The following is a 57,671-nucleotide window of genomic DNA, read 5'->3' on the forward strand; positions in this document are numbered from 1 at the left end:
AGCAGGCTTTCCAGATGCGCGACGTCATTGTGCCGGAAGATCTTCTTCTCGGCGCCGGAGCGCCTAACACCTTCGATCATCGAGGCGTGGTTCAGCTCGTCCGAGATGATCAGGCAGTTGGGCAACAGCCGGGCGATGGTCGAGATCGAGGCTTCGTTGGAGACGAAGCCGGAGGTGAAGACCAGGGCCGCGTCCTTGCCGTGCAGGTCGGCAAGCTCATGCTCGAGCTCGACCAGCGGGTTGGAGGTGCCGGAAATGTTGCGGGTGCCGCCGGCGCCCGAGCCCATCTTGCCGGCCGCGTCCTGGAACGCGGCGATGACGTCGGGGTGCTGGCCCATGCCGAGATAATCGTTGGAGCACCAGACGGTGATTTCCTCGGCGCGGCCGTTGGAGCGCCAGATGGCGCGCGGAAACTTGCCCGCGATGCGCTCGAGGTCGGCGAAGACACGATAGCGCCGCTCCGCGTGGAGCTGGTCGATCGCTTCTTCGAAGAACCGCTGGTAGTTCATGTCCGCTTCCCAATTTTGCGCGGGATCATAATCATTGGCCTATTGGTCGTCCACCGGGCCGTTTTGGTCAAAATGCCACGCCCCGCACCTGTTCCTAACGATGACGGATCGTGGCCTATTCCCACTCCACGATACGCTTTGTGGATCACTTATGTTTCAGCACGATGCCACATTTGGTGAACGCCGGTTACCAAGGGTTCTAATGGCCATGCGGCAGGCTTTCCAGTAAGGCGGTGTTTGAGACAGTTTCCGATAAATCTTGAGATGCGAGGATGCGGATGACGGTTTTGGTGACAGGCGGCGCCGGCTATATCGGCAGCCACATGGTCTGGGAATTGCTGGATGCGGGTGAAAGCGTGGTCGTGCTCGACCGGCTTTCCACCGGCTTCGAATGGGCGGTGGCGCCGGAGGCAAAGCTCGTCGTCGGCGATGTCGCCGACAAGGAATTGGTCGGCGGGATCATCAGGGACAATCATGTCGATGCGATCATCCATTTTGCCGGTTCCATCGTGGTCCCCGAATCGGTCGCCGACCCGCTCGCCTACTACGAGAACAACACCTCGAAGACACGCACGCTGATCGAAACCGCGGTGCGCGAGGGCGTGTCGCATTTCATCTTTTCCTCGACCGCCGCCGTCTATGGCGGCGCCGGGCTGGAGCCGGTGCGCGAGGATGCCCGCCTGGCGCCGGAATCGCCCTATGGCCTGTCCAAGTTGATGAGCGAGTGGATGTTGCGCGATGCCGGCCTCGCGCACGACATCCGTTACACGGCGCTGCGCTATTTCAACGTTGCCGGCGCCGACCCCAGGGGTCGCACTGGCCAGTCGACTCCGGGCGCCACCCACCTCATCAAGGTCGCCTGCGAGACCGCGCTCGGCAAGCGTCCCTTCATGCAGGTGTTCGGCACCGACTACCCGACGCCGGACGGCACCTGCATGCGCGACTATATCCATGTCAGCGACCTGGCAGCTGCGCATCGCCTGGCGCTGCAGCGGCTGCGCGCCGGGGGACAGAGCCTCGTCGCCAATTGCGGCTACAGCCATGGCTATTCGGTGCTCGAGGTCATTGAGAGCGTGCGCCGCGCCTTTGGCCGGGATTTCGAGGTGAAGATGGGCGACCGGCGCCCTGGCGACGCCGCTGCGGTGGTCGCCAATTCAGACCTTGCCCGCGCGGAACTCGGCTGGACGCCACAACGCGACGATCTGGACCAGATCGTTGCCGACGCACTCGCCTGGGAACGCATCCTGACCAGCAAGAACTCCGCCCGCGGCTAAGCCAGCCCCCCAAGGGCTCGCAAGGCGCGCGGCGACGCGCTATGGAAGCAGTCGCGACGCGGCGTGGAGGCGCCGTGCCGCCGAGAGCTTTGGGGGATGGCATGAAGATAACGGTGCTCGGCGCCGGCGTTGTCGGCACGGCAGCGGCCTATTACCTGGCCGCCGACGGCCACGAGGTCACCGTGATCGAGCGCCATGCGGCGCCGGCGCGTGGCACCAGCCAGTCCAATGCCGGCCTGGTTTCTCCGGGCGACGCCACCGCCTGGGCCTCGCCGGCGGCGCTGAAGACATTTCTGCGCGGGCTCTACAATCATGATCTCGGCATCAAGGTGCGGCTGCGCTTCGATCCTTATTTCCTCGCCTGGAGCCTGCGTTTCCTGCGCCAATGCACGGTGGCCCGCCTGCGCGCCAACAGCCAGGTCAAGCTGCGCCTGGCGCTCTACTCGCGCGACTGCATCAACGCCATCTCGGCCGACACCGGCATCCACTATGACGAGCGCAAGAAAGGCATCCTGTATTTCTTCCGCTCGCAGCACAGCCTCGACACCGGCACCGACAATTACCGCTATCTGGCCGAGCATGGCCTGCCGATCGAGATCGTCGGCCGCGACCGGCTGGTCCAGCTCGAACCGGGCCTTGCCGGGGTGAAGGAGAAGATCGCCGGCGGCGTCTATTCGCCGATCGACCAGACCGGTGATTCCCGGCAGTTCGTGGAAAAGCTCGCCGCCCATGCCGCCGAAAAGCTCGGTGTGAAATTCCTCTACGGCACGACGGTCGAGGGTCTCGACATTGAGGGCGACCGGGTGCGGTCGGTGATGACCTCGGCCGGACCGGTGACGGGTGATGCCGTGGTCATCTCGATGGGGCCGGAAAGCGGTCTGCACGGCCGCCGCTACGGCATCGACCTGCCGGTCTATCCGGTGAAGGGCTATACCGCGACCATTCCGCTGGAAGACGAGAGCAAGGGGCCGACCATGGGCGGCGCCGACGAGGACCAGTTGATGGCCTATTCGAGGCTCGGCAACCGGTTGCGGCTGGCTTCGACCGCCGAATTCACCGGCTTCGACCGCACCCACAAACCCAGCGACTTTGTCACCATGTTCAGGACTGCCAGGGACCTCTTCCCCGGCGCATTCGACGAGAAGAAGGCGGAGCTCTGGGCAGGGCTGCGGCCAATGATGCCGGGCTCCGTGCCGGTCATCGGTCAGGCGCGCTACAAAAACCTCTATCTCGACACCGGCCACGGCCATGTCGGCTGGACGATGGCCTGTGGCTCGGGAAAATTCCTGGCCGACCTCGTTGCCGGCCGCAAGCCCGAGATCGACCCGCAGGGACTCGTCTACGTCAACTGATGGAGCACTAGTCGTCGTGCTGGCACCGCGTCCATTGGCCCTGCACCCATTCAGCAAGCCAACCACGCTCAAGCCGCCCAATCTGTGCCAGATTGTCCTGCGTGGTGGTCAGATGGCCGAGGCCGACGACTTCGAAATCTTCGCAGTCCGCAGGATGATCATGTGCGCCGCATGTCAGTTGCCACTCGCCATCGGAATGACGGACGACCAGTGCCACCGGTCTCTCCAATCGAAAGACGTGCCCACATACAATTGCTCTGGTTTCCAACATTGAGACCGTCACTTCTGGCTTTGACAGGTATCAGAAGATGATCTTGAAGATGCACCTGGCCGATAGATTATACAAACCCTGAGAGGAAAAATGTCGGGACCGCAAGTCGCCATCGACCTCGGCCGTATCGAGCGCAACGCACGGACCATTGTTGACCGCTGCGCTTTGTCCGGCATCAAGGTGTTCGGCGTCACCAAGGGCACCTGCGGCATGCCGCAAGTGGCGCGCGCCATGCTGCGCGGCGGCGTCGCCGGCATTGCCGAATCGCGTTTCGAAAACATTCGCCGGCTGCGCGACAGCGGCATCAGCGTGCCGATCATGCTGCTGCGCAGCCCGCCCATGGCGCGCATCGAGGAGGTGGTGCGCACCGTCGACATCAGCCTGCAGTCGGAACTCGCCACCATCCGCGAGATCTCGCGCATCGCCGAGCGCATGGGCCGCGTCCACGACATCATGCTGATGATCGATCTCGGCGACCTCCGCGAAGGCATCTGGCCGAGCGACCTGATCCCCACCGTTGAGCGGATCCTCGAGTTCAAGGGCGTGCGCATCGCCGGCATCGGCACCAATCTCGGCTGTTTCGGCGCCATCATGCCGACGCCGGAAAATCTTGGGCAACTCGTCGCCCACGCCTACAAGACGGAGCGCCTGTCGGGCAAAAGTCTCGACTGGATCTCCGGCGGGGCTTCGTCGTCGCTGACGCTGCTGCTCGAAGGCACACTTCCGGCCGGCATCAACAATCTCAGGGTCGGCGAGGCGATCCTGCAAGGCGGCGTCGAAACCTTTCGCGATGTGCCATGGGATGAACTCGAGCCCGACGCGTGCCGCCTGACCGGCGACATCATCGAGGTCAAGCTCAAGCCGTCGCGGCCGATTGGCGAGTCCGGCTACGACGCTTTCGGCAACCAACCGGTCTTTCCCGACGAGGGCGACAGGCTGCGCGCCATCGCCAATATCGGCCGCGAGGACGTGCTGGTCGAAGGGCTGACGCCGATCGCCAGGGGGATCAGGGTGCTCGGCGCCTCCAGCGACCATCTGCTGCTCGACGTGCAGGACGCCGACCCGCGCCCCGCTGTGGGAGATCGCGTCGCCTTTCGCATGAGCTACGGCGCCATGCTGCTGGCGATGACGTCGGAGTATGTCGAGAAGGCGCCGATGCATGACGTCGCGGACTTTTCCGGCCGCAAGATGGTGTCGATCTCGGCCGAACAGGAAGCCGCCGGCATTCTTGCCCGCGAGGGGACCGGCGCGCGGCTGGAGGCGATGAATTTCGACGTCGTGGAACTCACCGATGTCGAGCGGCCGCCCTCGGGGCTGATCCGGCTGAGTGCCGGCGCCGATCGCCGTATCGCCCACAAGGCGCTGACTGCGACGGGGCGCGCAACGCATTCCTTCGGCCTGATCTGGATCGATTCCATCGCCGCGCTGATGCCGGAAGACGAAGAGGGCATCGACCTGCCGGAAGGTTCGGTGCTGGCCCGTACCCTCGGCCTCGATCACAAGGCCGGCGCGCTGCAGCCGCAGCTGTCGCCGGAAAATGTCGTCATCGTGGGTCTGCGCCATGCCGATCCGGCGGAGGCGCGGGTGCTGAAGGATTCGCGGGTGTCGGCCTTCACCATGACCGATATCGACGCCATGGGCATGCGCGACCTTATGCATGAGGCGATCCGCATCGCCACGTCGGGCACACAGGGCTTTCATCTCAGCTATTCCCCAACGGCGACCGAATTCGCCGGCTGGGCGGCCGGCTCCGGCGGGCTGACCGTGCGCGAGACGCATCAGGCGATGGAGGCGATCGCGCTGTCGGGCGGGCTTTTGTCGATGGATGTTTCGGGGCTGAGCAAGGATATCGAGCCCAGGATCGGCGCTGACACCGTGAACTTCGTCATGTCGGCCTTCGGCAAGCGGATCCTGTGATCAGCCCCGCGACTCGACCGCCGCGCGCCATGCGCTGGCATAGTCGGCCCAGGCCGGGTCGGTCGGCGGTTCCGGTCGCTCGCCTTTGCCGTGCGCCGTGACCAGATCGGACGCCAGCAGTGCCGCGCCGATGCTGGTTCCCGTGGCGGCTTCGGAGGCGACGACGGCGCGGCCTGTGCTTGCGGCCAGCATGCCGACGAACAGGCGATTGCGGGCAAACGGGCCTTCGACGATGGTCGGGCCATCGCCGCCGATCAGGTCGAGGCAGGTCGCCGTCATCAGTGCCAGGTAGAACGAGATGGAGGCAAAGCGCTGGCCATTGTTCATGCCGTCGGCATTGAGCCATGTCGCGGCCTGATGCGGGAACGGCCCTGATCCCTGTTGCGTCGACGGCAGCAGCAATGTCTTCCGCGCGAGCACGGCCCGGACATCATCGCCGCTCCAGGTCTCCGGCCGGCCTTCCGTCAGCACGGAAAACTCGCGGCCGCCCATGAAACGGGCCGAGAGGACGGGGTCGCCCAGCGCATTGACATTGACCAGCGTATCGCGCGCCGCATCCAACGCAATCTCTCTGCCGCCGACCGCCATCGACACCACCCAGGTGCCGGTCGAGACGACCGAGAAGGGTGGCGCGTCGGACAGGAGATGCGGCAGCAGCGAGGCGTTGGAATCGTGCAGGCCGCAGAACACTGGGGTTTGCGCATCAAGGCCGGTGCGCGCGGCAAGCGCTGGCAGGATCGGACCGAGGCGATCCCTGGCCGGCCGCACCGGTGCCATCAGGCGGCGCCAATCCAACCGATCGACCAGCGACGAAAAGTCAGCATGCCATGGATTCCACAGATCGGTGTGGCAACCGAGCGAGGTCACTTCGTTGGCGGCAACGCCGGTCAGGCGCAGCGCCCAGTATTGCGGGTACATCAGAATCGCGGCCGCATGCGCGAACGCGGCCGGAAAGCATTTCTGCTGCCAAAAAAATTGCGCACCGAGATTGAGGCCGAGCGGCAGGCGCGGTGTGCCGGTCTCGGTGAAGGGCGGTCGAACAGCGTCATAGTCCGCCGCCAGCCTGTCGGGGCCGTCGAACTCATAGTCGAGCATCGGCAGCACCAGTTCGCCAGAGGCGTCGACCAGCGCACCTGTCGCGCCATGCGTGGTGATCGAGATGGCGGCGATCGGCTGTTCGCGGTTGAGATCGGCAAGGCTGTCGAGGATGAATGTCCATAGCGCCTCGACATCGTGATGCGGGTAGGGCGCTTGCCGCACCGGCGCATTCGCCATCCGGCGCAGCGCTACCTCGCTCAAGGTTGCGAGGTCGACCAGCGCCACCTTGGCGTTGGTCTTGCCGATGTCGATGACGGCGATGTGGCGCAGAGCACTCATGCCATCTGGAACACAGTTTCCAGCGGCACGGCCACCGGCTCGTTGTCCGGCTTCGTTTCCATGATGTCGGCCATGTGAGCCCACCAGCGCTGCATCACAGGATGCTTCGGCAATTCGGCCATGCCGTGATCGTCGCGCCGCCACAGCACGCCGAACAGGATGTTGGTCTCTTCGTCGAGATGGATCGAATAGTCGGACACGCCGGCCTGTTTCAAGAGCGCGACCAGCGACGGCCAAATCTCGTCATGGCGCTTCCTGTACTCGGCCTTCATGCCCGGTTTGAGCTTCATCTTGAACGCGTATTTCTCAGGCATCAGCTGCTACCTCGCAGCCGCCGCCAGACGATTGGCAGCGCGATGACGATGATCAGCAGCACGCCGATGAAGATCGACATGACGATGCCGGGCACGTTGAGCAGGCCGAGCCCAAACGTCACCAGCCCCATGATGAACGCGGCGAGCACGACGCCGACAATGCTGCCGGCGCCGCCGAGGATGCTGACGCCGCCGAGCACCACCATGGTGATGACTTCCAGCTCATAGCCTTGCGCGATCGACGGTCGCGTCGAGCCGAGGCGCGAGGTGATCAGCACCGAGGCTATACCCGACATCAGCCCGGTCAGGCAGAACAGGGTGAATTTGATACGCCCGACGCGCACGCCGGAAAACTGCGCCGCGACCGGATTGTTGCCGATGGCGAAGACGCGGCGGCCGAAACTCGTGCGATGCAGGAGGAACCAGTAGACGACGGCGGCGACGAGGAAGAGCACCAGCTCGAACGACACCACCCACCAGACATAGCCCTGGCCAAAGAAGGCGAACCTTTCGGGATAGCCCTTATAGGCCTGGTCGCCGAGGATGATGAAGGCGATGCCGCGGAACAGGCTCATCGTGCCGATGGTGACGACGATGGACGGCAAGCCGAGCCGTGTCACCAACAGCCCGTTGAAGGCGCCGCAGCCAAGCCCGACCACAATGCCGATCAGCACCAGCACCGGTGTACCCGCACCCGCCTGCACCGCCATGCCCATCATGGTCGATGCCAGCGCGATGATGGCGGCGACCGACAGGTCGATTTCGCCGGAGATGATCAGCAGCGCCATGGCAAAGGCGATCATGCCCTTCTCGGTGAAGTTGAAGGTCAGATCGGACAGCGAATAGGGATCGAGGAAATAGGGCGAGGCGAAGCTGTTGATGGCGAAGATGGCGACGGCCACCACGACCAGCAGTGCCTCCCAGGAAAAGATCGCCGAAGACAGCGGCCTGTCGAGCCGGTCGGGAATATGGCGTGGGGCAGGGATGTCGGTCATGCCGCCTCCGTCTTTCTCAGGATGATCCGGCCTTGCTGGCGTTCGCCGCGCGCGTTGAGCACGACCGCCAGGATGATGGCACTGCCCGAAATCGCCATCTGCCAGAAGGGCGAGATGTTGATGACCGGGAGCGCGTTGGAGATGATGCCGAGGAACAGCGCGCCAAGCACCGCGCCGCCGACCGAGCCGATGCCGCCGGCGATCGAGATGCCGCCGATGACGCAGGCGGCGATGATGTTGAGCTCATAGCCGTTGGCGACCTCGACCGAGGCGATGACGTAGCGCGAGATCCACAGGTAGCCGGCAAGCCCGCCGATCATGCCGGAGATGCAGAAGACAATGAATTTCGTGCGGCCGACATCGATGCCGGTATAGACCGACGCCGTCGGGTTGACGCCGATCGCATAGATCGAGCGGCCGAGCGCGGTGCGCGTCATCAGCACGAAGAACAGCGCGATGACCAGTATGGCGATCCAGGACAGCACCGGAATGCCGAGGAAGGCGGCGCGCTGGAAACCGATGAAATCCGGGCTCATCTTGTCGGCATTGACCCAGGCCCCGCCTGACAGGACGAAGGTGGCGCCGCGATAGATGGTGAGCGTCCCCAAAGTGACCACGATCGAAGGGATGTTCAGCCGCCACACCAGAAGGCCGTTGATGGCGCCGAGCACCAGCCCGACCGCCAGCGCGATGACGATCAGTGCCGGGATCGGGATTGCCGGGTGTGCGGCGTTCAGCATCGCCACCACCATGCCGGTGAAGCAGAGATTGGAGGCCATGGAAAGGTCGATCGACCGCGTCAGGATGACCACCATCTGGCCGAGCGCCAGGATCATCAGGATCGAGGTGTCGTTGAATACCTGGCGCAGGTTGCCGGGGTCGGCGAAGGCCGGGAAGCGGGTCGAGATCAGCCCGATCAGCACGATGATGGCCGCGGCCAGCCAGATCTCGCGGTATTTCAGAAAGGCTTTCATGCCGCGATCCCCGCTGCCGTCCGCACCAGCGTCTCGGCGTCCAGCCCCTTATTGTCATAGACTGCCGCGACAAGGCCCTCGCGCATGACCACCACCCGGTCGGACATGCCGAGTATCTCCGGCAGTTCCGACGACACCATGATCACCGACAGGCCCTGCGCCACCAGCTCGGCCATGAAGCCATGCACGGCCGCCTTGGAACCGATGTCGATGCCCTTGGTCGGCTCATCGAGGATGATCACCTTGGGCGCGGTCGCCAGCCATTTGGCGATGACGATCTTCTGCTGGTTGCCTCCCGACAGCGTGCCGACATCCTGGCTGAGCGACGAGGCCCTGAGGTCCAGCCGCTCGGTGTAGGAGCGGGCGAGCGAAAATTCTTCGGCCAGCCGCAGCAGGCCAGATTTGGAGGTGCGCTTGAGCGAGGGCAGCGAGACGTTCTGGAAGATCGGCAGGCCGATCACCACGCCTTGCTTGCCGCGCTCTTCCGGCACATAGACGATGCCGGCCTCGATCGAATCCGCCGCCGATTTCGGCGCGATCGTCTTGTCTTCCAGCGTGATCGTGCCGCCCGTGGTGCGGGTGATGCCTGAAATTGCCTGCATCACCTCGCTGCGGCCGGCGCCGACGAGGCCGTAGAAGCCGAGTATTTCGCCTTTGTGTAGTTCGAAGCCGATGTCGTTGAACTCGGTCGGGTGCGACAGGCCGGCGACGGACAGCACCGGTGCACCGATCTCGGCCTTGCGCTGCGGAAAAATATGATCGACCGAGCGGCCGACCATCATGCGCACGATCTGGCTCTGGCCGGCATCCTTGATCAGGCCTTCGCCAACCATCTCGCCGTCGCGGAACACCGTGTAGCGGTCGGCGATGCGGTAGATCTCGTCGAACTTGTGGCTGATGAACAGGATCGCCTTGCCTTCCTCCTTGAGGAATTCGATGAGCAGGAAAAGCTCCTCGATCTCCTTCATCGAAAGGGCTGCGGTCGGCTCGTCCATGATGACGATCTGCGCGTCGATCGACATGGCGCGCGCCACCGCCACGAGATGCTTGTTGGCGATGCCGAGGTCTTTCAAACGCGCATCGGCATCGATATGGCCGGCGTGCATCGTGTCGAGCACTTCGCGGGCATTCTTGCGCATCGTGCGCCAGTCGATGGTGCCTAGCCGTGTGCGCGGCGCGTGGCCGAGAAAGATGTTTTCGGCAACGCTCAGATCGTCGAACAGCACGGTTTCCTGATGGATGGCGGTGACGCCATGGCCGAAGGCGGCATGCGCGCTGGGCAAGCTGACGGCCCGGCCGTCGATGCTGATCGTGCCCGAATCCGGCTGGTAGATGCCGGTCATGATCTTGACCAGCGTCGACTTGCCGGCGCCGTTCTCGCCGATCAGTGCCGTCACCTGGCCGGGATAGAGCGACAGGCTGACATTGTGCAGCGCGCGCACGCCGGGAAAGCTCTTGGAGATGCCGGACAGCGTCAGCCGTGGCGTGGAGGCCGCTGGCCTCTGCTTAACCGTGCCGTGCTGGGCTGTCGTGTCCATGGTCGTATCAAGCCCTGAAACAAGGTCCGTCTAAAATCGCGGCGGGACGTGAGCCCCGCCGCGACGGCTTGAGAGGGTCCCAGATCAATAGATCTTGGAGAACTTCTCGATGTTGGTCTTGTCGAACTGGAAGGGCGGAGCCATCGCAGCCGAGTTGGTATCGTCGAGCGTGACCTTGCCGACGCGGCCGATCGACAGCGTGGCACCGGGCTTGGCCTCTTCCTTCTTCACCGCCAGGTCGTGGGCGAGGTAGACGGCCGAGTAGCCGAGGTCGATCGGGTTCCACAGCGCAACCGCCTGGCTGGCGCCGTTGTCGATGAACTTCTTGAACTCGGACGGCAGCGCAAGGCCGGTGACATTGACCTTGCCGATCAGCTTCTCGTCGGTGACGACCTGGGCGGCGGCAACGACGCCGACGGTGGTCGGCGCGATGATCGCCTTGAGGTTCGGATAGGACTTCAGCAGGCCCTTGGCTTCGTCGGTGCTCTTGGCCGAATCGTCATCGCCATAGACGGTGGCGACAAGCTTGATCTTGGGGAACTTCTCCGGCAGCACCTTCTTGGCCGCGTCGATCCAGGCGTTCTGGTTGGTCGCGGTCGAGGAGGCCGACAGGATGGCGACATCGCCGCCTTCCGGCAGATAATCGGCGGCAAGCTTGATGATGGTCTCGCCGATCAGGCCGGTGTCGGACGGGTTGAGGTGAAGCTGGCGGCCTTCCTTGGCAACGCCCGAATCCCAGGAGATGACGGTGATGCCGCGCTCCATGGCCTTCTTCAGCACCGGCACCAGCGCGTCGGCGTCATTGGCCGAAATGGCGATGGCGTTGACCTTCTGCGCGATCAGCGAATTGACCACTTCGATCTGCGCTTCGGCGGTTGCCTTGGTCGGGCCGGTGTAGATGATGTCGACATCGCCGAGTTCCTTGGCCGCCTCCTCGGCGCCCTTGTTGGCGGCGTCGAAGAAGCCGTTGCCGAGCGACTTCACCACCAGTGCGATCTTGACGTTCTCGGCATAGGCGGCATTCACGAACATGGCGGCCGAGAATGCGGCCGTCACCATCAATTTCTTCAAAAAGCTCATCGCATATCCTCCCTTGAGCGTTGCATTCCATCGCCGCTGCGGGCGTGAGTTGGTCTCAGGCCTGCAGTGAAGATTCTTCCTTTGCCGTCTTGCGGGCGACGATCAGCGTCACGCCCGCGGTCTCCAACATCTTGGCTTCGCGATCCTCGATGCCGTCGTCGGTGATGACGGTGGCGATGCGCGACAGCCCGCACAGGATCAGGCTGGAGCGCTTTCGGAATTTCGAGGAATCGACCAGCACCACCAGCTCGTCGGCCTGGTCGATCAGCTTCTGCTCCGCCTGGATCAGCAGCGGGTCGCCTTCCATCAGGCCGAGCGGTCCAAGCCCTTGGGCGCCCATGAACATGCGGCGCGCGTAGAAATTGCGGGTCACGTCATTGTCAAAGGGCGACAGGATGATGTTCTGCTCGCGATAGATGGTGCCGCCCGACAGCATCACCGTGTTCTTCGAGTGCTTGAGCAGATGCTCGGCGATCGGGAACGAATTGGTGAAGATCGGCATGCGCCGCCCAGTCAGGAAATGCACCATCTGGAAGGTGGTGGTGCCGCCATTGATGATGATCGGCTCGCCATCCCCGCACAATTCGACCGCCTCGCGAGCGATCGCCCGCTTCTGTGAAGCGTTGATCGTTTCGTTGACGGAAAAGGGCCGGCCGGCCAAGCCGATGAATTGCGGCGGCGAGATTGCCTCGGCGCCACCGCGCACCCGGCGCAGGCGCTTCTGGACGTGCAGAGCCGCGATATCGCGCCGGATCGTCGCCTCGGACGACTCCGTCAGGTCGACCATTTCCTGCACCGTCACCACAGGCTTTTCCTGGACGGCGGACAGAATGATCCTGTGGCGCTCTTTTTCGTGCATGGTTCCTCCCTGCCTGGCCATCTAGGCACTCAAAACGAGCAGTGTCAATCATTTCCGATCAAATAATTTCATTGTGCAGTGCAATATGATCGATATTGATCGTTTATGATTGACAAGCGAGGCGCTTGCGTAGACATTCCCGGCAAAATGGACTGCGGCTTTTGCGTCCCAGGGAGGATAACCTATGCTCGACAAGCACTCCGGCTCGCGCCTTGCCAATTTGTGGGACGATGCGAAGGCCAAGGGGATGAGCGATCCCGAGCTTCTGGTCTATCGCTCGAACACGCTGGGTTCCGACAAGCGCGTCACCAACTATGGCGGCGGCAACACCTCCTCCAAGATATGGCAGAAGGATCCGCTCAGCGGCGAGAACGTCGAAGTGCTGTGGGTCAAGGGTTCGGGCGGCGACAGCGCCTCGATCAAGCTCGACGGTTTTGCCACCCTCTACATGGACAAATTGCGCGCGCTGAAAGGCCTTTATCGCGGCGTCGAGCATGAGGACGAGATGGTGGGATATCTGCCCCACTGCACCTTCAACCTCAATCCGCGCGCGGCCTCGATCGACACGCCGCTGCACGCCTATGTGCCGAAGCCTTTCGTCGACCACATGCATCCCGATGCCATCATCGCCATTGCCGCGGCGAAGGATTCCGAAGCGCTGACCAAGGAGATCTTCGGCGACGCCATCGGCTGGCTGCCATGGAAGCGGCCGGGCTTCGAACTCGGCCTTTGGCTGGAGAAATTCTGCCTCGAACATCCCGCCGCCAAGGGCGTCATCCTCGAAAGCCACGGCCTGTTCACTTGGGGCGACACGCCCAAGGAATGCTACGAGACGACGATTTCGGTGATCAACCAGGCGATCGAGTGGTTCGAACGCCGCTCCGAGGGCCTCGCCATCTTCGGCGGCGAAGTGGTCAAGTCGCTCGATGCCGCTACCCGCCGCGCCATCGCGGCGAAACTGATGCCGAAAATCCGCGGCCTGATCTCGGAAAAGAGCCACAAGCTCGGCCATTTCGACGATTCCGCCGCCGTGCTCGAATTCGTCAACTCCAGGGATTTGCGCCCGCTGGCGGCACTCGGCACTTCTTGCCCGGACCATTTCCTGCGAACCAAGATTCGCCCGCTGGTCATTGAGTTCGATCCGGCAAAGCCCGATGTCGATGCGGTCATTGCGCGCCTAGCCGACGACATCGCCGAATACCGCGTCGGCTACCAGGCCTATTACGACAGCTGCAAGCATCCCGACTCGCCTGCCATCCGCGATCCCAACGCCGTGGTCTATCTGATGCCCGGCGTCGGCATGTTCACCTTCGCCGGCGACAAGGCGACGGCGCGAATTTCCGGCGAATTCTACGTCAACGCCATCAACGTCATGCGCGGCGCCTCGACCGTTTCGTCCTATGTCGGCCTGCCCGCCCAGGAAGCCTTCGACATCGAATACTGGCTGCTCGAGGATCTGAAGCTGCAGCGCATGCCGAAGCCGAAGTCACTCGCCGGCCAGATCGCGCTGGTCACCGGCGGTGCCGGCGGCATTGGCCGGGCGACCGCCAACCGCCTGCTGCGCGAAGGCGCCTGCGTGGTGCTGGCCGACATCGATGAGGCTGCACTGGCCAGCGCCAATGAGGAACTGGCGAGGGCCTATGGCAAGGATTTCATCCGCCCGGTGGTGATCAACGTGACCGCGGAAGACCAGGTGGTCTCGGGCTTTGCCGAGACGGCGGTCGAGTTCGGCGGCATCGACATTCTGGTCTCCAACGCGGGTCTCGCCTCCTCGGCGCCGATCGAGGAGACGTCGCTGGCGCTGTGGAACAAGAACATGGACATCTTGTCGACCGGCTATTTCCTGGTCTCGCGGGAAGCGTTCCGGCTGTTCCGGGTGCAGAAGATCGGCGGCAATGTCGTCTTCGTCGCCTCCAAGAACGGTCTTGCCGCCTCGCCCAACGCTGCCGCCTATTGCACGGCCAAGGCCGCCGAAATCCATCTCGCCCGGTGTCTCGCCCTGGAGGGCGCGGAAGCGCAGATCAGGGTCAATGTCGTCAATCCGGACGCCGTGCTGCGCGGCTCGAAGATCTGGACCGGCGAGTGGAAAGAACAGCGCGCCGCCGCCTACAAGATGTCTACGGACGACCTCGAAGAGCATTACCGCTCGCGCTCGATGTTGAAGCGCTCGGTCTTCCCGGAAGACATCGCCGAGGCGATCTACTTCTTCGCTTCCGACATGTCGGCCAAGTCGACCGGCAATATCATCAACGTCGACGCCGGCAACGCGCAGAGCTTTACGCGCTGATTTGGAGCGCTTCCTTTCTCCCCCGTTTACGGGGGAGAAGGTGCCCGAAGGGCGGATGAGGGGCGGCGCCAGCCGAACACATTCTTGGGAGGAACCAGCACTTGTCCGAAACCATCATTTCCGCCGAAATCGTCGAAAAAGATAACACCGCGCTCAAGCCCGACCTCGAGCGCGACTACGCCTCGCTCGGCGAACGTCTCGACCGCCGCGGCATCGTCATCGACGCCATCCGCGACAAGGTCGAGAAATTTGCGGTTGCCATCCCCTCCTGGGGCGTCGGCACCGGCGGCACGCGCTTTGCCCGCTTTCCCGGCGCCGGCGAGCCGCGCGATATCTTCGACAAGATCGAGGATTGTGCCGTCATCAGCCAGCTGACGCAGGCGACGCCGACCGTCTCGTTGCACATTCCATGGGACAAGGCTGACCCGAACCGGCTGAAGCAGGCGGCCTCGCGCTTCGGCCTCGGCTTCGATGCCATGAATTCCAACACATTCTCCGACGCCAGGGACCAGAAACTCTCCTACAAATTCGGTTCGCTGTCGCACGCCGACGCCGGCACCCGCCGGCAGGCGGTGGAGCACAATCTCGAATGCATCGAGATCGGCAAGACGCTCGGCTCCAAGGCACTGACGGTGTGGATCGGCGACGGCTCGAATTTTCCGGGCCAGGTCAATTTCGCCAAAGCCTTCGAGCGCTACCTCGACGCCATGAAGGAGATTTATGCCGGGCTGCCCGCCGACTGGAAACTGTTCACCGAACACAAGATGTACGAGCCGGCCTTCTATTCCACGGTCGTGCAGGACTGGGGCACCAATTACCTTATCGCCAAGGAACTGGGCGACAAGGCTTTCTGCCTGGTCGACCTCGGCCACCACGCGCCCAACGTCAACATCGAGATGATCGTGTCGCGGCTGATCCAGTTCAAGAAACTCGGCGGCTTCCACTTCAACGATTCGAAATATGGCGACGACGATCTCGACGCCGGTTCGATCGATCCTTACCGGCTGTTCCTGGTCTTCAACGAACTGGTCGATGCCGAACTGTCCGGCGCCGGGGGTTTCGATCCCGCCCACATGCTCGACCAGAGCCACAACGTCACCGATCCGATCGAAAGCCTGATGTTGTCGGCGGTCGAGGTGCAGCGCGCCTATGCGCAGGCGCTGCTGGTCGACCGCAAGGCGCTGGAAGGTTTTCAGGACGGCAATGACGCGCTGATGGCGACGCAGACGCTGAAGGCGGCCTACCGCACCGATGTCGAGCCGATCCTCGCCATGGCGCGGCTGAAAACCGGGGGCGCCATCGATCCGGTCGCCACCTACCGGGCGGCGGGCTACCGCGCCAAGGTCGCGGCCGAACGCCCGGCTGTTGTCGGCGGCTCGGGCGGAATTGTCTGACACGCCTGTCATCTGAATTGATCCGCCTGGCCCACCGTTGGTGGTGGACTCGGCCGCCGCGACGGGCTCTTCTAGGCTTCCCCGCCAGGAGAACCCGCCATGCACCTCACCCGTCGGACACTGATCGCCGCCAGTCTTTCCATCACCTTCGCGCTGGCGCCATTGACGAGCGTCTTTGCCGCGTCGCCAGCACCTGCCAAGGGCGAGCACGGCATGGTAGTGACGGCCCAGCATCTGGCGTCGGAAATCGGCGTCGAGGTCTTGACGAAGGGCGGCAATGCCGTCGATGCGGCGGTCGCTGTCGGCTATGCGCTGGCCGTCGTCTACCCCAATGCCGGCAACATTGGCGGCGGCGGCTTTATGACCATCCGTTTCGCCGATGGCAAATCGACCTTCCTCGATTTTCGCGAGCGCGCGCCGCTGGCCGCGTCCAAGACCATGTATCTCGACAAGGATGGCAACCCGGTGAAGGGCGCCAGCCTCGACGGTTATCTCGCCGTCGGCGTGCCGGGCTCGGTGGCCGGTTTCGAAATAGCGCGCGAAAAATATGGCACACTGTCAAGACAAGAGCTGATGGCGCCGGCGATCGCCTATGCCAAGGACGGTTTCATCCTCAATCAGGGCGATGCCGCCTCGTTCGCCGGCAACGCTGAAAGGTTGGCGAAGGACCCGGCGGCGGCCGCCGCCTTCCTGAAACCCGATGGCAAGCCCTATGGCATTGGCGAGCGGCTCACCCAACCGGATCTTGCTGGCTCGCTCTCGGCGATATCCGAGAAAGGCCCCGACGCCTTCTACAAGGGCGCCATCGCTGACGCCATCGTCAAGGCGAGCGGCGCCAGGGGCGGCATCCTGGCCAAGCAGGACTTCGAGCAATATGCGGTGCGTGAACTGAAACCGGTCACCTGCTCCTATCGCGGCTATGAGATCACTTCCTCGCCGCCGCCAAGCTCCGGTGGCGTCATCATCTGCGAAATCCTCAACGTGCTGGAAGGCTACCCGTTGTCCTATCTCGGCGCCGGCTCGGCCGAGACCGTGCATGTCATGGTCGAGGCGATGCGCCATGCCTATGTCGACCGCAACTCCGCGCTCGGCGATCCTGATTTCGTCGACAATCCGGTCTCGAAATTGCTGGACAAGAGCTACGCCAAGGACATCCGCGACAAGATCGACCCATTCCGGGCCGGCGTGTCGCAGGACCTGATGCCGAAGGGTTTTGGCGAGTCGAAGGAGACGACACACTATTCCATCATCGACAAGGACGGCAACGCGGTGGCCGTCACCTACACGCTGAACGGCTCCTTCGGGGCCGGCGTCGTCGCGGGCGGCACCGGCATCTTGCTCAACAACGAGATGGACGATTTCACCCAGAAGCCGGGCGTGCCCAACCTCTATGGGTTGGTCCAGGGCGAGGCCAATGCCATTCAGCCGAAGAAGACGCCGCTGTCATCGATGAGCCCGACCATCGTGGCCAAGGACGGCAAGCCGTTCATGGTCATCGGCAGCCCAGGCGGCTCGCGCATCATCACCATCACGCTGGAAGCGATCGTCAACGTCATCGACCACGGCATGAACATCCAGGAGGCGATCGACGCACCGCGCATCCACCATCAATGGCTGCCCGATAAAGTCTATGTCGAGCCGTTCGGCCTGTCGCCGGACACCGAAAGACTGCTGGCCGGCATGGGCTACCACCTCGATCTGAGTGACCAGACCTGGGGGCAGGCGGCCGGCATTCTCGTTGGTGGCAAGAGCCTGGCGGAGATCGGGAAGGGCGGCGGCGCGCGCTACAATGGCGCCATCGACAGCCGGGCGGCCTCTGGCGAGGCGCTCGGATATTGATGCCGGGGTGGGTGCTTGGACAGGGTCGCGACCCGGCAAGGACCGTCAGGTAACCAGCGTGATGGTCGATGCGATCAGCATCAGGGCGGCGATGCCGACGAACAGCGCGTAGATGCGCGGCCGGTCAAGCAGAAGCGCGTTTCCGGAGATCCATGCCGAGGTGGCGCCGCCGAGCGCGAAGAGGAACCCGTTGCGATGGCCGAAGGTCAACGACGCGGCCATCAGCCCGCCGATGATCAGGGCGCCGAACACGATGATCACGGCGACCGCGTATTTCTCGAAATCATTGTTGCCGATCCCTGGTCCGATCGCATTCAGATTGGGCAGGTCGTCCGGATCGAAAGGGTTCGCCGACCCATATTCGTCTTGACCGATCGATTCTCGCATCACTCGTTCTCCGCAGACCGGCAACAAACCATCAACACTTGCCGAGTGCAACCCGATCGCACGTCCCTCTCTGTGTCGACCGTCACCTTCAACACGTTCCGGCGGTGCTTGTCACCGATTTTCCGGCCGCCTGGGTCGAATGCAACACGTGTCCGCGTTTGGATGGCGCCCCACCATCCTATTCTATTTGGACCATGTTCGCGGGAAAAAGATGATGCCGCGCGTCAATTTCAGCGCCGCAACGTCCTGCGCGACTGCGGCGGGGAGTCGCAGCGCTGCGTGAGGCGGGCAATTGTCGACTGGGAAGGCGTTCGCGGTGCGGGAAAGGAACACCGCCCTTGCTGAACGCCTGCCTCTATAGGATGGTGGGCACCTCGCGCCCTCATTCCTGTGAAGGGGAGGCGCTCAATCGACGATAGGGCACGCCATCGAAGCTTGCCGTCACAAAATCCGTGACGGACATCTTGCGCTTGCGTCCGTCGCTGCAGGCGTAGACCGGCCAACCGGCATCGCTGCATTCGCTGGCAGCGCAGATACGCGCCAGGCAGTTACCGATAGTCAATCGGAAGCCGCCCTTGCCGGCGAAGCCTTGCAACAAGCTGCCGTCCGCCGAGCGCCAGGTCCGCGCACGGAATTCCGCCCGCAAAAACAATGGTTCGAGAGAGACCGCAAGATTGGTTTCGCCGGCACGTCCTGAGAACTGCAGACGGAAGCGCGCCATTGCAGTCGTGTATGCGGTCACAAGATCCGATTCGCGAAGATAGGAGATCGGCAGGTTGGAGCGGTCAAGCAGATGAGACATGCGCTCGCTTGCCTCTACCGGCGCCAGCAAGACAACAAAGGTAAGAAAGGCGAAGCAGGCTCGCGACATTTTCCAGCAGCCACATCGATCTCGGCCTGCCGGTTTGGCCCCGGTTGCCCCCAGTAACATCCCGCCAATCGTCGCCCCGTGCAAGCCGCTTGCTGAGGCAGTCCAAGGCGGCCGAGAGTGCAATTCGCAAGGCCACCGAGTTAAACCGCTTGGAACCGAAGGGGGACCCGCATCGACGAATTTGCGCGGGCGATGGCGCGGTATGCTCGGCGTTTGCGGCAAGGAGGAACACATGCCACCAGCCGGGTTCCTTAGCTGGCGCGGGCCGGCGGCAGCTCAAACAGGTTGGCGCCGTTCTCCTGACCGCGCTCGGCATAGCCGATAATGCCGAACCATCGGGCGACGTCAGGCCCCTGCAGCCAGCTGCGCGAATGGATGGGAAGGTTGCCGGCGAGCGCCTGGATGTGCCTGATATGTCGCTTGCAGAAGCGCACGGTCGAGGCGCGGAAAAAGTCCTCCTGCGCGGCAAACAGCGTATCGGCGGCGTCGCTGTTCTCATGCCAGGCGATGATCGCCACGGCCTTCTCGCCCTCCACCAGCGCGTGCGCCCGGCCTTCCTTCAGATTCATCATCAGATTGTCGTAGGCGATCTTGCTGTCCTTGCCGGCCGCCGCGTACTCCTCCGACATCCGCTTGGACAGGCCATGAAACACATCCTCGAGATCCCCGAGCGTTGCTGCGCGTGCTCTCATTTCACCTCCTGCAGCCCCGGCAGGGAGTTTGCCCTAAGGGTGAGGGATCACCAAGCAAATCGAATCCGCTGAATGGCCAATGAGAGCAAAGCTGTTTCGCTAGGCGAGTCGCCTGGTCGCGCAATAGAGCCAAGTCCCGAGGTTGCGCAACTGCCCACCGAGCGGTGCACATCACACTGCGACCTCCTCATTCGGGTCGGCTCGGCATTGCCTCTAGAAGAGGGTCGTTTCAATCGTCTGCATCAGGCAATCGCCAGCTTGCGTACCGATGATGCCCAGATCCCGTACGCTCGTCATATGGTTCCGGTCATTCAGGCAAAGGTCGCGGACACCGTGCCCCTGCGCGCGCAGGAGCGTTCCGAAGGCGGCCGCCTGCTGGTGAAAAGGGGGCGTTTCCTGGTCCCCGACGAGAATGGTCACTGCCGTCTTCGGGTCATGCTGCCGCGTCATTGGCGTGAAGGCAGCTGCCTCCTCGTCGGTGATGCCGATCAACGGCTCGAGGAAGGATTTCTGCAGGGGCTTCAGGTCGTAGAGGCCACCCAGCAGCAGCGCTGCGTGGATGCGTGACGGCATTGGGGCCTTTTCAAATAGGAATGTGGCCAGGTGCGCGCCAGCCGAATGGCCGCTGACGCTGATCCGGCCTGGATCGCCGCCATGGTCGACGATGTTGTCCAGCACCCATTGTTTGGCGCGCCGGACCTGCTCCACGATCGCCGCCATCCTGAACTCGGGCATCAGCGCATAATCGACGATGACCGCGATCGCACCGGCTTGGGTGACTGTGTTCGCCACATAGGAATAGTCACCCCTTGAAAACATGCGCCAGTAGCCGCCGTGGATGAAAATATGAACGGGAAGATTCTGACGCTCGCCCGGCGGAAAGAACAGGTCGAGCCTCTCGGCCTCGCCGTTGCCATAGGCGACATCAGCCACCATGGGCAGCGTCGCCCGGGTCGTGTCGCTGCGCGCCACGATATCGGCCACGATGTCATCAAAGTCGGCAACGTGGTCGCGGGTGCGGAAGGGGTCTTTCTGCATGGCTGCCCGATCAGAAGGTAACGGCGATATACTTCGCCTCCATGAACTCGGCGATGCCGTGGTGCTGGCCGCCCTCGCGACCCAGGCCGCTCTGCTTGACGCCGCCGAAGGGGGCCGCGGGATCCGACATCAGCCCCCGATTGAGGCCGATCATGCCGGCTTCGATCCGCGATGCCACCCGCAATCCTCGGCCGACATCGCGCGTATAGATATAGGCGGCAAGGCCGTATTCCGTGTTGTTGGCGTGCATGATGGCTTCGGCCTCGGTCTCGAATCGCGTGATGGGCGCTACCGGCCCGAAGATCTCCTCATGCGCCATGTCGGCATCGGACGGAACCTGCGACAGGACCGTCGGCGGATAAAAGAAGCCTTCCTCTTCCGGGATAGAGCCGCCGCAAAGCACCTTGGCTCCCCGGCCCACGGCGTCCTTGACCAGGCGGTCGATCTTGTCGACCGCCTTTCTGGTGATCATCGGCCCGCACTCGGTATCCGCACTCATGCCTGGTCCGACCTTGAGAGCTGCCATGCGTTTGCGAAGGCCGTCGGCGAACGCGTCATGGATGCCCGACTGAACATAGATGCGGTTGGCGGCTGTACAGGCCTCGCCGGCATTGCGCATCTTCGCGATCATGGCGCCGTCGAGCGCGGCATCGAGGTCGGCATCGTCGAAAACGACGAATGGTGCATTGCCGCCGAGTTCCATCGAGCAGGAGACCACATGCTTGGCGGCTTCGCCAAGCAAGGTTCGTCCGACGCCTGTCGAGCCGGTGAAAGAGAGCTTCCTGACGCGCGGATCGGCCAGCATGGCCGAGGTCAGCGGACCGGGACTGGTCGTGGTGAGCACGTTGACGACGCCGGCCGGAACGCCGGCCTCGCTGTAGAGCGCGGCCAGCGCATAGGCCGTCAGCGGCGTCTCGCTGGCCGGCTTCAGGATCACCGTGCAACCGGCCGCCAATGCCGGCGCTATTTTTCGTGTCGCCATCGCGGCCGGAAAATTCCAGGGCGTGATCAGCACGCAGATGCCGATCGGCTCATAGTCGACGACGATGCGGTTGGTGCCGGACGGCGCGGTGCCGAACTCGCCGGTGATGCGAACCGCTTCTTCCGCGTTCCAGCGGAAGAACTCGGCGGCGTACGCAACCTCGCCGCGCGCGTCGCGCAGAGCCTTGCCGTTCTCCAGCGAGATCAGCATGGCGAGCGTTTCCGATCGCTCGACCATGAGTTCGAAACAGCGCCTGAGGATTTCCGAGCGCTTGCGTGGCGCTGTCCCCCGCCATGCCGTCGCCGCCTTGGCCGCCGCATCGACGGCTGCCAAGGCATCCTCGAGCGTCGCGTCGGGAACCGCTGCAATGACGGATCCCGACGCAGGATCGACGACGTCGATGACCCGGCCGTCGGAAGATGGTCGCCATCTGCCGTCGATGTAGAGTCCGTGCGAAAAGCCGCGAACATCATAGTCGTCCTGGTCGATCCACAGCGCATTGGGAGGAAGGTTCATGGTCTTGTTCCGTGGATTACATGGCGCAGGCTGCGAGGTCGCCGTCATGGGCGGCCTGGACCAGGCGTCGCATGGTGGTGAGATCGAAGGGGCGCGGGTTGTTCTTGATCAGGCGATCGATGCCGAGCGCCTGATCGGCGGTCCAGTCGAGCTTGTCGGCGGGAAGGCCGAGATCGGCCAGCGTCGGCGTGATGCCGGTCGCAATGAATAGCCGTCGGATTTCCTCGATTGTGGCGTCCGCCATCTCCCCGGTGCTCCGCCCCTTGGCCTCAAGGCCAAGCGCTGCGCCGATCTCGGCCATTTCGGCGGCGACCACGCGGCTGTTGTAGGTCATGACGTAGGGCATCATCGTCGCGACGCCCAATCCGTGCGCCGTGTGGGTGAGGGCGCCCGCGGGATATTGCACGGCATGCGCCGCCGCGGTGCCGGCGGTGCCGAATGCGCAGCCCGCCGCCAGCGCGCCCATCATCACATCGGCGCGCGCATCGGCATCGGTGCCGTCGGTGCAGGCTTTCTCCAGGCTGCGGCCCAGCAGTTTTATGGCCAGCAGGGCGAAATGGTCGGTCAGCGCGGTCTTGCCGATGAAGACATGCTGTTGCGCCAGGCTGGGGTCCTCGCCGCGCCGCTTCGCGGTGAAAGCCTCGATCGCATGGGTCAAGGCATCGGCGCCGGCTATCGCGGTCAGGGCAGGGGGGCAGGTCATCGTCAGTTCGGGGTCGCACAAGGCAACCGCCGCGATCAGATAGGGGCTCGATATGCCGACCTTCAGCGTCCGGTCCGGATCGGAGATCACCGCGACGGGCGTCACTTCGGAGCCGGTTCCCGCGGTGGTGGGCACGGCGATCAGCGGCAGCGTCGGGCCGGGCACCTTGAACTCCCCATAGTAGTCCTGAAGCTTGCCGCCATGGCTGAGCAGCAGGCCGGCGCATTTGGCGAAATCGAGGCAGCTGCCGCCGCCGATGCTGATCACCATCTCAGGCTGGAATTTCGCGGCCTCGTCGACGCAAATGCCGAGGCTGTCGCGTGGCACGTCGGGAAGCACGCGGTCATGCACCAGCACCTCGATCGAGGCGGCCTTGAGCGATTTGACAATTTCCGCGAACACCGCCGTGCCGGCGAAACGCTCGTCTGTACAGACCAGGGCGCGCCGGCCGAACCTGCTGGCGACCGTCGGCAGCGCATGGCGTTGGCCGTTACCGAAAAGGATTTCACGCGGAAGCCGGAGGGCGGCGAAGAGGCTCATGATGATCTTTTGTCCTTTGGCGGCGCCTGAACTGGGATGGGTTGTCGCGACGGATCCGCCATCTGTCCGCAACGGCGCCAGGGACATTCTGCAGCACCATGTAACGGCACGAAAAGCATATTCGCCTCAAAATCGTATAGGATATAGGATTGCATCCGTTGGAGCATCGTGTTAGCGGTCCACACTGTCAATAGGTAAAAAGATGCAGGCCGCGAACCCAATCGACACGACCGAAACGGCCGCCGGCGGCGGTCGCATCCAGCGCTCCAACAGCCTGGTCGAGGATGTCTATGAAGCGATCTTCGCGCAGCTGATGTCGCTGAAGATCGCGCCGGGTTCGCGCATCACCGTCGACAGCCTGGTCAAGGAATTCAACGTCTCGCACACGCCCATCCGCGAGGCGCTCGGCCGCCTCGAAGGCGAAGGCCTGGTGCTCAAGACGCACCTGATCGGCTATCGCGCGGCGCCGCAAATCACACGCCGCCGGTTCGACGAATTGTACGAGATGCGCCTTCTGCTTGAGCCGCATGCCGCGGCGAAAGCCGCCGCTGCCATGGATGAAGCCAAGCTCAACATTTTGCTGGAAGCGGCTGGCGTGATGTCACGGCGCGAAGGCAAGGACGATCGCCTGCGTTATTCGAATTTCGCCCGGCAGGACGCGATCTTCCACGACAGGATCATGGAGTTTTCGCAAAACGAACTCATTCGGCAGACGTTGAGCCACCAGCATGCCCACTTCCATATCTTCCGCCTAATGTATCATGCCCGCGTGACCGAGGAAGCGCTCGACGAACACGAGGCGATCCTCGCCGCATTCGGCGCGGCCGATCCCGACGCCGCCCAAGAGGCGATGCGCGTCCATATCGAGCATTCGCGCGATCGCTTGCTTCCGGCCTTCGATTAAGGTCGGACCCGATGTCCATTGCAGCCAATATCGCCGGAGAGGGAGGAAGCGCGCTGCCCACTCGTGCCGTGCCGGGCGCCGTCGAACCGGTGCTGCGCGCCGAGCGCGTATTTCCCGGATTCGCCATTCCGATCCGATCCGATTTCGAAGACAGGCGAGGCGTGATCCGCACCTCGCCCAGCCGCAACAGGAGGAAGAGCCATGCCAGGCAAGAAAATACTGATGCTTACCGGTGAGTTCACCGAGGAATACGAGATCTTCGTCTATCAGCAGGCGATGGAGGCCGTGGGCCACACGGTTCATGTGGTATGCCCCGACAAGAACGCCGGCGACCTGATCAAGACCTCGCTGCACGACTTCGAGGGCGACCAGACCTACACCGAAAAGCTTGGTCACTACGCGCTGATCAACAAGACGTTCTCGGAAGCCGAAAGACAGCTCGACCAGTATCATGCCGTCTACTGCGCAGGCGGGCGCGGGCCGGAATACATCCGTACCGACAAGCGCGTGCAGGCGATGGTGCGCCATTTCCATGAGACCAAAAAGCCGATCTTCACGATTTGCCACGGCGTCCAGATTCTGATCGCCGTCGATGGCGTCGTCCGCGGCAAGAAGGTTGGGGCTCTCGCGGCTTGCGAGCCGGAGGTGACGCTTGCCGGCGGCACTTACATCGACCTGTCACCCACCGATGCCTATGTGGACGGGACGATGGTTTCCGCCAAGGGCTGGACGGCGCTTGCCGCGTTCATCCGCGAATGCTTGAAGGTGTTGGGAACCGAGATCCGCCACGCTTGACGCCAGACGGCTGGCGCGCGCCAGCCATCTGAGCAGTTCCCGGAAAAGCACAACGCGTGCGCAAACACCCGTGGCGTAGTCGTGAGGCGGTTCTTAACGAGCTTGATCGGATCGCCTCCTCGAGCGCGAAACTTGCGACCTGCCGCCGTCGTTATTCGGTTGATCACCTTGCGGTCGAACGCCGGGATGCCGTGAGCGCAGAGATTGCGGGGCGCCACTGCTTCGACGGCTACGCTTACCGCCTTTGATCCCCGACCAGCCGCGGCTGCCGCTCTTGAAATGGCATCGCTACCAACTTCCATTCCTGCGCCGGCGACTCAGCGCGCGGCTGCCTTACGAATCGGCTCAAGTCAAGACGATACCCGCTTGCGAGCCGGGTATTTTGCTGACATGCTGACTTTCTTATATGCCGACTTTCTTATGTATGGGGTTTTGCACTGTGGCAGGTGTTCAAACGGAAGGGCAAAAGCATGGCAAAGGAATCTTCGAATTCCGCTTCTTCAGACAAGAAAGCGGACGGAAATCTGATAGGTAACGCAGAAGGAAACGGTCTGAACTTCATGGGTGTCCAGGCTCGCGAAAACGGGGGTCCCGGCGACGCTGTAGGTGTCGACAAGATACGTGATCTGCTGTTCGGCAACCAGATGCAGGACTATGACCGCCGCTTTTCCAAGCTCGAAGAACGGGTCTTGCAGCGCTTCAAGGATGTCGAATCCGAGGCCAAGCGCAATCTCGACATGTACGAGTCAAATGCAAAGAAGCAGGTCGATTCGCTTGCGGGGCAATTGCGGAGCGAAAAAGATGCACGAGCCGATGCCGACAAGGAAATTGATCGGAATCTTCGCGAGCAAAACCAGGCGCTTGAAAAGCAGGTGCGCGCGTTGTCGGATCAATTGAGCGCGCTTGAGCGCGACGTTGCGGACCGGATAAATCGGAACGATCATTCACTGCGTGAAGAAATCAAGCAGAAGAATGAAGGCGTTCAGATGCTGATAGAGAAAATGTTTGCCGATCTCAGCAACGTCAAGACCGACCGAAATCTTTTGGCTGGCCTGTTTGTCGAGGTTGCAAAATGTCTTAATCAGGATCCCGTCGGCAGCAAGAGCAATTCGGACCGTAGTTGGAAAGCGAGTTGATGGGACCTTGACGTCGACCGTCGACCCGATCAGCCTACCGCAAAGAACAGCCTCGAACGATACAGAGATTGATCGCGAGGCTCTGGCTCGTCTTTTGATCGAAATTGCCCGGAACGTTGATCCGGACTATCGTGCGCGTTTCGACGGAGTTCCAACCGCCGATCCTCGCATGGAAACGCTGCGCCAGTTGCTGGTCAGCCGCGAAATTTCAGAGCTTTCACGAGTCACGCATCTGCTGGACGAACCGGAGCAGCTCGCGGCAGCCGTAGGCGACGTTCTTTCCAGTGCGGCCGCGCGAGCGCCTCACGTGCAACTCGGCGAGGCCCTTGCGCCAGCTGTCGAAAGAGCTGTGCAACGGTCAATCCAGAAGAGCCCGCGCACGCTGACGGACATATTATACCCGGTGTTTCTGCCGGCAATTCGCAAGTCGATCGGGGAAAAGATCGACCAGACCTTTCAGTCGCTGAACGAAACTTTAAGACATATATTTACCTGGCATGGTCTCAAGTGGAGATTTGAATCTTGGAGAACAGGTGCTAGTTTTTCGGAAGTTGTTCTGAAGCATTCTCTTGTATATCGAGTGGAACATGTCTTCCTAATTAGCCGAAATTCCGGACTTCTGATAGCGCATGTAGCTGCTGATAATGCAACGAGCGAGGATCCTCAGCTTATTTCTTCGATGCTTAGTGCAATTCAGGACTTTGTGAAGGACTCATTTAACGAAAAAGAACAGAGCAGTCTGGACACGATCCGTTTTGGCGACCTTCGCCTTTGGTCAGAAGTCGGACAGTTCGCGACCTTGGTTTCGGTGATCCGAGGAAATCCGCCAGAGGAATTGCATGAAATAGTTCGCGATGTATTGCTCCGCATCCATGAGGAATGCTCACAGGCTTTAGGGGAGTTTGACGGCGACAGTTCGCAGTTGGCCGGCGTAGAGGCACAATTGCAGACGTGCGTCGAGCTGAAGCAGGAGGAATCAAACCAGGGGTTTCCGTGGCTGGTGGTGGTTGCAGTCCTGCTGCTTTTGATTCCGGCAGGCGGTTGGTTCCTTCTTTCCTGGCAATCCGGGCAGCGCTGGCAGGCTTATGTGTCGCAACTGGAGATCCAGCCGGGCATCATCGTTGCCGAACAAAAGGTACGTTATGGCCAATTCTACATTTCCGGCCTGAGAGACCCGCTTGGCGCTGACCCGCAGTCGCTGCTGTCGGGAACGCAGGTCGATCCCGCCCGCGTTCATTCGCAGTGGAAATTCTATCAGAGCCTTGAGCCGGAGTTCGTATTGAAGCGGCTGACGGCGTCGCTGGCTCTGCCGGATACAGTGCGACTTTCGATCGTCAAGAATCGCATCGTCGCCGAAGGTGAGGCGAGTGCCGCTTGGATTGGCCGGGCCCAGGCCGCCGCCCAGCAGCTTTCGGCAGGCGGGCCGGTGTTCGATATCTCCAGGGTCCGTGACGTAAGCCTCGAAGAACGCGAGGCGGAGCGCTGGCAGGCCTATGTGTCGCGACTGGAGACCCAGCCAGGCATCATCGTTGCCGAGCAAAACATACGCGACGGCCAATTCTATGTTGCCGGCCTGAGAGACCCGCTTGGCGCCGACCCGCAGTCGCTGCTGTCGGGAACACAGGTCGATCCCGCCCGGGTTCATTCGCAGTGGAGATTCTATCAGAGCCTTGAGCCGGAGTTCGTGTTGAAGCGGCTAACGGCGTCGCTGTATCCGCCGGACACAGTGCGACTTTCGATCGTCAAGGATCGCATCGTTGCCGAGGGTGAGGCTCCCGACACCTGGATAGATCAGGCGCGCGCGGCGGCCCGACAGCTTTCGGCAGGCGGACCGGAATTCGACATCTCCAAGGTTCGTGATGTGAGCCCCGAAGCGCGCGCGGCGGAGCATTGGCAGTACTATGTGTCGCGACTTGAGGCCCAACCGGGAATCATCGTCGCCCAGCAAACAGAGAGGGGCGGACATTTCTACATTTCCGGCCTGAGAGACCCGCTAGCCGCCGACCCGCAAGCTCTGCTGCACGGAACGCAGATCGATCCTGCCCGCGTTCATTCACAGTGGCAATTCTATCAAAGTCTTGATCCGAAGTTCGTGGTGAAGCGGCTGGAGGCTTCGCTGACCCCGCCGAAATCGGTTCTGCTTTCGATCATCCAGGGTCGCATCGTTGTCGTGGGGGAGGCTCCTGCCAACTGGATCAACCGGGCGCGGGCCGCCGCCGATCAACTTTCGGCGGACGGAGTGGTTCTGGATATCTCGCAGCTGCATGAGCTGAACCTTGCAGAACTTAATGATTTGCGAGCGGCCATCCAGGCGACCGATATTTTCTTCTATTCCGGCAAAGTTGTGCCGGGACCAGAGCAGACGCCGGTTCTCGACAGATTGGCGGATCAAATAAAGGAATTCGCTGAAAGTGCCCACAAGTCAGGCGTAACTGCGCGGTTCATGTTGACCGGCCATTCGGACGCTACGGGCCGCGAGACGGCCAACGCGTCGATCAGTGCCGCCCGCGCCGAGACAGTTCGTGCGCTTCTCAACAAGCGCGGCGTCGCTCCGGAACTGCTGCTGGTTCGGGGCGCGGGCACCTTTGAGCCGCTGGTGCCTGAAAATAGTCAAACTGGGAGCTCCACCAATCGCCGGGTTTCGATTACGGTAAACTTGGACTAGTGGAGCTCAAGATGTTGCAAAAAAAGATCTGCATGTTGGGCGGGTTCGGTGTCGGAAAGACGAGCCTGGTCCGCAGGTTTGTGCAAAGCATCTTTTCAGAAACCTACTTGACCACGGTGGGAGTGAAAATCGACAAGAAGAGCGTCGCACTACCGGGCAAAACCGTGGATTTGATTTTGTGGGATTTGGCCGGCGAAGACGATATCGGCTCATTCCGCGTCAGCCATGTGCGAGGTGCGACCGGGCTCGTGCTTGTCGTCGATGGAACCCGCGCCGCTACTCTTGCCGCGGCGCTCACGCTACGCGAGCGGGTCGAGGCCGAATTCGGAACGATGCCGTTTGTATTGCTGTTCAACAAATCCGATCTTGCCGATCGGTGGGCAATATCAGATGGTGATATTAACGAGCTGAGGCAACTTGGATGGCAAATCTATCTAACAAGTGCACTTTCGGGCGAACACGTTGACGATGCGTTTCGTCAACTTGCTTCGATGGTTGCTAGATAGACCATGCATAGATTGCCAAAAGAAGTCGGAAGCTGGATTTACAATTTTTTTTACGACGAGCACTCTATCGCGTATCTGAAAATTGACGCCGAGCTTTGCGTAGCTGCGAAGGGCGGCAACGTCAAACATTACGGGCTCTCATCGCTTCGCATTGGTCAGCCGGTTGCCGATCAGCTTGAATTCATGGAAGGTTTGCTGCCTTCCCCGGAGCTTCCATATCATATGGCCATGGTCGAACTGCCCAGCGGGCGTGTCGCGGACCTTCATCTTTTTGCTGACAGTGCCTACGTGTGGCTGCTCTTTCTCGATGCAACCGTCGAACGCGACAATAGGCAGCGTCTTCAGCAGAAGGCTTATGAAATGACGCTCCTGCAAGAGAGGGAGCGTCAGCTCAACGAGAAATTACAATCGGTGAACGAGGCGTTGAGGGAGAGCCAAGAGGGATTGCAGCGTGAATACCAGCGTGCCGAAACCCTGCTCCTCAACATTCTTCCCGCGTCGATCGCGGAGCGGTTAAAAGCGGACGAACAGATTGCAGACAATCACGCAGAGGTGAGTGTGCTTTTTGCCGACATCGTCGGTTTTACGGAAAGAGCGCGGAGCGTCGGAGCCGTGACGACGCTCGCTATTTTGAATTACTTCTTCAAGGCGGCGGATCGGCTCTCGGAACGATACGGTTGCGAAAAGATCAAGACAATCGGCGATTGTGTCATGGTGGTCGCCGGCTTGCCGGCCGCGCGATCCGATCATGCTGAAGCCCTCGCGCGCTATGCACTTGAACTGCGCAAGGCGGTTAAGCGCGAACGCTTCACAGGAGGACGGCTAAGGCTCAGAATTGGAATTCACTCAGGACCAATCGTCGCGGGCGTCATAGGCAAAAGGCGGTTTGCCTATGACCTGTGGGGCGAGACCGTTAATCTCGCCGCACGTATTCAAACGTCCGCGGAGCCGGATGAAATTCGTATTTCAGATGCAACTCACACACTGCTTGGGCCAAATTTTGCTTGCGAGCCACTCGCGGAAACGGAACTGCGTGGCACAGGCCGTGTGCGAATGTGGCGCCTCCCGGCTTGATTTACCGCTTGGCAGTGCCGACCCGCATTGCATCTTGTGACCTGTCGGTTGACGACCGGTCACGAAGCCATCCCGGACAATTGAGCTCACCGTGGTGATGCACATCGCAGCGACAGCAAGCACCTTTGCGCTTGCCTTGAAGGCATCCTATTCTGGAGAGTAGTAGCCGCTCGTGGGCATAGAATGTCGGTACTGCCTTTCTTAAGAATTTACGCGCCGCTCAACGCGGTGCTGGCTGCGCCTGGGTTGCTGGCGGTGGCTGCGCTCACGATACCAGGCATATCCGGACGAAGCAGACTGGCTCTGGCCGCTCTGCTCGCCGTCATCTGGGGCGCCTATCTCCTGCAACTGGCCGCGACGCTCCTCAAGCGCCGGGCGGGAGACGTACGGGACAGGACGCCCAAAATCGCCATCGATGTGCTCGCGGTCTTCGTTCCACTCGCCGCATTTCTGTTCGTCGGCACGCCCGACCAGAGCCTCTACTGTGCTGTCTGGCTGCTGAAACCGCTGCGCGACTCGACCTTCTTCCCGGTGCTGGGCAGGGTCCTGGCCAACGAAGCGCGCAATCTGATCGGCGTCACAACGCTGTTCGGCGTCGTTCTGTTCGCTGTCGCGCTCGCGGCCTATGTCATCGAGCGCGACACCCAACCGGAAAAGTTCGGCAGCATCCCCCAAGCAATGTGGTGGGCGGTCGTCACGCTGTCCACCACCGGCTATGGGGACACTATCCCGCAAAGCTTCGCAGGCCGCGTCCTCGCCGGTGCGGTCATGATGAGTGGCATCGGCATCTTCGGGCTCTGGGCCGGCATTCTTGCCACGGGCTTCTATCAAGAAGTCCGTCGCGGTGATTTCGTCCGCAATTGGCAATTGGTCGCCGCGGTGCCGTTGTTTCAGAAGCTTGGCCCGGCCGTGCTGGTCGAGATCGTGCGCGCATTAAGGGCTCGCACGCTGCCGGCGGGCGCCATGATCTGCCGCATTGGCGAGCCCGGTGATCGGATGTTCTTCGTCGTGGAAGGGCGCGTCAGCGTCGCGACGCCGAATCCGGTGGAACTCGGCCCTGGTGCCTTCTTCGGCGAGATGGCGCTGATCAGCGGCGAACCGCGTTCGGCGACCGTCAGTGCTACGACGGCTGTCTCACTCCTGTCACTGCACTCGGCGGATTTCCAGATGCTGTGCAGCAGCAGCCCGGAGATCGCGGAAATCATCCGCAAGACCGCGCTCGAGCGGCGCGGCGCGGCGGCGAGCGCTTGACTGTTTCCTCAGCGCTGCTGTGCGGCTGCGCGACGGAGAGAACGTGAGGCTGTGTTCACTTGGAGGCGCTTACCGAGATGCTGGATTTAGCTCCAGCGGAAGCGGCTGTTCGTGGGAAGGCCGAAGCCGATTTTGCGGCTCATCAGGCGCACTGGATGCCGCCGACAGGTAGATTGGCTACTCGGCGAAGTTGCGCGCCGAACGCGAGTCGGCCGATCGAGCACAGGACCTGCTTGAGCTATTGTCGAACCCCCCGGCGGCTTCCCTTGCCCGGTCGCGATTTGCAGCAGATCGGCCGCAAATTCGGTGGCATAATTGGCCCTGTCGTCCTCAACCCGCTTGAATGCTCGCTGCATAGCGTCTGTCTGGCAAACTATTTGAGACACAATAACCGCAGCCAACTCGGATGCCACCCTCATGGCAGGCAAGCGCATCTTCGGCCCCACCTGTTTGCAGGACACTCTCTATCACTACAGAGAGCGTCTCCTGCAAAGCCTCTCGGTTGGCCAGCTTCTCTCTGTGACGCTCTTTCGACAGACGCCTTCGGCCGCGGCCCGATTCTCGCCATACAAAGATCATGAAGCCGCGCCCAAGCAAGGCGAATTCGTTACCAAATTGTTTATCAGGAGGCGAAAACGTGACGTTTCTGCAACAGGCAGGGCGGATAGGTGCCGGTCAAGGACACTCCCGCGACGATCTCGGTTGATCACGATGCTCCGATGGGTAATGTCGAATTCGAAGGAGCGGCGCGGTGCGCATCTTTTTCGGTAGTGGGGATGGGGCAGGGAACGCTGTCCTTCAGCAAAGAATACCCAGACCCGTTTTTTAACTTTTGACTGGAGGTCAGAAAATGAACATCAAGAGCCTTCTCCTCGGCTCCGCTGCGGCTCTGCTCGCAGTTTCCGGTGCGCGCGCCGCCGACGCCGTCGTCGTCGCCGAGCCGGAACCCGCTGAATACGTCAAGATCTGCGACGTCTACGGCGCTGGCTACTTCTACATCCCCGGCACCGAAACCTGCCTGCGCATCGGCGGCTATGTCCGTTACGACATCGGCGGCGGCGACATCGGCTCGTTCGACGGTGCGACAAGCGCCGATCACGAGGATGGTGGAAGCAACGACACCTGGTTCAAGAAGGCCCGCTTCACGCTGAAGACCTGGACCGGCCAGGAAACCGAACTCGGTACCTTGAAGACCTACACCGAAACCCGCTGGAACTTCGCCAACCATCAGTCCGACCTGGGTGCTGACCCTGACGGTGCCGGTCCGCTCACCAACGAGATCAATGAGGCCGGCAACAGCACCTCGCTGAACTTCGCCTGGATCCAGCTCGGTGGTCTCCGCGTCGGTAAGGACGAATCGGCCTTCAACACGTTCATCGGCTATGCCGGCAACGTCATCCAGGATACGCTGGTTCCCTATGGTGATTTCGACACCAACGTCATCCAGTACTACTTCGACGCTGGCAACGGCTTCTCGGCCGTCCTCTCGCTCGAAGAAGGCGAGGGCGTGAATACGATCGACAGCTACGTCCCGAATGTTGTCGGCGGCGTGAAGTGGACGCAGGGCTGGGGCGCGATCACCGGTGTCGTCGCTTATGACAGCAACTACGAAGAAGTTGCCACCAAGGTTCGCTTGGATGTCAACGTCAATGACGCTGTGCAGCTGTGGGTCATGGGCGGCTACGGCACCGATGACAACCTCTCCGATCCGACCTGGGCTTTCCCGGCCGGCGGCCGCGGCTACTTCAAGCAGTGGGGCGGCAACTGGGCAGTGTGGGGCGGTGGCACCTACAAGTTCAACGAGAAGACCTCGTTCAACGCTCAGATTTCGTATGACGATTGGAAGAATCTCGGCGTCGCCGCGAACATCGCCTACGACATCGTTCCCGGCATGACGATCACGGCCGAAGTCGACTACCTCAATGCAGGCAAGTTCGACGACGCCGACTTCTCCAACTGGACTAACGCGACCAAGAAGAGCAGCGTCGGCGGTCTCCTCCGCTTCCAGCGCTCGTTCTAATAGATTTCGACAAGTCGAGATCGAAGACCCGGCGGGCAACCGCCGGGTTTTTTCTTTTCCGCTTGCGGCCCTGCTATTTGCGCAGGGCTGGAGTTCGAAGCGTCATGGCTTCACCAACGTTGGGCGTAGCGACGGGAAGCGGAGTTCTGCACAGGCCGCAGCGCGTCAAGGTCACGGCATGGGTCTGGGGTTTTCCGACGCGTCGCATCGGCTCCTGGCTCCCTCCCCAGGACGAACCAACCCGTCAGAATTTCTGCGCCAGCAAACTTTCTAAAGCGCGTCGCCTTTACCGGATTCGGGATTCCCGTTTTGCCGGTGTGGTGATTCATTGCGGTCGAAAGGAGAGCCGCGATGGGCAAGCCGCATCCGACACAGTTCCATAGTTGTGGGGTTGCGTTGTAGAAAGACCACAGCAACCGGGAGGCGTCGCGCATTTTCGAGTTTCCCCGCGGTTGTGCCTCGCGATGAAAGCGAACCTCATGTCACTTCCCTCGCGAAGTAGGCTGCGGTCTTTTTAGGATGTCGCGCTCCGCCTTCAGCTTCGCGACTTCCTTGCGCAGCCAGTCGATCTCCTGCTGCTCCGGCTTCATCTGCCCCGGGAAAGGCGTGCTGCGGATCCGTCGACAGATCGCGCACCCATTTGCGCAACACATTCTCGTGGACATCGAGGTCGCAGGCGGCCTGGTCACCGCAACGCCCCGATCCTTGATCAATCTCACCGCCTCAAGCTTGAACTCGCGGCCGAACTTCCTTCTCCCACTAGCCAGTTCCGTTAAACACCTTATCTCGGTGTCCACGAAACCGGCAGCAGGCCAGTGATCCGGCTACTTCAAATGGAAGCGACGCTTAACCCAAGCATAATCGGGCTTGCGGAACTACCAGCTGTTACGGCGCTGGACCGTACTCGATAGCCGAATTTCCCGTGCAGATGGATTTCCCGTGCAGATGGATTTCAGGTTATGAACAAATAGCGAAACGTCGCCGAAGTAATTCTGATAAATTTCAACTAGTTTGTCTACCTCATCTACCTCGACCAAGACAGCATTTAGGTCGAGGCCCCTTATTTCTATTTTTTCTCTATCTCTCCCAATGTTCGCGCACCTGACATAAGCGTCCAGAACGGCTCAATGGTCACGTTATGATCTCTGCCATATTGGAGCAAATAGTATCGAGATTTTTCCGTTAGCCGTACGAACTTCTCTGAATAGTGGGTAAAATTCTTGATGTATTCTAGTATTCTGGTCGCACCTATACGCTCGTTGATATCCCGCAATTCTCGCACCCGGTCATTGTGACCCGGAACACCGATATGAACGGGGCACTGCTCAACGTGCGCGAATTCCGCCGACGTAAGCTGGAAAAGGCGCAGCCAATCCTGCTCGCCCTTTCCGTGCTTCAAATCCTGGCCCTGGAACAGCCCAACAGCCTCAACTGCAGTTGCCCATGAGTGCTGAAGTCTGGTCCGAACTTGCAGTTCGATGCGTCGTCCCTCGAAAGCCACAGTGTCGGCATCTTTGGGTCGGTACTTGAAAACAATATGGTGACTTCGATAACCGTCCGGCTTCGGCTCATCGATATAGTTAAATTCCCCAGTGTGGATCTCGTGGGGGAACTTCTCTCGCATCGATGCGAGAAGCGAGCGAACACCTTTGATGTCGGCCATGATCGCTCGGCAACCGCCGATGTCGTTCATGGTGTCCATATTGGTGGTAGACTCTCGGAGCTTGCGACGAATGGATGCCATGCGCTTCGGGCGGGATGCCATGTCGCCCTTCAGTCGAAGCGCTCTCATGTGGTGACCGACAGAGAACCGAACGCTCCGCATCGGCAGAAAGTGCGAGTCGCGCCAGCTATTGGCGATTGAGAAGATCTCGAGTGTGTCCACGTACTGGCCGACAGTGGTGTCTCGTCCGAACTGAATAGGTTTTGCCAGCTGGTAACCTGCCTTGCGAACGGCTTTCATGCTGTAGGCAAGGCGCGGGTACTCAGTCATTGGACCCCATGAAGCCGAGGTAGTCAGCCTCATTCTGGACTGGCGGGAATAGGGAATCAAATCTCCTGGATGATAGGCCTTGGGATACACGAAGGACAATTGGGGAACCCTTCGCTGCGGCGAACCGCCTTCAACGGGATATCGCCGTGCCCCTAAGCCCCTGGCCGACACGCTGGTCGCTCGACAAACCTCGGCATCGGTGCATTGATAGATGGGCTGGGCCCTGATCACGGCTCGAAGCACCAGGCTCTCATCGGGCTGTTGGCTGCTCAAATTGCGAGGCAGCCGGCCGCGACCGCTGGCCTGTGTTCTTTACCTTCATCCCCGGTTACGAAGGCCAGTAGCGGGCTGGAACCGCAACGGGGCGCTTCCTGGCCGTCGGGGGGTGGCCTCGATATGCGCGCAAAAAGCCGGACATATGAGCGCAAGCGATCCGATCAAACTATCTCAGCCAATACTTGCACGCAGGGGGCCGTCCACATATGAGATCCAGCGGCACAGCGAGGAGCAAGGATCATGCGGAAGACAGCCTGCGGCTCAGGGAACTGGCCCGAGATGCCAGCCGTCTGTTTGCTCAACAGGCTCCAAACGAGAAGAAAGGACTCTTGAATCTGGTGCTGTCGAACTGCGAATGGAATCGCGGCGAAGTCGCGCGAACTCCATGCAACCTTTTGACTTACTTATAGATTCAGCGGTGGCTGCGGCACCAAACGAGCCCTCCGGGGCGAAATTGTCCGCAAGGCAGCCAGTTTGGCTGAGCAATCTGCGGTTTTTTGGTAATACAAATTGAAAATTGCGCCCTCATGTTTCACAACAGGTCGGTAGAGTCAGGACGGTTCCGAAGCCTGCGGGTTTGTCACAGTCCTCAAGGCGAGAATTCGAAAAGACGTTCAACTATGACCCAGCACACAGAAAATGCCCGAATTCTCATGTACAGCCACGACACGTTCGGGCTCGGCCACTTGCAGCGCTGCCGGACGATCGCGCATTCGCTGGTCGAGGATTTTCGCGGACTTCAGGTGCTTATCATTTCTGGTGCGCCTATCGCTGGCGCCTTCGACTACCGCGCCCGTGTCGACTTCGTGAAGATCCCCAGCGTCATCAAGCTGCGCAACGGCGAATACACCTCGCTGGAGAAGGATATCGATCTGCATGAGACGTTAAGGATGCGCCAGTCGATCATCCGCCACACAGCCGAGACCTTCCGGCCGGATATCCTCATCGTTGACAAGGAACCGCTCGGCCTGCGCGGTGAGATTGAGGACACGCTGTCCTACCTCAAGACACGCGGCACCACGCTCGTGCTGGGCCTGCGCGAGGTGATGGACGCGCCGCATCTGCTCGAAGCAGAGTGGGCACGCAGGGATGTGATGCGCAAGATAGGGCTATTCTACGACAAGGTCTGGGTCTACGGTCCGCCGGATTTCTACGATCCGTTGACCGGCCTGTCCGTGCCGCCGGCTGTCAGAGCAAAGATGAAGTTCGTGGGTTTCCTGCAACGGAGCCTGCAGAAGAACGAGTTGCCGGGCCACCGGCCCGAGGGCGAATATATCCTCGTTACCACCGGTGGCGGCGGTGACGGCGGTGAGTTGATTCACGACGTCATCGATGCCTATCAGCAGGATCCGCAATTGCAGCATAGGGCGCTAATCGTGCTTGGGCCTTACATGCCAGCGCGCAAGCGCAACAAGCTGCTCAAAAAGGGGTCCAAGATCCCCTATATCAACATCATCGAGTTCGACAACCGCATGGAAGAGCTGATTGCCGGCGCCAAGGCGGTGGTGGCGATGGGCGGTTACAACACCTATTGCGAGATACTGTCTTTCGACAAGCCGGCGCTGATCGTGCCGCGCGTCAAGCCTCGCGAGGAACAACTGATTCGTGCACGGCGCGCTGCCGAACTCGGCCTCATCGAGATGCTTTTGCCGGAAGAAGCGGAGGATTCTCAGCGGTTTGCCAAGGCCCTGGAAGGGCTGCCAAACCGGCCCCGCCCATCGCAGAGCAATCCGCATCTGAGGCTGGAGGGGCTGCCTCATATTTCCGAAATCGTCGCGGAACTGCTCGACCGGCGGGCCGGCCATCACCTTTCGGTCGTTGAAGGCATGAGCTGAGTTGCAACATCGCAAGATCGTCGTGGTTCTGAAGGGCTATCCGCGGCTGTCGGAAACCTTCATCGCGCAGGAACTGCTCGGTCTGGAGCGTTCGGGTTTCGACCTGATACTCGTCGCGCTCAGGCGGCCGACCGACGCGGGACGCCACCCCGTGCATGACGAGATCAAAGCGCCCGTCCATTATCTGCCGGAATATCTGCATGAAGAGCCGCTGCGCGTGGTTCGCTCGCTGTTTGCTTATCTGCTGCGGCCGGGCTTCTGGCGCGCGCTCGGATCGTTAGCTGCCGATATCCGCCGCGACTTTTCGCGCAGTCGCGTCCGCCGCTTCGGACAAGCGCTCGTGCTGGCGGCCGAATGGCCAGAAGACGCGGGGTGGTTGCATGCACATTTCGCCCACACGCCGGCATCGGTGACGCGCTATGCCAGCCAGCTTCGTGGCCTGCCCTGGAGCTGCTCGGCCCATGCCAAGGACATCTGGACTTCGGCTGACTGGGATCTGGCTGGCAAGCTTTCGTCGGCGCGCTGGACGGTCACTTGCACGAAAACCGGGTTCGACCGTCTGAAAGAACTCGCTAGCGGCAACGCGCGTGTGCATCTTAGTTATCATGGGCTCGACCTTGATCGCTTCGGCAGTTTCGGCGAGGCTCGGAACCAAAATGACGGCTCGACGCCGGACGAACCGGTTATCGTTCTGAGTGTCGGGCGCGCCGTTGAAAAGAAAGGTTACGATACCTTGCTGGAGGCCCTTGCCCTCTTGCCCGGTGATTTGGCGTGGCGTTTTGAGCATATCGGCGGCGGCGAGGAACTGGAACGGCTCAAGGCGCTGGCACAAAAACTTGGACTGGATGGTCGCGTCTCTTGGAGGGGCGCGCTTGCGCAGCAGGAGGTGCTTGAGCACTACCGTTGCGCCGACCTCTTCGCCCTGGCCTGCAGGATCACCGCAAATGGTGACCGGGACGGTCTGCCGAATGTGCTGGTGGAGGCAGCTAGCCAGCGGCTTGCCTGCGTGTCGACCGATATTTCCGGCGTGCCGGAGCTTTTGTCGCCGGATGAAACCGGGCTGCTGGTTCCGACGGAGAACCCAATTGCCCTGGCACAGGCGCTGGAGCGCCTGATCCGTGATCCCGTGCTGCGTACCCGCCTCGGCGAAGCCGCAGAGCGGCGCGTGCGCGACAATTTCGATCATTTGGCAAGCATTGGACAGCTCAAGGAACTATTCGAGCGGGAGTGGGCCTCCGAATGAAGCGGCTGCGGGCTTTCTTCTATGTCCAGCACCTGCTCGGTATCGGCCATCTCGCGCGCGCCAGCCGCATTGCGGCCGCTCTGGTCGATGATGGGTTCGACGTAACCGTCGTGACCGGCGGAGCGCCGATCGCGGGGTTTCCCGGACGGGGGGTAAAATCTGTAACCCTTCCACCTGTCACCTCCGGTGATGAAGGATTTTCCGGACTTGTCGACCTGCAGGGCAAACCCATCGACGATGATTTCAAGAAACGGCGTTCGGAGATGCTGCTGCAGGCATTCCGGGATTGCAGGCCTGATATCGTCATTGTCGAGGCGTTTCCATTTGGACGCCGGCAGATGCGTTTCGAACTCTTGCCGCTGATCGAGGCCATCGACGCCACGTCGCCCAGACCGCTGCTGGCGACGTCCGTCCGTGATATCCTTCAGGAGCGCGTCAAGCTGGGCCGAAACGAGGAAACGGTCGATCTCATCAACAGGCATTTCGACCTTGTCATGATCCACGGCGATCCGGCTTTCGCAACCATCGGCAAGACATTTCCACTGGCTGGGGCGATCAGGGCCGAGGTCACCTACACGGGGCTCGTTGCCGCGCCGCCATCGCCCGCGGCCTCCGAGCGCTACGATGTTGTGGTGTCGGTTGGGGGTGGGGCTGCCGGAAAGAGCGTTGTCAGGTCCACCGTCGCGGCAGCCCGGAATGCCAACAACGGTTGGAGATGGTGTTTGCTCACCGGCCCCAACCTCCCGAAAGACGAGTTCGACGCGATTGCACGCGATGCCTCACCTGTCCTGTCCATCTTCCGGTTCCGCGAGGATTTCGCCAGCCTGTTGACCGGCGCCCGCCTGTCAGTCTCGCAGGCGGGTTACAACACGGTCTGCGATGTCCTGCGCGCGGGTTGTCGCTCGCTGCTCGTTCCATTTGCAGCCGGCGGAGAAACCGAACAGACGGTTCGCGCCCTGATGCTCGAAGAGCTCGGTCTCGCAACGGTGCTGACGGAAAACGACCTGACGCCTGAGGGCTTGGTGCTCGCGATCGAACAGACACTTGCCGGACCGACGCCATCCGCGCATCGTCTCGACCTGGAAGGTACCCGTCACTCCGCGCAAATCCTGCGCGAACGGTATCGAACATGGTCCCTAAGAATGGGGTCCGGTTTCGGAAAGGAACATAATCAAACGGACGATGGGTCCTAGACTATTCATCGGCTTTATCGCGCATCTTGTCTGGCCAGTACGGCGCACCTCAAGTCCTTGTTTTATGTAGATGTGCCAAAAAACGCTGCGCTTTTGGGCGAAATGCATCAAACGGTCCCGATCAGCATGAAGCGCGTATAGTTTCTTGTCGGCAATTCGCCGGAGAACCGCACCTCGCTTAGCGCCGCCATCGCTTCGAATGCTGCAAGTGAAGCCACGCAGTTGATGTGCGTTGGCTCGCTGAAATAATCGTTCGATTGCAGCAGTACATTCGTGCCCTGCGGAAGCAGGGCAAGCCAGGCGCGCAGATCGGCTATATGTTCGCAGCTGGTATTGACCGTCAAGTCGGGCCGCCCGGCCGCATAATCGAGCGCGTACATATCTGCCGTCAGCGCCCGGAACCGGTCGCATGCTTCCCGGTTGAGGGTCCGGGCGACCGCCGCGACTTCGGGATCGATGTCGATGCTATCGATCGCCGCGATGTCGAAGCGGGCGTCGTTGAAGAGCATTGCCGGCAATACGCCGTACCATCCACCCAGAACCCATATGCGCCCGAACCGGCCACCGCTGCTTTCGAACAGCCTGTCGAGCGCCCATGTCTTGCACGCAACCTGCTTGTGGTTGAAGGCGTTGGCGATATCGGCCTTCGGATGCTTGGCGACGACGCGTGCAAGCCCTGCCACGAGAGGGTTGTTGACATAAGCAGCAATTCCCCTCGTGAGGTCCAGGGTTTGCTCGTGCCCGTCCGTGCCGACATTGCGTGGTTGCGTGACATCCATCATATTCGCCTTGTATGTTGGGATTTCGGGCGACACAACGCAATCTTGCCAGCAAAGCCGCCCCGCAGGCTTCGAACGTGTCGCCGGCGATGATTGCCGATGCGCCGTTCACCAGCCAGCGCTTCCACTTTTGTTCTTTAAACTGAAGGTCCACAGTCGCATATGGAACCCAGCCTAGCCCGCTATATCTGGAGGCACACCAAGAAGCAGCAGCTCTGGATATTGATGGTCGTCCTGCTTTCGATGATCCCGTATTTCATGTCCTTCGACCTGCCGAAGCTGATCGTCAACGGTCCGATCCAAGGTAGGGGCTTCGAGCAACCGGGCGCGACCCAGGCATTCATGCGGCTGCACTACAACCTGCCGTTCATTGGCGATGTCCTGTTCTTCTCCGGTTTTCAGCTCGACCGCAAGGCGACGCTGCTTGCCCTGAGCCTTGTGTTCCTCTTGCTGGTCGTGATCAACGGCCTGTTCAAACTCTACATCAACACCTACAAGGGTCGCCTCGGCGAACGCATGCTGCGGCGGATCCGCTTCGATCTGGTCGATCGTGTGCTGCGGTTTCCGCCGATCTACTTCAAGCGGGTCAAATCCGCCGAAGTGGCGACCATGGTGAAGGACGAAGTGGAGCCGCTGGGCGGCTTCATCGGCGATGCCTTCCTGCAGCCGGTACTGCTCGGCGGCCAGGCGCTGACAGCGATGCTGTTCATCATGGTCCAGAATGTCTGGCTCGGGATGATAGCGGTCGTGATCGTGGTGATCCAGATCGTGCTCATCCCTCGAATGCGGCGGCGGCTGATCGTGCTCGGGCGCCAACGGCAGCTGACGGCGCGCGCACTTTCAGGCCGGGTTGGCGAAATCGTCGAAGGCATCGGCGCCGTTCACGTCCACGATACCTCAAACTACGAGCGCGCCGACATAGCCGCGAGGCTCGGGCTCATCTTCAAGATCCGCTTCGATCTTTACCAATGGAAATTCATGGTAAAGTTCCTCAACAATTTTCTCGCGCAGATTACGCCCTTTCTGTTCTACATGATCGGCGGGTATCTGGTCATCGAGGGGCGGCTGGATGTCGGCCAGCTCGTGGCCGTGATCGGCGCCTACAAGGACCTGCCCGGCCCGATGAAGGAACTGATCGACTGGGATCAGGATCGGCAGGATGTCCAGGTCAAATATCAGCAGGTCGTCGAACAGTTCACCGTCGACGGTCTGATCGCGCCGAGAATCGGGGCGTTGACGATTGACGATCCAGATCCGATGACCAAGCCCCTGTCGGCGATCGGTCTGTCCATAGCGGACGATAGCGGTGCAATGCTCCTCAACCGCATCTCCCTGCAGGTCAAGCCGGGTGAGACGGTGGCGCTGGTCAGTACCGCAACAGGTGGAGGGGAGGCGCTTGCAGAAGCCTTCGCGCGGCTGAACTGGCCGGATAGTGGAAGAGTCGCGTCCGGCGCCGACGACCTGCTTGAACTCCCCGAAGCAGTGACCGGCCGGCGCATGTCCTATGCCTCATCGGATGTTTTCCTGTTCCAGGCAAGCCTCCGCGATAACCTGCTCTACGGGTTGAAGCATGCGCCGCTGACATCGGTGCCTTATGACGGAGCCGCGGCAGTCCAGCACCGCTGGAACATCGACGAGGCACGCCGGTCGGGCAATCCGGATCTTGATATCCACAGCGACTGGATCAATTACGCTTCCGCCGGCGCTAGCGGCCCGCACGACCTCTTTGAAGCCGTGCGCCGGGTGCTCGACGCGGTTGTTCTGTCGCGCGACATTCTCGATCTTGGCTTGCGCTCTTCGGCCGATCTCACGCGTCACACCGAGCTTGCCAGGCGGATCGTCGAACTGCGCGCGGCGCTGCGAACCCGGCTGGAACACGAAGGGCTGAGCGGACTGGTGGTTCCCTTCGAACCGGGCGCCTACAACAAGGAAGCAACGATCGGCCAAAACCTGCTCTTCGGCGCTGCCGCCGGTCCCCAACTGGCCGACAGGGCCCTGGCGGCCAATCCCTATTTTGCTTCTGTGCTGAGGCAAGCCGGCCTCGACCGCACGCTCTACGAAATGGGCATGGAGATTGCCAAACAGGCGATCGAGCTGTTTGCCGACCTGCCGCCCGATCACCAGTTCTTCCAGCAGCTCGCCTTCATGAGCGCCGAGGAGATACCCGCGTACGAAACCTTGCTGCAACGGCTCAAGAACCGTCCTTACGAGACGGTTTCGGAGAACGATCGCGCCATGATCGTCACCTTGAGTTTTGCCTATATCGAGCCCCGGCACCGCTTTGGCCTGCTGAGCGACGAGTTGATGAGCAAGATCGTCGCCGCACGCAACCGGTTCTATGAAAACCTGCCGCACGAACTGCAAAATGCGGTCGAACGGTATGATCCTGCCAAATACATTGCTGCGGCCACCGTCATGGATAACGTCCTGTTCGGGCGTGTGGGCAACAACCATCCCGACGCTCCGGACCGTATACGATCCATCGTCTATGACATTCTTGACGAACTGGGGCTTTATGGCGAGCTTCTGGATGTCGGTCTGGACTTCAACGTCGGCGCCGGCGGCAGGCGGCTTACCAATGGGCAGCGACAGAAGCTCGATGTTGCCCGGGCCCTGCTCAAGCGTCCTGATTTTCTCATTCTCAACCGGCCGCTGTCGGCGCTCGACCAGCGCATGCAGGATAAGGTGCTGCGAAACGTGCTCGAGGAGGCCCGGCGCGACGGCCAATCGCCGGCAATTGTGTGGGTCGTGACGAATCCGGCAATGGCGACGATGTTCGATCGCGTTGTCGTCTTCGACTCGGGTCAAATGGTGGAAGACGGAACACACGAGACTCTTTTGGCAGGGAACGGTATTTTCAAGGAGCTGCTGTCATAGAGCAACGGACATTCAGATGGGATCATTCTGCCGGTGGAAATTTGGTGCAACATCAAGGATTCGGCGAAGGGTGAAGCGGGACGACATCCGCGCCCAAACCCGAAAGCCTTGCCGCGAATTCACCCGGCTCTACGGGTTTCCCGCTGGCGGACGCCCATTTTGTCAGGCGGCATCGCCTGATCGCACGACAGACATCGGGCTCACATCCCGGAAACAGAATTGATTCCATCTGGACGTTCGTTGCTCTAGTCTGGCAGGGCGAATTTGGGAAGGTTTGCGACAATGCTGCTCAAGGATGAAGTTGGAATGCTGCAACGCGTTCCCTTGTTCTCTGGCATCGAGCCGACAAAGCTCAAGCTGCTTGCGTTCACATCCGACCGCGTGAACTACAGCGCGGGCGAGATCCTTTTCCGGCAGGGCGACGAGGGAGATGCCGCCTATGTCATCCTTTCAGGCAGGGCGGATATTCTGGTCGATTCCGACAGCGGACCCATAAAAGTTGCTGAACTGGTGCCAAACTCCATCGTTGGCGAGATTGCCATATTGTGCAACAGCTCCCGCACTGCCACCGTCAGAGCGGCAAGTCCGCTGGAAGCTTTGAGAATCCCCAAGGATCATTTCCTGAGGCTTATGAACGAGTTCCCGGAAATGACCATCGAGATACTGCGGGTTCTTGCCAATCGCCTAAGCCACACGACCGCAGATCTGATCGACGCACGAAGCACCAAATAACGTATGATGTGCGCTCGATCCTCGCCGCTGTGATGGCACTGGCCTCTGGCTGAGAAGATCACCGGGAGGAGACCTGTCTCGCCTGACAGCAGTTGTTTGGCTACGACGGGCGGCGGGGACTGCAAAGAGGTAAGCATGGACGACGACGCTTTCCTGGTCAGGTTTTGGGGTGTACGTGGCAGCATTCCGGTATCGGGGCCGGAATTCTCTCGCTATGGCGGCAACACAACCTGCATTGAGATGCGATGCGGCAAGCATACGCTTTTGTTCGACGCGGGCTCTGGCCTACAGCCTGCCGGCAGGGCGCTTCGGGCGTCGGGGGTGACCGATTTCGACCTGCTTTTCACCCATTGCCATTACGATCACATCATCGGGCTGCCGTTTTTTGCGCCGATCTATGATCGGAGCGTCAAGGTTGCCCTTTGGTCCGGGCATCTTGCAGGACGCATGACGACCCGGCAGATGGTCGACGAGTTCATGCGGCCGCCGTGGTTTCCGGTGAAACTGGATATCTGCAAGGCACGCCTCGACTGCCGCGATTTCGCATCCGGAGACGTGCTTCGTCCGCGCGAGGGGGTGGTGGTCCGGACCGGCAGTCTTATCCATCCGGGCGGCTGCATAGGCTACCGGGTCGAATGGGGCGGCCGCGTCGTGGCGGTAATCACAGACACTGAGCACGAACCGGACAAACTCGATCAGGCGGTGCTCGACCTGATCGAAGACGCCGACCTCGTCGTTTACGATTGCACCTACACCGAGGAGGAAATGGAACGCCGCCGCGGTAACGGGCACTCGACATGGCAACAGGGCGTCAAGCTGTGTGAGGCGGCCGGTGCGCACGGGCTTGCGTTGTTTCACCACGATCCGACACGCCTCGACGAGGAACTGGACGAGATCGAGAAACTGGCCAAAGACAGGTTTGCCGGCGCTTTTGCAGCACGGGATGGCCAGACGCTCAAATTTCCTGCCTCATTGCACAAAGAAGGCTGAGCTACGTTCCTTTGCCGGCGCTGCGCCCGATCAATGTCTTGATCGGAAGCCACACGCAGGCCTCGGTCCGTGCGGTGACTGCGAACAGCCGTTCGAGGAAAAGCCAGGCCGATTCATCATGGACGAGATGGTGGGTGAGCAGGCCGACCGGTTCGCCGCCATCGAATGCATGCTGCAATTGCGCGATAATAGCCTGAACCAATAGACCATGATCGCGGCAACCGCGCGTGCCATGCCAATCCATGATGTCGACATTGCTGTTGATGACCGCCAGTGAAGCCGGCTTCGGCGGCCCATAGACCGACAATGCCGCAAATCCTGTCGATCCAAGGTCGGGTACAAAGCCGGCGTCGATCCGGTTCCAGGGCGGCACCAGCATCGGAACGGCGCGTGCGCCATGCAGGCCGGTCACGTGCGACAGCCCGCGAGCCAGATCATCGAGTACCGCCTCGCGTGGCCGATGCGCGCCGAGCTCCTGCTTTTTGTGGCCCTCGGGCGCATGATTTCGGTGCGCCCAGCCATGGATCGCGACCGTGGCATGCGGCGCCTCGTGAAGCCGGACGACAAGCTTCTCATCGGTCATAGCCGGAATGACGGCCAGAGTGACCGGAACCGCGAATTCACCGGTCAGGTCGAGCAGCCGATTAAGCGCGGGGGTCGGATCCACGGCGTCATCGTCGCGCAGCCAGAACTCTGCCTTGCGGCCCGCCCGTTGCCGGCACGCCAGTTCGTCCACCAATGGCTGCCAGATCTGATCGGATGTCATGAAGCCGGGATCTTCTGAAGAAGTTCGACCAGATGCGCCGCCGCAGCTCCGAGGGAACGTTCCTCGAGGATGAAACGCCTGGCTTTCGCGGACATGATGGTTCTTTCGTCGTTACGGGCCAGGAGCCTTTCAATGGCAGAAGCGAATGCCGCCACATCGCCCGGCGGGGTGAGAAACCCGGTCTGGCCTTCCCGTACGACCTCCGGTACGCCGGCAACGTCCTGAGCCACCACCGGAAGGCCGGCGGCCTGTGCTTCGAGATAGGCAATGCCATAGGCCTCCCCGTAACCCGGCCAGACGTAGATTCCCCCACTGGAGAGGACATCCGGCACGGCGGCTGGCTCAATCGCGCCAAGCCATTCGATACGGTCGGCGGGCAACCCGGCGAATTGCGCTTTGACCTCGTCGCGGGCAGGCCCGTCGCCGACGACCGACATGGTCCAAGGCAGGTGGCCGATCGAACCGAGCGCTCGCGCCAGCATGCGATAGCTTTCGGCTTTGTCGCCCGGGCGCATCATGGCGATGGTAACGAGGCGCGTCGGGCAACCCCGTGCCGGCGTTTCCCGGAATGCCGATGTGTCGATGAAGGGTGGAAGCATGCCAAGAGCGGCGTCGGGTATCGCATCTGTCAGCCCCCGACGGTCCCTTTGCGTGAAGCAGATATTCAGCGCTGCCTGTTCGACTGCTCGCGCCACCAAGGCTTGCGCATCGGCCCACACGCCGGCGTTGCGCCGCCTCGAATAGGAGGCTTCCGCTGTCACATAGGGGACACCAAACGCCGACGCCAGCTCGGGTCCGATCAGGTCGGGCGCCTTGTAGTAGGGATGATAGGAGAACCAGAGATCGGGCTTGCCGTCACGATCCCAAAGCTTTGCCAGCCGCGCGACTTCCTCTCGGGCCTCGATCTTGAGCGCATCGAAACCTTTCTGCTCCGGTTGGCGTATATAGAAGCGCAACTCGGATGCCAGATCGACGCTATGCCCTCCATGCTCAAGCGCCTTGACCAGCATTCGCGCCATCTGGCGGTCGCCGGAGACAACGGGATGATTGGGTGACTTCAGCGGTGCGTAGAAGGCAATTCGCATCGGCGAACCCTATCATCGGAAAGCCCACGCAAGTCAATTTCCAGGCACGATCTACTCAACTTCAAGCAATGGAGTGTGCTATCTGATGCTCATGGAAACAGCTGTCGCGTCCGATCCGTTTGTCGCTTCCTTGCCGGTCTTCGCGAAGTTCGAAAGCGTTGCCGATATCGATAACTATCGGCCTCTCCCGGATGGCTGGGCGCTGGCCACCGCCGACATCGTCGGCTCGACCAAGGCGATCGAGGCCGGGCGCTATAAAACCGTCAATATGGCCGGTGCTAGCGTCATTTCGGCGCTGCTCAATGCGCTGGGTCGGCAAGATCTTCCCTTTGTCTTCGGTGGCGACGGCGCGCTCGTGGCGTTTCCCGGCTCGGCTTTGGACGTCACCCGCAACGCGCTGGCGGCTGTCCAGAGATGGGTGACGGACGAACTGGACCTGACCTTGCGTGCCGCAATCGTGCCGATCAAGGATATAAGGGCGCAAGGCCTCGACGTTCGCGTGGCGAGGTTCCAGGCCTCCGAAGCGGTCTTCTATGCCATGTTCGCTGGCGGTGGCGGCAGTTGGGCGGAAGCCGAGATGAAAGCGGGACGCTACAGCATCGAACCCGCGCCGGCCGGCGCGCGGCCGGATCTGACCGGCCTCTCCTGCCGCTGGAACCCGATAGAAGCCCGGCATGGCGAAATCGTCTCGATCATAGCCATACCGGGGGTATCGCGCGACTTGCGCGGTTTTCAGTTTCTGGCTTCCGACATCATTGCCCTTGCCGGCAGGCAGGAGCGCGATGGCCACCCCGTGCCGGTGGACGGGCCGGGCTACAGTCTGCTGCCAGCCGGTCTCGATGTCGAGGCGCGGGCCACGGCGCCGCCAGGGCGGCGATGGCTGGCGAAGCTGTGGGTGATCTTCCTGATGACGCTTACTGCGGTCGCCGATAGATTTGGCTGGACCATCGGTCGTTTCGATCCGAAGGTCTACAAACGCGAGGTGGCAAGCAATTCGGATTTCCGGAAGTTCGACGACGGCTTGAAGATGACCATCGACGTTGACGCGGATGTGTTGCAACGCATCGAGAGCCGGCTGAAACAGGCGGAAGAGGCGGGCATCTGCAGCTACGGCCTGCACCGCCAGAAATCGGCCTTGATGACATGCCTCGTCGCCTCGCCGCTGCAGCGCGATCACATTCATTTCATCGATGGCGCCGCCGGCGGCTATGCGATGGCTGCCGCAAGCCTGAAGGCGAAGGTGCCGGTCTGATGAAGGCTTGCGGAAATCGACCTTCCGCAATATGCCTCCGCCATGGTTGTTGGGACCAGGTGAGCCTCGCCATGGAAGCGACCTGTCCGAATTGACGGAAGAACAGATTTTTGGACGCCTCACGATCGCCATATGACCGTCTTCTCAACCGGATTTCGACGCGCGCCGCGCAAGTCGGAGTGATCGGACTGGGCTATGTCGGGCTGCCGCTGGCGGTTGCGATCGCGCGCGCCGGCTTCCCGGTTTCCGGTTTCGACATCGAAGCCCGGAAGGTCGAGTGCCTGAACAACGGCCAATCCTACATTGAGGCGGTAACGTCGACTGCCCTTGCCGGCGAGGTGGCTAGCGGTCGGTTCCGTGCCACTGCGGATTTTGTCGAACTGACTGTCTGCGATGTTATCATCATCTGCGTTCCAACACCGCTGACCAAACATCGTGAGCCGGACCTCTCCTTCGTCAGGAACACGGCGGGCACCATCGCCAAGCATCTGCGTCTCGGCCAGCTGATCGTGCTGGAATCGACCACCTATCCCGGCACCACCGACGATGTGATCAAGCCCATATTGGAAGAAACCGGATTGCAATCGAAGATAGACTTCTTCCTCGGTTTCTCGCCCGAACGCGAGGATCCCGGCAACCGCAGCTTTGAAGTCGCGACGATCCCCAAGGTCGTGGCAGGCGACGGTATTGAGGCGGCGACGCTCGTGCAGGCATTCTACCAGAGCGTGATCGAGACCGTCGTTCCGGTTTCCACCACGGCGACCGCCGAGGCGGTCAAGCTCACGGAAAACATCTTCCGCTCGGTCAATATAGCCCTTGTCAACGAGTTGAAAATCGTGCTCGGTGCGATGGGCATCGATATCTGGGAGGTGATCGAGGCTGCAAAGACCAAGCCCTTCGGCTACATGCCTTTCTATCCTGGCCCCGGACTTGGCGGGCACTGCGTTCCGATCGATCCCTTCTACCTGACGTGGAAGGCGCGCGAATACGAACTGCCGACCCGCTTCATCGAGCTGGCGGCAGAGATCAACACGGCCATGCCGAGTCATGTCGTCGATGAACTGGCCAAAGCTCTGGACCGGCGCTGCGGCAAGGCGCTCAGCCGCTCGCGCATTCTCATCATCGGGCTGGCCTATAAAAAGAATGTGCCCGACATCCGCGAAAGCCCCTCACTACGGCTCATTGAACTCATCGAGGAATGGGGCGGCAAGGCGGAATTCCACGACCCGCATGTTACCGAGATCCCGACCACACGGGAGCATATGGCGATCAAGGGGCGTCGTTCGGTCGAATTGACCGAAGCGGTCTTGAAGGATTTCGATGCTGTCCTCGTTGCAACCGACCATGATGCGATCGACTATCAGGCGATCGCCGATCACGCCCTTCTGATCGTCGACACACGCAATGTTTTTGGCCGGCTCGGACTAGCCCGAGAGACGGTGGTGAAGGCCTGACGGCGTCCGAGCCGGCGAAATTTTTTGCCCGATGTCAGGATCGGGATTGCACTCCGCCGGGAGCCTCGCCAAATATGTGTGCCAGGAGATAGATGCGGTTACGCCTGCTGCTTGCCTGCAACGACAGTCATCCGGGAATTCTTCGCCGGCTTTGCCGCCGAAGCCGGTTTCATTCACTTCGAGGGTCTGGCGGATCAAAGGAGATGGCTCGTCTTCGACGGGTTTCGAGATAGCATGAGCACAGCGCAAGCAGAAATTTCCACCATTCTCATGGACAAGGTTGCCGATTGGCTGACCCAATCGGCGCTGGCCGGCAACGACCTGGAAACATTGGTACAAGGCTTTTGTGAACGGCTGGCTGCTGCCGGCCTGCCGCTGAAGCGGGTGCATTTGAGTTTTTCGATGCTTCATCCGCTTTATGATGCGCTTGGCTTCACCTGGCTTCGCGGCCAGGGCATGGAAATGGAAGGCTTCCGCAAGGAGAGCGGCGTGCATTCCGACAGATTCCTGACCAGCCCATACTACCATCTGCTCAGCAACAAGCTCGACCATCTGCGGCGCCGGTTGAACGCGTCGGTGCCCTCCGAGTTTCCTGTTTTTGATGAACTCAAGCTTATGGGCGTCACCGATTACATGGCTTTCGTCCATCCCTTCAACGGCAACACCGGTCAGGGTATGTTGGGGTCCTGGTCCACCGACAGTGCTGCAGGCTTCAGCGACAGCATGATTTCAGCGCTGCTGCGAATCCAGAACCATCTCGCTATCGCAACCAAGATGGCGGTACTCACGAAGCTCGCCGACAACATGATGACAACTTATCTCGGCGGCGACGCCGGCAGGCGCGTGCTCGACGGCCAGATCAAGCGCGGCGAGGGTGATACAATCCGGGCCGCGCTGGTCATGGGCGACATGCGCGGGTCGTCAAGACTTGCCGAAACCTCCGGCCGCGAAGTCTATATCGATACGCTGAACCAGTTTTTCGACGCCGTTGCTGCACCGTTCAATCGCAAAGGCGGGCAGATCATGAGTTTCATAGGGGACGGCTTCATTGCCGTCTACCCTTGCGAAAGGCACCGCTCGCAGTCCGAGATCGCCTGCCAGGCTGCTCTTGCGGCAGCGCGCAAGGCCAGCGCACGCATGATGGATCTCAATCAGCGCAGAAAGAAGCAGGGATTGGGCCATATAAAATTTGGTATCGGCCTGCATGTCGGCAATGTGATGTTCGGCAATGTCGGGCTTACCGACCGGCTGACATTTTCTGTCTTCGGCTCGGCTGTAAACGAGGTGCAGCGCCTCCAGACCCTGACCAAGAAGTATCCGCACAGCGTTCTCGCCAGCAAAGATTTCGCCAGCTATTGCGGCGCCGACGGCTGGCTGACGCTCGGCAACGAGGAACTGGCGGGCATCAAGCAGAAGCTGACGGTGCTTTCACCCGATCTGTCGGGTGCTCTCGCACTCGATGAAGATGCTGCGCTGGAGCCGATTCACGATCGAAGATCGGAAGCCGAGCAGCTCATGCTTCTTCATCGCGATGCCGCCCGGCTGTCGGAGGGCGACCGGAGGAAGCTTCAGTAACCGCCACGATCCGATCCGTACGCCTTGCTGTGCAGTCCATCGCCGGCTCCGCCTCTGGCGACCGTTTCGAATCCACGTTGCTCTAGGCTGGCAATGCGCTAGTCTTAATTTCTGGGCCTGCCGCCTGGCAGGCCTCCAGAGTGGGGCTGGTGTGAGAATGAATACAGGCGTTGACCTGCTGCGGATCGAGGATGTTGGCATCTCATTTGCCATTATCGGGGGACCGTTACATGCCGTCAGGCGTGCAAATCTTCGCGTCCTGCCCGGCAAGGTTACCGCGCTTGTGGGCGAGTCCGGTTCGGGAAAATCGGTTCTCAGCCAGGCAGTGATGGGTATTTTGCCGAGGACAGCCCATGTTCGCGGCCGTATCCTGTTTTCCGATCCTGAAAAGCCCGGCACGACGCAGGACATCCTGCAGATGCCGCGTGACGGACCCGAAATCCGGGCGCTGAGAGGCAGCCGCATCGGCAAGATCTTTCAGGAGCCGATGACATCGCTGTCGCCGCTGCACACGATCGGCAACCAGGTCAGCGAATCCCTGCAGATTCATACGCCCATGGCTCGGGCGGAGCGCAAGGCGCGGACGGAGGAAATGCTCGGCCTTGTCGGCTTTCCCGATCCCAGGCGTGCCTATGACATGTATCCTTTTGAACTTTCGGGAGGATTGCGTCAACGCGCCATGATCGCGATGGCGCTTATCTGCCGGCCCGCCCTGTTGATCGCCGACGAGCCGACGACGGCGTTGGACGTCACCATCCAGGCGCAAATCCTGCAATTGCTGCGCGGGCTTCAGACCAAACTGAACATGGCGATGCTGCTGATCACGCACGACCTCGGCGTGGTCGCCAATGTCGCCGACGAGGTGGTGGTCATCTACCATGGCGAGATCATGGAAGCGGGACCTGTCGAGGCGATATTCCGCCGGCCAAGTCACCCTTACCTGAAGGGCCTGATGGCAGCCGTTCCACATTTCGACCTGAAGCCTGGCGAAAGGCTAAAGGCGCTCCGCGACGTGCCGGTCAGTGTCGGGAACCTGCTCGGCAAGCAGACGGCGCCGGCATCGAAGGGGCCGGACGACATCCTGCTTTCGGTCAGGGATTTGACAAAGACCTTCACCACCCGCAAGTCCGGCTGGTTCGGCGGAGATCATCAAACCCTTGTTCGCGCCGTGGACGGCGTGAGCTTCGATATCAGACGGGGTGAGTGCCTGGGTCTGGTTGGCGAAAGTGGCTCCGGTAAAACCACCGTCAGCAAGATCCTCATGCGGGCCGTCACCCCTAGCGGCGGCTCTGTGATCTTCAACGGCCGCGATGGACCGATCGACGTCTTGGAGGCCGAGAGAGGCGCCTTGCGCATGCTGCGTGCGAAAATCCAGATGGTCTTCCAGGATCCGGTTTCGTCGCTTTCACCTCGCATGACGGTGGAGAACATCTTGAGCGAGCCGCTGGAAATCCATCAACGTGGCAATGCCGCGTCCCGACTGGCCACGGTCAAGAGCCTGATGCAGGCAATCGGGCTCGATCCGCGCTTCATCAAGCGTTATCCGCACAGTTTCTCCGGCGGGCAGCGTCAGCGTATCGGCATCGCGCGCGCGTTGGCACTGGGGCCCGAACTGCTGATCTGCGACGAACCGGTTTCGGCGCTCGACGTCTCTGTCCAGGCGCAGATCCTAAACCTTCTGAAGGACTTGCAGAAGGAACTGGGCCTGACTTACCTATTCATATCCCACAACCTGGCGGTGGTGGACTACATGGCCGATCGCATCGCGGTGATGTGCGGCGGGCGTATCGTCGAGCTTGCGCCGCGCGAAATTCTGCTTAGGAAACCGGTCCACCCCTACACGCGCTCGCTGGTCGCCGCAGTCCCTTTCCCCGATCTCGACAGGCCGATGGATTTCAAGACGCTGAAGCTCAGCGGCGCTTCGGACACCAGCGCATGGGGACCGCAATTCCGCGACGAGGGCGACGAGGACAAGTTGTCGCCGCTCGATCTTGGCGGCGGCCACCTCGTGCTGGCCCGACGTTCGGCCGATGTGAGCGAGCTACGCCATTGATCAGCCGGCGCACCGTCCTTGGCCTCATGGCTTCGGCATTTCTGCCGGGCACGTCGCGCGCCGGCGATCTGGAGCCGGAATTTCTTCAGCCGCAGTTGAAGGCCAGGGCGCTGCCGGCACTCGCCGAACGCCTGCCCAAGAGCCCGCGCGCGTTGAATCTCGCTGCGATGGGCCGGCAGCCCGGCCAGTATGGCGGCACGCTGCGCACGATCATCGGCAGCCAGAAGGATATCCGGATGATGACGATCTATGGGTATGCTCGCCTGGTCGGCTATGACGAAAAGCTTAACATGCAACCCGACATTCTCGAAAGTTTCAACGTAGCGGATGATCGCGTCTTCACTTTCAAGATACGGGAAGGACATAAATGGTCCGACGGTAGCCTGCTGACGCCGGAGGATTTTCGCTATTGCTGGGAGGATGTCTGGCTGAACGATGAGCTTTCGCAAGGCGGGCTCGCCCCGGCCCTGCTGGCGGACGGCAAGCCGCCTCGCTTCGACATCGTCGATCCGTTGACGGTCCGCTATAGTTGGGATGCGCCCAATCCCGACTTCCTGCCAAAGCTCGCCGCTGCTTCGCCTCTACCGCTTGTTCTGCCGGCCGCCTATCTCAAGCAGTTTCACAAAAAATACCAGGATCCATTCCGGCTGGCCGGTCTCATGAAGGAGTACCGGGCCAAGAAATGGACGCTCTTACATATCCGCATGTCCCGGCAGTATCGCCCGGAGAACCCGGAGTTGCCGACGCTGGATCCTTGGCAGAACCGGACCAAGCCGCCGGCTGAGCAGTTCATTTTCGAGCGCAACCCGTTCTTTCATCGAATTGACGAAAATGGCCGGCAACTGCCCTATATTGACCGGTTTGTCATGAATGTCAGTTCGTCGGCGATCATTTCCGCCAAGACTGGTGCGGGCGAGAGCGACCTGCAATGCATGGGAATTGACTTCGCCGATTACTCCTTCCTGAAGGACGCGGAGAAGCGCTACCCGGTGAAGATGCATCTGTGGAAACGCACGCAGGGCTCGCGGCTGGCGCTGCTGCCCAATCTGAATTGTGCTGACCAGGTGTGGCGCGGCCTTTTTCGTGACGTGCGCGTGCGCCGCGCGCTTTCGCTCGCTGTGGACAGGCGCGAGATCAATTTGGCCGTGTTCTACGGATTGGCGCAGGAAAGTGCCGATACGGTCCTGCCGGAGAGCCCGCTCTACCGGCCGGAATTCGCGAAAGCCTGGGTCGCCCACGATCCCGACAAGGCCAATGCGCTGCTCGACGAGGTCGGGCTTCAGACGCGTGACGATGACGGCTTGCGGCTACTTCCCGACGGACGCCCGGCGCAGGTCATCGTGGAAACGGCCGGCGAAAGCACCCTGGAAACCGACGCGCTCGAACTCATCACCGATCACTGGCGCAAGATCGGCATTGCTGTGTTTATCCGGACTTCGCAGCGAGACATCTTCCGCAGCCGCGCACTTGGCGGCGAGATCATGATGTCGATGTGGTCGGGCATCGACAACGGCGTGCCGACCGCCGACATGAACCCGTACCAGTTGGCCCCCACCATCGACGACCAGCTGCAATGGCCGCTCTGGGGTGCTCACTACTTGTCTCATGGCACGGTCGGTGAAGCGCCCGATCTTCCGCCTGTGGTCGAGCTGATCGCTTTGCTCAAGCGCTGGAACGCATCAACCGAAGCCGCGGAGCGCGCCGAAATCTGGAATTCAATGCTATCGATCTACACCGATCAGGTGTTTTCAATCGGGACGGTGAACGCAACGTACCAGCCGGTTCTGGCGTCCTCGCGGCTGCACAACCTGCCTGACAAGGCGCTCTACGGCTACGACCCGACTGCCTATTTCGGCGTCTATATGCCCGATACATTCTGGCTTGGAGAGACCTGAGCGTGCTTCGATATATTGTCTGGCGCATTGCCGTAATGGTTCCAACGCTGCTGGTCATATCGGCGCTGGTGTTCACGATCATCGAACTTCCGCCAGGCGACTATTTCGACAGCTATGTTGCCGAGCTTCGAGCTCAGGGCGAAGCGGTGGATTCCGATCGCATCCAGATGATGCGCAAGGAATATGGTTTCGACCAGCCGCCGGTCATTCGCTACTTCTACTGGGTCGGCGGGATGCTGCACGGCGATTTCGGCTATTCCTTCGAATATGAGCTGCCGGTTCGCGACGTCGTCGGGGACCGAATGTGGCTGACCGTACTGGTTTCCTTCGTCACGATCATCTTCACCTGGCTCATCGCCTTTCCGATCGGCATGTACTCCGCCACGCATCAATATAGCTGGGGCGACTACGGCCTGACTTTCTTCGGCCTTCTCGGCCTTGCCATTCCGAACTTCATGCTGGCGCTGATTTTGATGTATTTCGCCAACATTTGGTTCGGCACGTCCATCGGCCATCTCATGGACCAGCAATATCTCGGAGAGCCGATGAGCTGGGCCAAGGCGAAGTCGATCCTCGCCCATCTCTGGATCCCGGTCTTGATCATCGGCACCGGGGGCACGGCAAGCATGATCCGACGGCTGCGCGCCAATCTGCTTGATGAGCTACACAAGCAGTATGTCGTGACCGCGCGCGCCAAAGGCCTTCATCCCTTCAAGGCGCTGGTCAAATATCCGCTGCGCATGGCGCTCAATTTCTTCATTTCCGACATCGGCTCTATCCTGCCGGCCATCATCTCCGGCGCCGAAATCACCGCGATCGTCCTGTCCTTGGAAACGACCGGGCCGATGCTGATCAGGGCGCTGCAGAGCCAGGACATGTATCTGGCGGGGTCGTTCCTGATGTTCCTTGCCTTCCTGACGGTCATCGGTGTCCTGATTTCCGACCTGGCGCTGGCGCTGCTTGATCCACGAATTCGTTTGCAAGGCGGCAGCACCAAATGAACACACCTTCGCCGCTGCCCGCTCCAGGTGCTCCACTGCAACACTACGTTTCCATCGCGCCCTTTGACCTGGAGTCGGTCGAGGCGATGACGCCGGAGCAATCGAAGGTCTTTCAGGCGTCGCAGTTGCGGCTGATGTGGTGGAAATTCCGAAGGCACCGGCTTGCCGTTGTTTCCGGCATATTCCTGGCAGCGCTTTATTTCGGGATACTAATCTGCGAGTTCCTGGCGCCCTACAATCTGCACACGCGCAACATGGACTACATCTATTCGCCGCCGCAGGGGGTGCACCTGTTCCACAACGGCCAGTTCGTCGGGCCATTCGTCTATGGCCGCCACATGACGCTGGATATGGACACACTCAAGCGAAACTACATCGAGGAGCAGGATGATGTTCAGCGGATCCGTTTCTTCTGCAAGGGCGACAGTTACCGGTTCTGGGGCCTGATCGAAGGTGACAGGCATTTTGTCTGCCCTGCCGAAAACGGCCAACTCTTTCTCGCCGGCACCGACAGGCTGGGGCGGGATGTGCTCTCTCGCATCATCTATGGCGCACGCATTTCACTGACAATCGGCCTCGTCGGCATCATTTTCAGCTTCCTGCTCGGCATAG

Annotated in this window: 47 protein-coding genes and 1 pseudogene (1 of these 48 running past the window's edge); 28 read left to right on the forward strand and 20 right to left on the reverse strand. The window is 61.1% G+C overall.

Features of this window, described 5'->3' with window-relative positions; genetic code table 11:
* On the reverse strand, window positions 1-509 hold a 509-nt coding region (locus CK227_RS29615; protein WP_143750543.1), incomplete at its 3' end, for an aminotransferase class I/II-fold pyridoxal phosphate-dependent enzyme.
* 278 nt (window positions 510-787) lie between these two features.
* On the opposite strand from CK227_RS29615, the gene galE reads away from it, so the two are divergent.
* Window positions 788-1,783, forward strand: coding sequence for a UDP-glucose 4-epimerase GalE (gene galE, locus CK227_RS29620; RefSeq protein ID WP_095775209.1), 996 nt, complete (start codon window positions 788-790; stop codon window positions 1,781-1,783).
* 101 nt (window positions 1,784-1,884) lie between these two features.
* Window positions 1,885-3,135 carry a D-amino acid dehydrogenase gene (locus CK227_RS29625; protein WP_095775210.1) on the forward strand — a complete coding sequence of 417 codons (1,251 nt, stop codon included), beginning with the start codon at window positions 1,885-1,887 and terminating at the stop codon, window positions 3,133-3,135.
* Window positions 3,136-3,142: 7 nt separating this feature from the next.
* On the opposite strand, the gene CK227_RS29630 is transcribed toward CK227_RS29625, so the two are convergent.
* Window positions 3,143-3,352: a hypothetical protein gene (locus CK227_RS29630; protein ID WP_095775211.1), complete on the reverse strand. Its 210-nt coding sequence runs from the start codon at window positions 3,350-3,352 to the stop codon at window positions 3,143-3,145.
* A gap of 144 nt (window positions 3,353-3,496) precedes the next feature.
* Here CK227_RS29630 and CK227_RS29635 point away from each other — a divergent pair, with 144 nt between their 5' ends.
* Window positions 3,497-5,323 carry an alanine racemase gene (locus CK227_RS29635; protein ID WP_095775212.1) on the forward strand — a complete coding sequence of 609 codons (1,827 nt, stop codon included), beginning with the start codon at window positions 3,497-3,499 and terminating at the stop codon, window positions 5,321-5,323.
* On the opposite strand, the gene CK227_RS29640 is transcribed toward CK227_RS29635, so the two are convergent.
* From CK227_RS29640 to CK227_RS29670, 7 genes are all read right to left on the reverse strand, one after another.
* Window positions 5,324-6,700, reverse strand: coding sequence for an FGGY-family carbohydrate kinase (locus CK227_RS29640; RefSeq protein WP_095775213.1), 1,377 nt, complete (start codon window positions 6,698-6,700; stop codon window positions 5,324-5,326). It lies immediately after the preceding gene.
* A complete protein-coding gene (gene rhaM, locus CK227_RS29645; protein ID WP_095775214.1) occupies window positions 6,697-7,014 on the reverse strand; it encodes an L-rhamnose mutarotase in 318 nt (105 codons plus the stop codon). Before rhaM ends, CK227_RS29640 begins: the two co-directional genes overlap by 4 nt.
* On the reverse strand, window positions 7,014-8,009 hold the full coding sequence (locus CK227_RS29650; protein WP_095775215.1) for an ABC transporter permease: 996 nt from the start codon (window positions 8,007-8,009) through the stop codon (window positions 7,014-7,016). Before CK227_RS29650 ends, rhaM begins: the two co-directional genes overlap by 1 nt.
* Window positions 8,006-8,983, reverse strand: coding sequence for an ABC transporter permease (locus CK227_RS29655; protein WP_095775216.1), 978 nt, complete (start codon window positions 8,981-8,983; stop codon window positions 8,006-8,008). Before CK227_RS29655 ends, CK227_RS29650 begins: the two co-directional genes overlap by 4 nt.
* A complete protein-coding gene (locus tag CK227_RS29660) occupies window positions 8,980-10,521 on the reverse strand; it encodes a sugar ABC transporter ATP-binding protein (RefSeq protein WP_095775217.1) in 1,542 nt (513 codons plus the stop codon). The genes CK227_RS29655 and CK227_RS29660 overlap by 4 nt, the downstream gene beginning before the upstream one ends.
* A gap of 84 nt (window positions 10,522-10,605) precedes the next feature.
* Entirely contained in the window at window positions 10,606-11,601 is a 996-nt protein-coding gene (gene rhaS, locus CK227_RS29665; RefSeq protein WP_095775218.1) for a rhamnose ABC transporter substrate-binding protein, read from the reverse strand.
* A 55-nt stretch (window positions 11,602-11,656) separates the two neighbouring features.
* The gene (locus tag CK227_RS29670; protein WP_010913443.1) at window positions 11,657-12,460 is read right to left on the reverse strand and encodes a DeoR/GlpR family DNA-binding transcription regulator; all 804 of its coding nucleotides are present in this window, start codon (window positions 12,458-12,460) and stop codon (window positions 11,657-11,659) included.
* Window positions 12,461-12,644: 184 nt separating this feature from the next.
* On the opposite strand from CK227_RS29670, the gene CK227_RS29675 reads away from it, so the two are divergent.
* The 3 genes from CK227_RS29675 (at window position 12,645) to ggt (ending at window position 17,980) form a co-directional block, all read left to right on the forward strand.
* Window positions 12,645-14,747 (forward strand): bifunctional rhamnulose-1-phosphate aldolase/short-chain dehydrogenase, encoded by a 2,103-nt coding sequence (locus tag CK227_RS29675; RefSeq protein ID WP_095775219.1) that lies wholly within the window; start codon window positions 12,645-12,647, stop codon window positions 14,745-14,747.
* A gap of 101 nt (window positions 14,748-14,848) precedes the next feature.
* On the forward strand, window positions 14,849-16,141 hold the full coding sequence (rhaI, locus tag CK227_RS29680; RefSeq protein WP_095775220.1) for an L-rhamnose catabolism isomerase: 1,293 nt from the start codon (window positions 14,849-14,851) through the stop codon (window positions 16,139-16,141).
* Window positions 16,142-16,240: 99 nt separating this feature from the next.
* Window positions 16,241-17,980, forward strand: coding sequence for a gamma-glutamyltransferase (gene ggt / locus CK227_RS29685; protein ID WP_095775221.1), 1,740 nt, complete (start codon window positions 16,241-16,243; stop codon window positions 17,978-17,980).
* A 45-nt stretch (window positions 17,981-18,025) separates the two neighbouring features.
* Here the strand turns inward: ggt and CK227_RS29690 are convergent, their stop codons facing one another.
* From CK227_RS29690 to CK227_RS29715, 6 genes are all read right to left on the reverse strand, one after another.
* Window positions 18,026-18,367, reverse strand: coding sequence for a hypothetical protein (locus tag CK227_RS29690; RefSeq protein WP_095775222.1), 342 nt, complete (start codon window positions 18,365-18,367; stop codon window positions 18,026-18,028).
* A 382-nt stretch (window positions 18,368-18,749) separates the two neighbouring features.
* A complete protein-coding gene (locus CK227_RS29695; RefSeq protein ID WP_245433497.1) occupies window positions 18,750-19,169 on the reverse strand; it encodes a hypothetical protein in 420 nt (139 codons plus the stop codon).
* A gap of 320 nt (window positions 19,170-19,489) precedes the next feature.
* Complete coding sequence (locus tag CK227_RS29700) at window positions 19,490-19,930, reverse strand: hypothetical protein (protein ID WP_095775223.1); 441 nt, start codon at window positions 19,928-19,930, stop codon at window positions 19,490-19,492.
* Window positions 19,931-20,143: 213 nt separating this feature from the next.
* Window positions 20,144-20,968: an alpha/beta hydrolase gene (locus CK227_RS29705; protein WP_095775224.1), complete on the reverse strand. Its 825-nt coding sequence runs from the start codon at window positions 20,966-20,968 to the stop codon at window positions 20,144-20,146.
* A 10-nt stretch (window positions 20,969-20,978) separates the two neighbouring features.
* Window positions 20,979-22,466 (reverse strand): NAD-dependent succinate-semialdehyde dehydrogenase, encoded by a 1,488-nt coding sequence (locus CK227_RS29710; protein WP_095775225.1) that lies wholly within the window; start codon window positions 22,464-22,466, stop codon window positions 20,979-20,981.
* 16 nt (window positions 22,467-22,482) lie between these two features.
* Window positions 22,483-23,709 (reverse strand): iron-containing alcohol dehydrogenase, encoded by a 1,227-nt coding sequence (locus tag CK227_RS29715; protein ID WP_095775312.1) that lies wholly within the window; start codon window positions 23,707-23,709, stop codon window positions 22,483-22,485.
* Window positions 23,710-23,911: 202 nt separating this feature from the next.
* Between CK227_RS29715 and CK227_RS29720 the strand changes: the two genes are divergently transcribed.
* From CK227_RS29720 to CK227_RS29755, 9 genes are all read left to right on the forward strand, one after another.
* A complete protein-coding gene (locus CK227_RS29720) occupies window positions 23,912-24,613 on the forward strand; it encodes a GntR family transcriptional regulator (RefSeq protein ID WP_095775226.1) in 702 nt (233 codons plus the stop codon).
* Between the two features lie 11 nt (window positions 24,614-24,624).
* On the forward strand, window positions 24,625-24,849 hold the full coding sequence (locus CK227_RS36425) for a hypothetical protein (protein ID WP_142887685.1): 225 nt from the start codon (window positions 24,625-24,627) through the stop codon (window positions 24,847-24,849).
* Window positions 24,815-25,408 (forward strand): DJ-1/PfpI family protein, encoded by a 594-nt coding sequence (locus CK227_RS29725; RefSeq protein ID WP_095775227.1) that lies wholly within the window; start codon window positions 24,815-24,817, stop codon window positions 25,406-25,408. Before CK227_RS36425 ends, CK227_RS29725 begins: the two co-directional genes overlap by 35 nt.
* Window positions 25,409-25,878: 470 nt before the next feature.
* On the forward strand, window positions 25,879-26,544 hold the full coding sequence (locus CK227_RS29730; RefSeq protein ID WP_095775313.1) for a hypothetical protein: 666 nt from the start codon (window positions 25,879-25,881) through the stop codon (window positions 26,542-26,544).
* Window positions 26,545-26,551: 7 nt separating this feature from the next.
* Window positions 26,552-29,209, forward strand: a complete 2,658-nt coding sequence (locus tag CK227_RS29735) for an OmpA family protein (protein WP_095775228.1) — start codon at window positions 26,552-26,554, stop codon at window positions 29,207-29,209.
* Between the two features lie 11 nt (window positions 29,210-29,220).
* Window positions 29,221-29,715, forward strand: coding sequence for a Rab family GTPase (locus CK227_RS29740; protein ID WP_095775314.1), 495 nt, complete (start codon window positions 29,221-29,223; stop codon window positions 29,713-29,715).
* Between the two features lie 3 nt (window positions 29,716-29,718).
* On the forward strand, window positions 29,719-30,789 hold the full coding sequence (locus CK227_RS29745; RefSeq protein WP_095775229.1) for an adenylate/guanylate cyclase domain-containing protein: 1,071 nt from the start codon (window positions 29,719-29,721) through the stop codon (window positions 30,787-30,789).
* Between the two features lie 183 nt (window positions 30,790-30,972).
* Window positions 30,973-32,040 carry a cyclic nucleotide-gated potassium channel gene (locus tag CK227_RS29750; RefSeq protein ID WP_095775230.1) on the forward strand — a complete coding sequence of 356 codons (1,068 nt, stop codon included), beginning with the start codon at window positions 30,973-30,975 and terminating at the stop codon, window positions 32,038-32,040.
* An 850-nt stretch (window positions 32,041-32,890) separates the two neighbouring features.
* Complete coding sequence (locus CK227_RS29755; protein WP_095775231.1) at window positions 32,891-34,060, forward strand: porin; 1,170 nt, start codon at window positions 32,891-32,893, stop codon at window positions 34,058-34,060.
* Between the two features lie 454 nt (window positions 34,061-34,514).
* Here CK227_RS29755 and CK227_RS29760 read toward each other — a convergent pair.
* Window positions 34,515-34,827 (reverse strand): annotated as a pseudogene (locus CK227_RS29760) (transposase); the annotation flags it as partial.
* A gap of 299 nt (window positions 34,828-35,126) precedes the next feature.
* Entirely contained in the window at window positions 35,127-36,053 is a 927-nt protein-coding gene (locus CK227_RS29765) for a RelA/SpoT domain-containing protein (RefSeq protein ID WP_179296539.1), read from the reverse strand.
* 896 nt (window positions 36,054-36,949) lie between these two features.
* Between CK227_RS29765 and CK227_RS29770 the strand changes: the two genes are divergently transcribed.
* From CK227_RS29770 to CK227_RS29780, 3 genes are read left to right on the forward strand one after another with little or no spacing between them, the layout of a single operon-like run.
* On the forward strand, window positions 36,950-38,164 hold the full coding sequence (locus CK227_RS29770; RefSeq protein ID WP_095775233.1) for a glycosyltransferase family protein: 1,215 nt from the start codon (window positions 36,950-36,952) through the stop codon (window positions 38,162-38,164).
* 1 nt (window position 38,165) lies between these two features.
* Complete coding sequence (locus tag CK227_RS29775) at window positions 38,166-39,407, forward strand: glycosyltransferase (RefSeq protein ID WP_095775234.1); 1,242 nt, start codon at window positions 38,166-38,168, stop codon at window positions 39,405-39,407.
* On the forward strand, window positions 39,404-40,600 hold the full coding sequence (locus CK227_RS29780; protein ID WP_095775235.1) for a glycosyltransferase family protein: 1,197 nt from the start codon (window positions 39,404-39,406) through the stop codon (window positions 40,598-40,600). The genes CK227_RS29775 and CK227_RS29780 overlap by 4 nt, the downstream gene beginning before the upstream one ends.
* A 107-nt stretch (window positions 40,601-40,707) precedes the next feature.
* Here the strand turns inward: CK227_RS29780 and CK227_RS29785 are convergent, their stop codons facing one another.
* Window positions 40,708-41,379 carry a class I SAM-dependent methyltransferase gene (locus CK227_RS29785; protein WP_095775315.1) on the reverse strand — a complete coding sequence of 224 codons (672 nt, stop codon included), beginning with the start codon at window positions 41,377-41,379 and terminating at the stop codon, window positions 40,708-40,710.
* Window positions 41,380-41,541: 162 nt separating this feature from the next.
* Here CK227_RS29785 and CK227_RS29790 point away from each other — a divergent pair, with 162 nt between their 5' ends.
* From CK227_RS29790 to CK227_RS29800, 3 genes are all read left to right on the forward strand, one after another.
* A complete protein-coding gene (locus CK227_RS29790) occupies window positions 41,542-44,256 on the forward strand; it encodes an ABC transporter ATP-binding protein (protein WP_095775236.1) in 2,715 nt (904 codons plus the stop codon).
* A 282-nt stretch (window positions 44,257-44,538) separates the two neighbouring features.
* A complete protein-coding gene (locus tag CK227_RS29795; RefSeq protein ID WP_095775237.1) occupies window positions 44,539-44,988 on the forward strand; it encodes a cyclic nucleotide-binding domain-containing protein in 450 nt (149 codons plus the stop codon).
* 135 nt (window positions 44,989-45,123) lie between these two features.
* Window positions 45,124-45,978: an MBL fold metallo-hydrolase gene (locus CK227_RS29800; RefSeq protein ID WP_095775238.1), complete on the forward strand. Its 855-nt coding sequence runs from the start codon at window positions 45,124-45,126 to the stop codon at window positions 45,976-45,978.
* 1 nt (window position 45,979) lies between these two features.
* Here the strand turns inward: CK227_RS29800 and CK227_RS29805 are convergent, their stop codons facing one another.
* Both CK227_RS29805 and CK227_RS29810 read right to left on the reverse strand, forming a co-directional pair.
* Window positions 45,980-46,744, reverse strand: a complete 765-nt coding sequence (locus CK227_RS29805; RefSeq protein ID WP_095775239.1) for a polysaccharide deacetylase family protein — start codon at window positions 46,742-46,744, stop codon at window positions 45,980-45,982.
* A complete protein-coding gene (locus CK227_RS29810) occupies window positions 46,741-47,829 on the reverse strand; it encodes a glycosyltransferase family 4 protein (RefSeq protein WP_095775240.1) in 1,089 nt (362 codons plus the stop codon). Before CK227_RS29810 ends, CK227_RS29805 begins: the two co-directional genes overlap by 4 nt.
* 91 nt (window positions 47,830-47,920) lie before the next feature.
* On the opposite strand from CK227_RS29810, the gene CK227_RS29815 reads away from it, so the two are divergent.
* From CK227_RS29815 to CK227_RS29845, 7 genes are all read left to right on the forward strand, one after another.
* Window positions 47,921-49,081: a DUF3095 domain-containing protein gene (locus CK227_RS29815; RefSeq protein WP_245318313.1), complete on the forward strand. Its 1,161-nt coding sequence runs from the start codon at window positions 47,921-47,923 to the stop codon at window positions 49,079-49,081.
* A 110-nt stretch (window positions 49,082-49,191) separates the two neighbouring features.
* The gene (locus CK227_RS29820; protein WP_095775242.1) at window positions 49,192-50,535 is read left to right on the forward strand and encodes a nucleotide sugar dehydrogenase; all 1,344 of its coding nucleotides are present in this window, start codon (window positions 49,192-49,194) and stop codon (window positions 50,533-50,535) included.
* A gap of 234 nt (window positions 50,536-50,769) precedes the next feature.
* Window positions 50,770-52,110, forward strand: coding sequence for an adenylate/guanylate cyclase domain-containing protein (locus CK227_RS29825; RefSeq protein ID WP_095775316.1), 1,341 nt, complete (start codon window positions 50,770-50,772; stop codon window positions 52,108-52,110).
* A gap of 157 nt (window positions 52,111-52,267) precedes the next feature.
* The gene (locus CK227_RS29830) at window positions 52,268-54,163 is read left to right on the forward strand and encodes an ABC transporter ATP-binding protein (RefSeq protein WP_095775243.1); all 1,896 of its coding nucleotides are present in this window, start codon (window positions 52,268-52,270) and stop codon (window positions 54,161-54,163) included.
* Entirely contained in the window at window positions 54,160-56,058 is a 1,899-nt protein-coding gene (locus CK227_RS29835; protein WP_095775244.1) for an ABC transporter substrate-binding protein, read from the forward strand. The genes CK227_RS29830 and CK227_RS29835 overlap by 4 nt, the downstream gene beginning before the upstream one ends.
* 2 nt (window positions 56,059-56,060) lie before the next feature.
* Window positions 56,061-57,059, forward strand: coding sequence for an ABC transporter permease (locus CK227_RS29840; protein WP_095775245.1), 999 nt, complete (start codon window positions 56,061-56,063; stop codon window positions 57,057-57,059).
* Window positions 57,056-57,671, forward strand: the 5' portion of a protein-coding gene (locus CK227_RS29845; protein ID WP_095775246.1) for an ABC transporter permease. Its footprint extends 566 nt past the window's final position; 616 of the gene's 1,182 nt are visible here — the first part of the coding sequence; the start codon lies at window positions 57,056-57,058; its stop codon lies beyond the right edge, outside the window. The genes CK227_RS29840 and CK227_RS29845 overlap by 4 nt, the downstream gene beginning before the upstream one ends.

This window comes from Mesorhizobium sp. WSM4308 (assembly GCF_002294905.1).
Classification (GTDB): domain Bacteria; phylum Pseudomonadota; class Alphaproteobacteria; order Rhizobiales; family Rhizobiaceae; genus Mesorhizobium.

Bases quoted from the DNA above. Each gene is read 5' to 3' on its own strand.
- CK227_RS29825 (WP_095775316.1), top strand. From the start codon at position 50,770: ATGAGCACAGCGCAAGCAGAAATTTCCACCATTCTCATGGACAAGGTT.
- CK227_RS29710 (WP_095775225.1), bottom strand. From the start codon at position 22,466: ATGAACCTTCCTCCCAATGCGCTGTGGATCGACCAGGACGACTATGAT.
- ggt (WP_095775221.1), top strand. From the start codon at position 16,241: ATGCACCTCACCCGTCGGACACTGATCGCCGCCAGTCTTTCCATCACC.
- CK227_RS29715 (WP_095775312.1), bottom strand. From the start codon at position 23,709: ATGAGCCTCTTCGCCGCCCTCCGGCTTCCGCGTGAAATCCTTTTCGGT.
- CK227_RS29725 (WP_095775227.1), top strand. From the start codon at position 24,815: ATGCCAGGCAAGAAAATACTGATGCTTACCGGTGAGTTCACCGAGGAA.
- galE (WP_095775209.1), top strand. From the start codon at position 788: ATGACGGTTTTGGTGACAGGCGGCGCCGGCTATATCGGCAGCCACATG.
- rhaM (WP_095775214.1), bottom strand. From the start codon at position 7,014: ATGCCTGAGAAATACGCGTTCAAGATGAAGCTCAAACCGGGCATGAAG.
- CK227_RS29730 (WP_095775313.1), top strand. From the start codon at position 25,879: ATGGCAAAGGAATCTTCGAATTCCGCTTCTTCAGACAAGAAAGCGGAC.
- CK227_RS29740 (WP_095775314.1), top strand. From the start codon at position 29,221: ATGTTGCAAAAAAAGATCTGCATGTTGGGCGGGTTCGGTGTCGGAAAG.
- CK227_RS29690 (WP_095775222.1), bottom strand. From the start codon at position 18,367: ATGCGAGAATCGATCGGTCAAGACGAATATGGGTCGGCGAACCCTTTC.
- CK227_RS29745 (WP_095775229.1), top strand. From the start codon at position 29,719: ATGCATAGATTGCCAAAAGAAGTCGGAAGCTGGATTTACAATTTTTTT.
- CK227_RS29635 (WP_095775212.1), top strand. From the start codon at position 3,497: ATGTCGGGACCGCAAGTCGCCATCGACCTCGGCCGTATCGAGCGCAAC.
- CK227_RS29750 (WP_095775230.1), top strand. From the start codon at position 30,973: ATGTCGGTACTGCCTTTCTTAAGAATTTACGCGCCGCTCAACGCGGTG.
- CK227_RS29770 (WP_095775233.1), top strand. From the start codon at position 36,950: ATGACCCAGCACACAGAAAATGCCCGAATTCTCATGTACAGCCACGAC.
- CK227_RS29700 (WP_095775223.1), bottom strand. From the start codon at position 19,930: ATGAGAGCACGCGCAGCAACGCTCGGGGATCTCGAGGATGTGTTTCAT.
- CK227_RS29815 (WP_245318313.1), top strand. From the start codon at position 47,921: ATGGAAACAGCTGTCGCGTCCGATCCGTTTGTCGCTTCCTTGCCGGTC.
- CK227_RS29795 (WP_095775237.1), top strand. From the start codon at position 44,539: ATGCTGCTCAAGGATGAAGTTGGAATGCTGCAACGCGTTCCCTTGTTC.
- CK227_RS29720 (WP_095775226.1), top strand. From the start codon at position 23,912: ATGCAGGCCGCGAACCCAATCGACACGACCGAAACGGCCGCCGGCGGC.
- CK227_RS29785 (WP_095775315.1), bottom strand. From the start codon at position 41,379: ATGGATGTCACGCAACCACGCAATGTCGGCACGGACGGGCACGAGCAA.
- CK227_RS36425 (WP_142887685.1), top strand. From the start codon at position 24,625: ATGTCCATTGCAGCCAATATCGCCGGAGAGGGAGGAAGCGCGCTGCCC.
- CK227_RS29790 (WP_095775236.1), top strand. From the start codon at position 41,542: ATGGAACCCAGCCTAGCCCGCTATATCTGGAGGCACACCAAGAAGCAG.
- CK227_RS29650 (WP_095775215.1), bottom strand. From the start codon at position 8,009: ATGACCGACATCCCTGCCCCACGCCATATTCCCGACCGGCTCGACAGG.
- CK227_RS29655 (WP_095775216.1), bottom strand. From the start codon at position 8,983: ATGAAAGCCTTTCTGAAATACCGCGAGATCTGGCTGGCCGCGGCCATC.
- CK227_RS29670 (WP_010913443.1), bottom strand. From the start codon at position 12,460: ATGCACGAAAAAGAGCGCCACAGGATCATTCTGTCCGCCGTCCAGGAA.
- CK227_RS29780 (WP_095775235.1), top strand. From the start codon at position 39,404: ATGAAGCGGCTGCGGGCTTTCTTCTATGTCCAGCACCTGCTCGGTATC.
- CK227_RS29830 (WP_095775243.1), top strand. From the start codon at position 52,268: ATGAATACAGGCGTTGACCTGCTGCGGATCGAGGATGTTGGCATCTCA.
- CK227_RS29675 (WP_095775219.1), top strand. From the start codon at position 12,645: ATGCTCGACAAGCACTCCGGCTCGCGCCTTGCCAATTTGTGGGACGAT.
- CK227_RS29625 (WP_095775210.1), top strand. From the start codon at position 1,885: ATGAAGATAACGGTGCTCGGCGCCGGCGTTGTCGGCACGGCAGCGGCC.
- CK227_RS29805 (WP_095775239.1), bottom strand. From the start codon at position 46,744: ATGACATCCGATCAGATCTGGCAGCCATTGGTGGACGAACTGGCGTGC.
- CK227_RS29765 (WP_179296539.1), bottom strand. From the start codon at position 36,053: ATGACTGAGTACCCGCGCCTTGCCTACAGCATGAAAGCCGTTCGCAAG.
- CK227_RS29800 (WP_095775238.1), top strand. From the start codon at position 45,124: ATGGACGACGACGCTTTCCTGGTCAGGTTTTGGGGTGTACGTGGCAGC.
- CK227_RS29810 (WP_095775240.1), bottom strand. From the start codon at position 47,829: ATGCGAATTGCCTTCTACGCACCGCTGAAGTCACCCAATCATCCCGTT.
- CK227_RS29640 (WP_095775213.1), bottom strand. From the start codon at position 6,700: ATGAGTGCTCTGCGCCACATCGCCGTCATCGACATCGGCAAGACCAAC.
- CK227_RS29705 (WP_095775224.1), bottom strand. From the start codon at position 20,968: ATGCAGAAAGACCCCTTCCGCACCCGCGACCACGTTGCCGACTTTGAT.
- CK227_RS29660 (WP_095775217.1), bottom strand. From the start codon at position 10,521: ATGGACACGACAGCCCAGCACGGCACGGTTAAGCAGAGGCCAGCGGCC.
- CK227_RS29695 (WP_245433497.1), bottom strand. From the start codon at position 19,169: ATGTCTCATCTGCTTGACCGCTCCAACCTGCCGATCTCCTATCTTCGC.
- CK227_RS29755 (WP_095775231.1), top strand. From the start codon at position 32,891: ATGAACATCAAGAGCCTTCTCCTCGGCTCCGCTGCGGCTCTGCTCGCA.
- rhaS (WP_095775218.1), bottom strand. From the start codon at position 11,601: ATGAGCTTTTTGAAGAAATTGATGGTGACGGCCGCATTCTCGGCCGCC.